The 57,671-nt window shown below is 39.4% G+C and carries 52 protein-coding genes (1 of these 52 running past the window's edge); 30 read left to right on the top strand and 22 right to left on the bottom strand.

Translation table 11 applies throughout. The features are described 5' to 3' along the window. Together Q1A31_RS07460 and Q1A31_RS07455 are read right to left on the bottom strand one after the other, a co-directional pair. A protein-coding gene (locus Q1A31_RS07460; RefSeq protein WP_299874570.1) for an AAA family ATPase crosses the window boundary here: on the bottom strand, window positions 1-5,048 show its 5' portion. It extends 307 nt beyond the left edge of the window; 5,048 of the gene's 5,355 nt are visible here — the first part of the coding sequence; the start codon lies at window positions 5,046-5,048; its stop codon lies off the left edge, out of view. 58 nt (window positions 5,049-5,106) lie between these two features. Continuing rightward, entirely contained in the window at window positions 5,107-6,681 is a 1,575-nt protein-coding gene (locus tag Q1A31_RS07455) for a hypothetical protein (RefSeq protein ID WP_299874567.1), read from the bottom strand. Window positions 6,682-6,978: 297 nt separating this feature from the next. Here Q1A31_RS07455 and Q1A31_RS07450 point away from each other — a divergent pair, with 297 nt between their 5' ends. Next, window positions 6,979-7,122, top strand: coding sequence for a hypothetical protein (locus Q1A31_RS07450; protein ID WP_299874564.1), 144 nt, complete (start codon window positions 6,979-6,981; stop codon window positions 7,120-7,122). A gap of 40 nt (window positions 7,123-7,162) precedes the next feature. Here the strand turns inward: Q1A31_RS07450 and Q1A31_RS07445 are convergent, their stop codons facing one another. Beyond that, entirely contained in the window at window positions 7,163-8,050 is an 888-nt protein-coding gene (locus Q1A31_RS07445) for a ParB/RepB/Spo0J family partition protein (protein ID WP_299874561.1), read from the bottom strand. A gap of 116 nt (window positions 8,051-8,166) precedes the next feature. Between Q1A31_RS07445 and Q1A31_RS07440 the strand changes: the two genes are divergently transcribed. The 3 genes from Q1A31_RS07440 (at window position 8,167) to Q1A31_RS07430 (ending at window position 10,632) form a co-directional block, all read left to right on the top strand. After that, window positions 8,167-8,739 carry a hypothetical protein gene (locus tag Q1A31_RS07440; protein ID WP_299874559.1) on the top strand — a complete coding sequence of 191 codons (573 nt, stop codon included), beginning with the start codon at window positions 8,167-8,169 and terminating at the stop codon, window positions 8,737-8,739. Window positions 8,740-8,791: 52 nt separating this feature from the next. Beyond that, entirely contained in the window at window positions 8,792-9,097 is a 306-nt protein-coding gene (locus Q1A31_RS07435; protein ID WP_299874556.1) for a DUF1330 domain-containing protein, read from the top strand. Between the two features lie 164 nt (window positions 9,098-9,261). Continuing rightward, window positions 9,262-10,632 carry a ferredoxin reductase family protein gene (locus Q1A31_RS07430; protein ID WP_299874553.1) on the top strand — a complete coding sequence of 457 codons (1,371 nt, stop codon included), beginning with the start codon at window positions 9,262-9,264 and terminating at the stop codon, window positions 10,630-10,632. A 160-nt stretch (window positions 10,633-10,792) separates the two neighbouring features. On the opposite strand, the gene Q1A31_RS07425 is transcribed toward Q1A31_RS07430, so the two are convergent. Continuing rightward, a complete protein-coding gene (locus Q1A31_RS07425) occupies window positions 10,793-11,698 on the bottom strand; it encodes a homocysteine S-methyltransferase family protein (protein WP_299874550.1) in 906 nt (301 codons plus the stop codon). A gap of 1 nt (window position 11,699) precedes the next feature. Further along, window positions 11,700-13,538 carry an ankyrin repeat domain-containing protein gene (locus Q1A31_RS07420; RefSeq protein ID WP_299874547.1) on the bottom strand — a complete coding sequence of 613 codons (1,839 nt, stop codon included), beginning with the start codon at window positions 13,536-13,538 and terminating at the stop codon, window positions 11,700-11,702. A 183-nt stretch (window positions 13,539-13,721) separates the two neighbouring features. Here Q1A31_RS07420 and Q1A31_RS07415 point away from each other — a divergent pair, with 183 nt between their 5' ends. Next, on the top strand, window positions 13,722-14,189 hold the full coding sequence (locus Q1A31_RS07415; RefSeq protein WP_299874545.1) for a hypothetical protein: 468 nt from the start codon (window positions 13,722-13,724) through the stop codon (window positions 14,187-14,189). Here Q1A31_RS07415 and Q1A31_RS07410 read toward each other — a convergent pair. The 3 genes from Q1A31_RS07410 to Q1A31_RS07400 all read right to left on the bottom strand — a co-directional run bounded on the left by Q1A31_RS07410 (window position 14,186) and on the right by Q1A31_RS07400 (window position 18,085). Beyond that, window positions 14,186-15,655: an aldehyde dehydrogenase family protein gene (locus tag Q1A31_RS07410; RefSeq protein ID WP_299874542.1), complete on the bottom strand. Its 1,470-nt coding sequence runs from the start codon at window positions 15,653-15,655 to the stop codon at window positions 14,186-14,188. The two genes, Q1A31_RS07415 and Q1A31_RS07410, sit on opposite strands and share 4 nt — an antisense overlap. 106 nt (window positions 15,656-15,761) lie before the next feature. Then, window positions 15,762-16,976: an aromatic ring-hydroxylating dioxygenase subunit alpha gene (locus Q1A31_RS07405; protein ID WP_299874539.1), complete on the bottom strand. Its 1,215-nt coding sequence runs from the start codon at window positions 16,974-16,976 to the stop codon at window positions 15,762-15,764. 203 nt (window positions 16,977-17,179) lie between these two features. After that, entirely contained in the window at window positions 17,180-18,085 is a 906-nt protein-coding gene (locus Q1A31_RS07400) for a LysR substrate-binding domain-containing protein (RefSeq protein WP_299874536.1), read from the bottom strand. A 181-nt stretch (window positions 18,086-18,266) separates the two neighbouring features. Here Q1A31_RS07400 and Q1A31_RS07395 point away from each other — a divergent pair, with 181 nt between their 5' ends. The 6 genes from Q1A31_RS07395 to Q1A31_RS07370 all read left to right on the top strand — a co-directional run bounded on the left by Q1A31_RS07395 (window position 18,267) and on the right by Q1A31_RS07370 (window position 23,767). Beyond that, window positions 18,267-19,217, top strand: coding sequence for a PDR/VanB family oxidoreductase (locus Q1A31_RS07395; RefSeq protein ID WP_299874533.1), 951 nt, complete (start codon window positions 18,267-18,269; stop codon window positions 19,215-19,217). 147 nt (window positions 19,218-19,364) lie between these two features. Then, window positions 19,365-20,261, top strand: a complete 897-nt coding sequence (locus tag Q1A31_RS07390) for an alpha/beta fold hydrolase (protein WP_299874530.1) — start codon at window positions 19,365-19,367, stop codon at window positions 20,259-20,261. Between the two features lie 94 nt (window positions 20,262-20,355). Next, the gene (locus Q1A31_RS07385; protein ID WP_299874527.1) at window positions 20,356-21,291 is read left to right on the top strand and encodes an AraC family transcriptional regulator; all 936 of its coding nucleotides are present in this window, start codon (window positions 20,356-20,358) and stop codon (window positions 21,289-21,291) included. A gap of 154 nt (window positions 21,292-21,445) precedes the next feature. Next, a complete protein-coding gene (locus Q1A31_RS07380; protein WP_299874524.1) occupies window positions 21,446-22,738 on the top strand; it encodes a hypothetical protein in 1,293 nt (430 codons plus the stop codon). Window positions 22,739-22,919: 181 nt separating this feature from the next. Then, window positions 22,920-23,348, top strand: a complete 429-nt coding sequence (locus Q1A31_RS07375) for an OsmC family protein (RefSeq protein WP_299874521.1) — start codon at window positions 22,920-22,922, stop codon at window positions 23,346-23,348. A 77-nt stretch (window positions 23,349-23,425) separates the two neighbouring features. After that, window positions 23,426-23,767, top strand: coding sequence for a DUF4405 domain-containing protein (locus tag Q1A31_RS07370; RefSeq protein WP_299874518.1), 342 nt, complete (start codon window positions 23,426-23,428; stop codon window positions 23,765-23,767). 102 nt (window positions 23,768-23,869) lie between these two features. Here Q1A31_RS07370 and Q1A31_RS07365 read toward each other — a convergent pair whose 3' ends face one another. After that, entirely contained in the window at window positions 23,870-25,627 is a 1,758-nt protein-coding gene (locus Q1A31_RS07365; protein WP_299874515.1) for a SulP family inorganic anion transporter, read from the bottom strand. Window positions 25,628-25,639: 12 nt separating this feature from the next. Continuing rightward, entirely contained in the window at window positions 25,640-25,822 is a 183-nt protein-coding gene (locus tag Q1A31_RS07360; protein WP_299874513.1) for a hypothetical protein, read from the bottom strand. Window positions 25,823-26,159: 337 nt separating this feature from the next. Between Q1A31_RS07360 and Q1A31_RS07355 the strand changes: the two genes are divergently transcribed. From Q1A31_RS07355 to Q1A31_RS07330, 6 genes are all read left to right on the top strand, one after another. Next, entirely contained in the window at window positions 26,160-27,092 is a 933-nt protein-coding gene (locus tag Q1A31_RS07355) for a LysR family transcriptional regulator (RefSeq protein WP_299874511.1), read from the top strand. A gap of 249 nt (window positions 27,093-27,341) precedes the next feature. Then, window positions 27,342-28,085 (top strand): pseudouridine synthase, encoded by a 744-nt coding sequence (locus tag Q1A31_RS07350; protein WP_299874508.1) that lies wholly within the window; start codon window positions 27,342-27,344, stop codon window positions 28,083-28,085. A gap of 514 nt (window positions 28,086-28,599) precedes the next feature. Beyond that, on the top strand, window positions 28,600-29,052 hold the full coding sequence (locus Q1A31_RS07345; RefSeq protein WP_299874505.1) for a TonB C-terminal domain-containing protein: 453 nt from the start codon (window positions 28,600-28,602) through the stop codon (window positions 29,050-29,052). A gap of 1,221 nt (window positions 29,053-30,273) precedes the next feature. Then, window positions 30,274-31,068, top strand: coding sequence for a hypothetical protein (locus Q1A31_RS07340; protein ID WP_299874502.1), 795 nt, complete (start codon window positions 30,274-30,276; stop codon window positions 31,066-31,068). Window positions 31,069-31,199: 131 nt separating this feature from the next. After that, entirely contained in the window at window positions 31,200-31,859 is a 660-nt protein-coding gene (locus tag Q1A31_RS07335; RefSeq protein WP_299874499.1) for a DUF2971 domain-containing protein, read from the top strand. A 122-nt stretch (window positions 31,860-31,981) separates the two neighbouring features. After that, entirely contained in the window at window positions 31,982-33,013 is a 1,032-nt protein-coding gene (locus tag Q1A31_RS07330; protein ID WP_299874496.1) for a hypothetical protein, read from the top strand. Between the two features lie 228 nt (window positions 33,014-33,241). Here Q1A31_RS07330 and Q1A31_RS07325 read toward each other — a convergent pair whose 3' ends face one another. The 8 genes from Q1A31_RS07325 to Q1A31_RS07290 all read right to left on the bottom strand — a co-directional run bounded on the left by Q1A31_RS07325 (window position 33,242) and on the right by Q1A31_RS07290 (window position 40,738). Further along, complete coding sequence (locus Q1A31_RS07325) at window positions 33,242-34,213, bottom strand: biotin-dependent carboxyltransferase family protein (protein WP_299874494.1); 972 nt, start codon at window positions 34,211-34,213, stop codon at window positions 33,242-33,244. Next, window positions 34,214-34,906 carry a 5-oxoprolinase subunit PxpB gene (gene pxpB / locus Q1A31_RS07320; protein ID WP_299874492.1) on the bottom strand — a complete coding sequence of 231 codons (693 nt, stop codon included), beginning with the start codon at window positions 34,904-34,906 and terminating at the stop codon, window positions 34,214-34,216. 50 nt (window positions 34,907-34,956) lie between these two features. Continuing rightward, on the bottom strand, window positions 34,957-35,706 hold the full coding sequence (locus Q1A31_RS07315; protein ID WP_299874488.1) for a 5-oxoprolinase subunit PxpA: 750 nt from the start codon (window positions 35,704-35,706) through the stop codon (window positions 34,957-34,959). Between the two features lies 1 nt (window position 35,707). Further along, on the bottom strand, window positions 35,708-37,024 hold the full coding sequence (locus Q1A31_RS07310; RefSeq protein WP_299874485.1) for a TRAP transporter large permease: 1,317 nt from the start codon (window positions 37,022-37,024) through the stop codon (window positions 35,708-35,710). Window positions 37,025-37,034: 10 nt separating this feature from the next. Continuing rightward, complete coding sequence (locus tag Q1A31_RS07305; protein ID WP_299874483.1) at window positions 37,035-37,493, bottom strand: TRAP transporter small permease; 459 nt, start codon at window positions 37,491-37,493, stop codon at window positions 37,035-37,037. Between the two features lie 258 nt (window positions 37,494-37,751). After that, window positions 37,752-38,726 carry a TRAP transporter substrate-binding protein gene (locus Q1A31_RS07300; RefSeq protein ID WP_299874480.1) on the bottom strand — a complete coding sequence of 325 codons (975 nt, stop codon included), beginning with the start codon at window positions 38,724-38,726 and terminating at the stop codon, window positions 37,752-37,754. Between the two features lie 150 nt (window positions 38,727-38,876). Next, window positions 38,877-39,668: a putative hydro-lyase gene (locus tag Q1A31_RS07295; RefSeq protein WP_299874477.1), complete on the bottom strand. Its 792-nt coding sequence runs from the start codon at window positions 39,666-39,668 to the stop codon at window positions 38,877-38,879. 137 nt (window positions 39,669-39,805) lie between these two features. Beyond that, window positions 39,806-40,738 carry a LysR family transcriptional regulator gene (locus Q1A31_RS07290; protein ID WP_299874474.1) on the bottom strand — a complete coding sequence of 311 codons (933 nt, stop codon included), beginning with the start codon at window positions 40,736-40,738 and terminating at the stop codon, window positions 39,806-39,808. Window positions 40,739-41,006: 268 nt separating this feature from the next. Between Q1A31_RS07290 and Q1A31_RS07285 the strand changes: the two genes are divergently transcribed. Continuing rightward, window positions 41,007-43,001 carry a DNA topoisomerase III gene (locus Q1A31_RS07285; RefSeq protein ID WP_299874472.1) on the top strand — a complete coding sequence of 665 codons (1,995 nt, stop codon included), beginning with the start codon at window positions 41,007-41,009 and terminating at the stop codon, window positions 42,999-43,001. A 254-nt stretch (window positions 43,002-43,255) separates the two neighbouring features. After that, window positions 43,256-43,669, top strand: coding sequence for a hypothetical protein (locus Q1A31_RS07280; RefSeq protein WP_299874469.1), 414 nt, complete (start codon window positions 43,256-43,258; stop codon window positions 43,667-43,669). A 118-nt stretch (window positions 43,670-43,787) separates the two neighbouring features. Here Q1A31_RS07280 and Q1A31_RS07275 read toward each other — a convergent pair whose 3' ends face one another. Together Q1A31_RS07275 and Q1A31_RS07270 are read right to left on the bottom strand one after the other, a co-directional pair. Continuing rightward, the gene (locus tag Q1A31_RS07275; RefSeq protein WP_299874466.1) at window positions 43,788-44,681 is read right to left on the bottom strand and encodes a diguanylate cyclase; all 894 of its coding nucleotides are present in this window, start codon (window positions 44,679-44,681) and stop codon (window positions 43,788-43,790) included. 316 nt (window positions 44,682-44,997) lie between these two features. Further along, window positions 44,998-45,462 (bottom strand): hypothetical protein, encoded by a 465-nt coding sequence (locus tag Q1A31_RS07270; RefSeq protein ID WP_299874463.1) that lies wholly within the window; start codon window positions 45,460-45,462, stop codon window positions 44,998-45,000. A gap of 316 nt (window positions 45,463-45,778) precedes the next feature. On the opposite strand from Q1A31_RS07270, the gene Q1A31_RS07265 reads away from it, so the two are divergent. Continuing rightward, window positions 45,779-46,018 carry a hypothetical protein gene (locus Q1A31_RS07265; RefSeq protein ID WP_299874461.1) on the top strand — a complete coding sequence of 80 codons (240 nt, stop codon included), beginning with the start codon at window positions 45,779-45,781 and terminating at the stop codon, window positions 46,016-46,018. A gap of 277 nt (window positions 46,019-46,295) precedes the next feature. On the opposite strand, the gene Q1A31_RS07260 is transcribed toward Q1A31_RS07265, so the two are convergent. After that, window positions 46,296-48,284 carry a bifunctional diguanylate cyclase/phosphodiesterase gene (locus Q1A31_RS07260; RefSeq protein WP_299874458.1) on the bottom strand — a complete coding sequence of 663 codons (1,989 nt, stop codon included), beginning with the start codon at window positions 48,282-48,284 and terminating at the stop codon, window positions 46,296-46,298. Window positions 48,285-48,892: 608 nt separating this feature from the next. After that, window positions 48,893-49,558, bottom strand: a complete 666-nt coding sequence (locus tag Q1A31_RS07255) for a TorF family putative porin (RefSeq protein WP_299874455.1) — start codon at window positions 49,556-49,558, stop codon at window positions 48,893-48,895. A 1,547-nt stretch (window positions 49,559-51,105) separates the two neighbouring features. Between Q1A31_RS07255 and Q1A31_RS07250 the strand changes: the two genes are divergently transcribed. The 10 genes from Q1A31_RS07250 to Q1A31_RS07205 all read left to right on the top strand — a co-directional run bounded on the left by Q1A31_RS07250 (window position 51,106) and on the right by Q1A31_RS07205 (window position 57,580). Then, the gene (locus Q1A31_RS07250) at window positions 51,106-51,579 is read left to right on the top strand and encodes an ankyrin repeat domain-containing protein (protein ID WP_299874452.1); all 474 of its coding nucleotides are present in this window, start codon (window positions 51,106-51,108) and stop codon (window positions 51,577-51,579) included. A gap of 140 nt (window positions 51,580-51,719) precedes the next feature. Then, on the top strand, window positions 51,720-52,289 hold the full coding sequence (locus tag Q1A31_RS07245; RefSeq protein WP_299874449.1) for a dihydrofolate reductase family protein: 570 nt from the start codon (window positions 51,720-51,722) through the stop codon (window positions 52,287-52,289). Between the two features lie 146 nt (window positions 52,290-52,435). Further along, a complete protein-coding gene (locus Q1A31_RS07240) occupies window positions 52,436-52,909 on the top strand; it encodes an ankyrin repeat domain-containing protein (protein WP_299874446.1) in 474 nt (157 codons plus the stop codon). A 171-nt stretch (window positions 52,910-53,080) separates the two neighbouring features. Further along, on the top strand, window positions 53,081-53,446 hold the full coding sequence (locus Q1A31_RS07235; protein WP_299874443.1) for a hypothetical protein: 366 nt from the start codon (window positions 53,081-53,083) through the stop codon (window positions 53,444-53,446). Between the two features lie 534 nt (window positions 53,447-53,980). Next, complete coding sequence (locus tag Q1A31_RS07230; protein WP_299874440.1) at window positions 53,981-54,319, top strand: hypothetical protein; 339 nt, start codon at window positions 53,981-53,983, stop codon at window positions 54,317-54,319. Window positions 54,320-54,470: 151 nt separating this feature from the next. Continuing rightward, entirely contained in the window at window positions 54,471-54,713 is a 243-nt protein-coding gene (locus Q1A31_RS07225) for a hypothetical protein (RefSeq protein ID WP_299874437.1), read from the top strand. Window positions 54,714-55,171: 458 nt separating this feature from the next. After that, window positions 55,172-55,645, top strand: coding sequence for a hypothetical protein (locus Q1A31_RS07220; protein ID WP_299874435.1), 474 nt, complete (start codon window positions 55,172-55,174; stop codon window positions 55,643-55,645). 183 nt (window positions 55,646-55,828) lie between these two features. Beyond that, entirely contained in the window at window positions 55,829-56,119 is a 291-nt protein-coding gene (locus Q1A31_RS07215) for a hypothetical protein (RefSeq protein ID WP_299874433.1), read from the top strand. A gap of 126 nt (window positions 56,120-56,245) precedes the next feature. Continuing rightward, window positions 56,246-56,566 carry a hypothetical protein gene (locus tag Q1A31_RS07210; RefSeq protein WP_299874430.1) on the top strand — a complete coding sequence of 107 codons (321 nt, stop codon included), beginning with the start codon at window positions 56,246-56,248 and terminating at the stop codon, window positions 56,564-56,566. Between the two features lie 99 nt (window positions 56,567-56,665). Continuing rightward, window positions 56,666-57,580, top strand: a complete 915-nt coding sequence (locus Q1A31_RS07205; protein ID WP_299874427.1) for a DMT family transporter — start codon at window positions 56,666-56,668, stop codon at window positions 57,578-57,580. Window positions 57,581-57,671: the final 91 nt, after the last annotated feature.

Genomic DNA, 57,671 nt, shown 5'->3' with positions numbered 1-57,671 from the left:
CGGTCGGGCGCAATCAATCGATCATAAGTTGTCTGGCTAATTATCGCTGTAGTCCCGTAAAAGGTTGTAAGTCCTTCTATTCTTGATGACGCATTCACACTGTCTCCGATAACACCACACTGAATATGATCGACATCTCCTATCATACCCAGTGTAACGAGGCCGCTGTGTATGCCGATTCCAAAGTCCAGTTTTGGAAAGTCACCCCGATCACGGTTATATCCCATCAACCCTCTGGACATAGTAATAGCCCCGTGTAGCGAATTGTCTGCATCGCCTGGAAAGACTGCTAGTACCGCATCACCCATATAATTTCCAACAAACCCATTATGTGCAAGAATACTTGGCTGAATATGGGACAGATATCGATTGATCATATCTATGGTTTTCTTCGCGCCAATTTCCAGCGATATGGATGTGAAAGATCGAAGGTCAACGAATACAATATTCATATCACGTTCAATCGCTTCATTAAGGTTCACGTCAACAATACTTTTGTAACCTAGGCTTGTGATAATTTCTTCTGGCACAAAGCGCCTATTAGCGTCATTCAATTCTTTTTGTTGTTCAAGCGCTTTTTGCATACCGCTATATAGTTTCGCGTTTTCTAGTGCGATACCTGCCTGAGCTGCCAAGGCTTCTATCATCTGAACCCTGTGTTTATTAAACGCCCCCCTGGCAACACTGTTTTCTAAATAGATTAAACCAATCATTCGGCCTTGTATCTTGATAGTAGATGCCAATACGGCGCGCACTTGCTCATTTTTAAAATAAGGATCATTAGCGAGACGATCATCGTTTTGTGCATCATTGACTACCACCATCCTGCTAGTGCGCATCGCATAATCAATGATTGGACGCGCTACTTGATGAAAATCTTCCAATGCCACACGAGGGTTCACCCATTCACCATCAAAACGTGTATCAATTTCAACCATCGGTTTTTCTGCATTATTCATTATGATCAATACACCACGGTCTGCACTCGCCGACTGTATCAGTGACGTCATTAATTTTTTGAGTAGTGTTTCCCGATTAATCTCACTTGATATAGCACCCATAGCTCTTAATAAGCTATGCAAGTCATGACTATCAAAGCTATAAGAACTCTCCAGGCTTGACCCCGCTAGCTTATTCACATCAGATGTTTTTAGGCTATTAAAAGGAGCAGCGCTGGTCAAAGCTACAGCGCCCCATTCCTTAAAATGCGTATCCGCATTTATGTTCATCAAATCAGCCTGTGATTTACTTCCTGCGCTAAACAATATTTCTCCCAGACGCTTTGCCGCCAGCGCCTGGTACATCTTTCCTTCATACGTTGCCTGCTCATAGGCCTTATGAAGCTCCATAACTGTATCGGCTGTTTTTCCCCGAACCAATAACTCCTCTGCCTTTAATAATGACAGACGGTGATCAAGATTAACTGGGGAGAATTTTGCCCATTTCCTGATTCTGGTTGTTTGCTTTCTGGCTATTTTAAGCCACTTTTTATGAGACTGAATGGCAAACATTCGATAAGCATTTAACGCTCGAAAAAAGGCTAAACCGGGGATAAGAACCTGTGCAACTATTTTATCCTCATTCGCTGCCGCAATTTCAAAACGGCTAGCAGCACGCTCATATCGTTCTGCATAAAAATCCAGTATTCCGGCAGCGATCTGGCTGATTGCAATCTGTACCCCATTCTTACTCTGCTCAAACTCTGGCAGCTTTTCTTCAAGATTGAACCACTCGCCACTTAAATCTTCAGCAAGTTGTGGCGCGCGTAATAATTCATAAAGCTGCACCCAGGCGAGAAAAGAATATTTCACATGGTGCTTATTACTCTTGAGCAAATACTGTACTGCTTGTTTGTATTTCTGATCTGCATCCAGTGAGTTTCCAGCAAAAAACTCTGTGTACAACAAAACGCCGATACAATACACCGCGCTCTCTTCATCTCCGGCGTCTTTATTCAATCCCCAGTCATTATACAAGTAGCCACAAACATCTTTCAGTGGGTCCTTCCAGTGTTTGATGAAACAATTCACCACAAAACGACCTCTGGACTCATCCACACCGCCATATCGTTTACCGATATTCATAGCGAGATTACCAAACCTATAACCCATATCAATACGCCCTAGGACGCCACAAAGTATCAGTGCCCATACGGCAAAACCATAAGAAGAGGAAGCCGTTAAGCCATATTTTATCGAACAGCGAGTAGATATAATGCCAATCAATGGGAGTAAATTGGGTTCAGAAAAATAGGCAGCTGAGGATGCCTGTGTTAATACATTGACAGCCTCTATCATCTCCTTGTTGGACATGTCCGGAAGATTTTCAAATACTGCGGGATCTCGACCACGCTGGGCAATAAGCACTTTGCTTACACCAGATAAAACATGTCCAAGATTGGGTTTCCTTGGGGTATTCATTCCAAGAGATTTAACTACCTGTATAGTCATGTCTACAGCATCATCGTATTTCAATTCTGTTGAAAGTAGACGAATTCTTAAACCCTGAGTACGTGCAGCATCAATTGCTGATGTGACATTATCCAGAATCAGGCTAGAAATATTTTCAAATTCAGATTTTTTCTCAAGTGCAAAAGCACATTCTGCACTCAGCATATATATGCCTAAGGTTAATCGATAATCCGTTTTCCATGAATTTTCTGGCAGAAGTTCAACAGCAACTTTTAATTGAGTCCGTGCTGCGCTAAAAGCTAAGCGCTGATAAGCATTTCTTCCTGCGACCAGGCCAAGATGCGCATAGGTTTTTCTTTTCGTTTCGTCTTGTTCTACCTGAACACAATAAGCGAGATGACTAAACACGTTTACAGCACGTGAATGTAGCTCTTCTTCTGAAAGGTTTTTTAACAACAACTCACCAATCATCATATGGCGTTTTATTCGCCGAGCATCATCAAGACGATCATGAACTTTTTCATGCACTTGGTCATGCTGAAAGCGAAATTTCGGAGTAGAAATTGATTCTATTTCATCTTTATCAACACCACTGTCAAAATCTTTATTAGTATTTTTATCAACATTGGATTCTTTTAGTGAGTCAAGCACCCACTGCACAGACGTTAATGGAACTACTAAACCGTTCTCCACTGCAGGAGCCATTTGTTGTGCAACTAATTCAGGAGATATTTCATGAACGCTAGAAAGTGTATGTAAATCAAATTCGTTGCCCACACACGAAGCTGTATCCAATATATCTAAACACGTTGTCGGTAATTCTGCCAACCTGTAAGTGAGAAGTTCCGCTACATTATCGGGTATTGCCTGATTATTAAGCGCTTGTAAATCCCATTCCCATAGGTTTTTTTCACGATTAAACTTAAAAAAATCACGCTCATACAATGCCTGTAAAAATTCTCGTACGAAAAAAATATTTCCAGTAGCCACTTTGTGTAGATAACCACCCAAGGCACTCACTTTAGTCACTTTGCTATGAAGCGTCTCCGACAGCATTGTAGAAATATTTAGCTCTGACAGTGCTCCTATTTCAATCTCATGACTAACCACCGCAGATGCTTTAAATGCTGACATCATTTCTATTACTGGATGCCCTACACCGACCTCATTGGCACGATAACCAAACACAAACATCAGATAGTTTAACTCTGGACGAATAGCCAAAGCGTGAAGTAAATTATAAGAGGCAATATCTGCCCATTGCAGGTCATCAATAAAAACCACTAAAGGCGTTTCAGCTGTTGCAAATACGCTTATAAAACGCGCAACCACGCCATGAAATCGTCTTGCTGCATCTCGATGTGGTACCTCCTCATAGTCAGGTTGTGGTCCAATAATTATCTCTAACTCGGGCAACACATCCGTCAACAATCTACCCTGGGCACCCAATGCATCTTGTAAAGAACTTTTAATCAGCAGAAGTTTATCTTCAGGTTCAGATAACAACTTCTTTACCATCAATCGTGCTACCTGAATCAACGCCAAATAGGGTTGTTCAAGTTGAAACTGATCAAACTTTCCTGATGCATAAAACCCGTTATTATTGAGAATATGTTTTTGCAGAGCATTAACTAATGAGGTTTTACCCACCCCACTAATACCTGTGACGGAAACCAGAGTTCGCTTACCAAGGCAACAGGAACCAAAAGCATCTACCAATCGCTCAAACTCCACTTCTCGTCCATATAATTTATCCGGAATTCTAAAATGCGAAGGCACATCATTTTGCGCAATTTGAAATTGTCGTACAGTACCCGTTCGCTGAATTTCAGAAGAACATTTTTCTAGATCCCTTACTAATCCAATAGCACTCACATATCTGTCTTCCGGATTTTTTTCGAGTAATCTGGATACAATTTGAGAAAAGACATCAGGTAAATCTGGCCTTATTTGCTTTAACTCCTTGGGAGCATGTGCGATATGAGCATAGGCCAAAGCACCTTTATCCAAAACTATAAAAGGCAGTTCGCCACTAGCTAACTGAAACAGCGTTATACCCAGACTATATAGGTCTGAACGATCGTCTATATGACTTTCAATGCGTCCACAACGTTCGGGTGGTGCATATGCAAGCATCTCTTCTAGCCTTACTGAGGTAGTAATAGGATTTGCATTGCGGCCAAAATGTGTCGCTTCTTCAAGATTCGAAAAACGAACATTTTGTGATTCCAAATCAATGATCACATTGGCCGGTTTAACACCATTGTGAAGAATATTAGAAGCATGCAGTTTGCTGAGTTTTTTGGCTAAACCCAGAGAAATTTCTATTAATGACTCTAATCTAAAGCCGTTTGTAGGAATTGCGGATTCTAGAATTTGACCATAATAACTTTCAAGAATTAAAACGGGAGTATTCTCATTATCAAGAAACTCAAGATGATCGACAACAACGTCGTCCTCTATCTTATTTGCCAGCTTAAATGAGCGCCGATAAGCAGCGCCCCTGGAAGCATCCAGCCCTTCTGCTGTGGGGACTTTAATTCTTACCGAAGCCCCGGATTCAGTTTTACCTTTGAATATTATTTCATGACCAGTTTTCGAAATTATTTCACCAACTTGATATCCTGGTAATTCCACGTTAACCCTTGCCTATCATTTTTATATATTTGGGAATCTTCAGTACAAACATTGGCAATTAATACTGAATACTTTGTGGAATCGTGTTTTTATAAGAAACACAAGGCGCATTTTCACCACACTCTTCCTTGTTACGTGCAATTAATGGCATTAATTTACAGCCTGCTGTTTTATCAACATTCCGCAGATCAATATGAAATTGTTTGACTGCTAGTTGTAATTCAGCAGAGGTGAATGCATAAAGCGTTTCAGCTAGTGACGGTTTGATCACACTAGGCTCAAAAAACATATTCTGACAGATTGACGCTCTCGCCATATCATCACCCGTAAACAAGTTACCTTCAATAGTGGGGGAATCTTGTGAAGACTGTGGCGGTGGAATTCTTATACGTAAGCATTTTTCAACCACTTCAACATCATAGGCAAAACTATAATGGTCTCCGCCGTGTGAAACGCTGGTGTCCCACATAAAGACTGCTATTGCTGCAGCAAATACATCTCGATCATGAATTTCATGTTCAGATGGAAAACCAAGTACATGGGTGTGATTGTAACGCGCCCAACGCGTTCGGTAATCTGTCAGGCTGTTATCTTTTAAGATGTGATCCGCGATCTTTTGGGCAAATGGCAAAAATGCCGAATTGTAATAATCTGCTAGCCAGCGCCCATAGTCGGAGTCAAAACTATATTCGGCCATCGCCGGATCAGAATAATACATTGATGGTTTCATGTAATTAAATGCAGGGTATCCGTTGGTATATTGCTCATCGGATAGTCCTGTATAACCTGCACCAAATAACAGCTTAAGGTTATAGGCATTACCCGTCAAAGGATCAAATCGTGTTCCCTGAGCATTGTTATTGACTACAGATTCAGCACTTTCAAGAACCGCATTATCCAATGCTAGCGAGTAAGCAGTATGAGGATGCAGAGCCTGAAACAATGGATGAGCAATCGCAACAGAGGATTTCGTTATCGCATTCACCGCATCCATAGGAAAATGCAATGAGGGATGAACTACAAACAACACATGATAGGCGGCCCCCTGTAATACATATATTTTACCAATCATCCAGGCTGGATCTTTAGGAAGAATATAGACTTGATTGACTTTAATGCAGATAGATTCACGCGAACCATCACTTTTTTCACCAAGGTATAAAACCGTCGCGGCACAATATGTATTGTCGATGGGTTCAACCTTATCCATCGCGGTAAAATCATATTTCCATAGTTTTTCATAGTTTCCACAATCGCTAACATGTTTGATTAGCTCCTTGTGTTCGTTTTCAACTAATGGTTTTAAAAAGCGTGTATACACTGAATCAAACATGATTTTGTTAAAGCGCACATCATCTGGACCTGCCCATTTTTCAACCGAAACGGCATACATAGCCGCCACAGGTGGAAACGCCACACGTGCAGTTAGGTAGCGCTCGCCAATGGTTGCATTGAACATCAATGTTTCAATAGGTGGGATGTTTAATACTTCATCTGCACAAAGCAAAGGATGGGATGGTGAAGGTTGTGGCCAAGGGCCTTTACGAGCATATAAAAATTGATCAGGTAAGGCTTTTTGCTTACCCTGAGTTCTTTTACCCTCGTTCGTTGGATGAACCGGTTTATTTGGCATTATATCCTCGCAATTTAAATTTATATGGTAATCAAGCACCCTTGTTATTATTTATTTTTGAGGTGATTACATACTAAAGGATTTTATGGCCGTATTAAAGGGGGTTGATAAGCACTTTCAACGTGGAAAACTTGAAGAAGATTAATAGTACCCTCTTCTAAACCCTTAAATATTGATGATTATCTTGATTGCACCCATGAATTCGAATGTTTGGGTGGAGCTGTAGAGCTCTGGATTATTTCAGGAAACCGATCAAATCTATCTGATTGATTCCCTGAAATACCAGAGTCAAGCTACGTGGAAATCACCCAACTACTCGCTGATACTGACATTGATATCATCTGTGAAGCTTTAGAAGAATCAGCAACGGAAAAGGTGATGTTTGAAATGCTTTGGAGATTTATCTTGATCAACATTCCAGAGATAAAAAACACCCTATAAGTAGGGGGGTGTGAATTTATCCACTTCTCTAGTGAGTTGTTTAATCCTCTTCGAGCATCTTAAAGTAATTCACCAGATTATCTTTCAGTTGAAACAACTCTTTGTTGATTTGCTCTTTCTCTGGTCCATCGTATTTCAAACCTTCTACCAAAATTCGTGATAGGTTTTTATTCACGCGTTTGATGGGGCTTTTGAGCAATGTGTATTCTTTCGGTAATGGCACGAAGTTTTCGTTTTCCTGAATAGCTGCTTCAATACCGCCCTGCTTTACCGCTTTGATTATCTGCTTTGCTTCTTTCACGGTTTTATCCGCGATTAAAGGTAAGACTTTTTCTTGCAGCTCTTTATTTAACTGGATAATTTCATTCGTCTGGCTGGCATTTAATTCACCCTGACTGCGCGCTTTTTTTACCGAATCTGCTGCCAGCTCATCGCGTTTGATGGCACTTTTAATCACTGATTTTGATAAGCCGGTCTTTTCTGAAGTAATCGCCGCAAAAGAATCGTTATCAACTTTTTCCTGTTCTTTTTCTTTAAGTTTATTCTCAGGATTTAATGATTCATTAGAGACATCAATTTTGATCGCATTCGGATTTAACTGTTCGTAAATCTCACGGCCTCGATTCAAACATTTCTCTAATTCTAATCGATTCAATGGCTCACGTACCAGGTTTTCATCGATAGAAATTAATTCCTGTTGTAATAAATCACGATCTACCACATGCACATCGACTTCTTTCCAGCCCAATTCTGTGACCGCCTGAAAGCGTCGAGAACCTGCTAGTAACTCGTTATCTTTATTAATCGTGAGTGGATTGATTAGGCCGATGCTTTCGATGCTCTTTTTTAAGGTATCAACGTCTGTTCCGTGACGCAAATATTCACTATTTCTTTTTATATCAGATAGTTGACGAGTATCGAGTTCCATTTTGGACTTTCCTTATTTTTTTGAGATGCGTATTTTAAGTAATTAAGAGTTGATTAGATAGCATTGCTTTTCAAAAAAAGAATAAGCCCAAATGAATCAAGGAGTAACACATCTAAATGATTATATTCCCCGTAATTAATCCCATTATCGCTAACTATATTAATCTGGAATACTTGATGAACATGAAAAACACTCTACTAATCGGCACCCTCAGCGGCTTTATCGTTGGCGTTCTGTTTATCTACATACAACCCCTTTTTGGAATGTCGCCACTGACTGGTCGACACGCAGCCGCTTACACGAAACTTAGCGACATAGGACCTTCAACAGCGCTTGTGATTGCATGGGTAGCACATTTATTGGTATCTGTTGGTTATGGTATTGCCACTGGTTTAGCGCTGCACTTTAGTAACATTATTAGCAATACAACTAGCAAAAAATTACTCACATTCGCTTTACAGATATTTGCTTTGGGTTGGTTTACAACAGTTATCGCAGGTCCTGCTAATCAGTTAATCGTTAGATTAATCACCAGCAACGGTATCCCATCACTGGCTGGTTTGCCTCCGTTAAACTTTAACTTCGATGCAAAACTCGTACTGCATTTGATATTCTTTGTTGTTATCGGTTTGTTTTTATTAGGCTATAGTCGTATCAATAACGTTAAAAACATCAGTCAGGCAGCTTAAGTAAATATTGTTTATACGTTTTCTGCTCAACCAAAATTTCAAGGATCTACTTATGCAAGAAGCTTATATCATCGGCAATATCACCGTTAAAGATGAAATTAAATGGGCGGAATATAAAAGCAAGGTTCCTGAAACGCTAGCTCCCTGGGAAGGCACACTTGTCTTCCGAGGTGAAAAGCTTACTGATTTTACAATCGATGGTTATAGCAATAAAACACACACAGATAACGTCATCATCAAATTTCCCAACCAACAAGCGTTAGATAGCTGGATTCAATCTGATGCGTATCAAGCCTTAGTACCAAATCGTGAACTGGCTGCAGATATAGATTTGGTGAGTTATCAGTCGATGAGTTGATATTTCCTATTAGATTAAAGTGGCTGTAAAAAATGCCTATAAGTAGGGGGGTGACTTTCTTTTTACAGAAACTATCGACTAAGTGAGTGAGGTTGAGAATATGATTCGTAAGCCTAAATAACAAACGTCTGCAAAAATATTCTAAAAGAGTTATTTTATATAACATGAGCAATAAAAAGCATTCACCACAAACAACTAAACTAGATGGATTAAATCCACAACTATTGCTTGTTCTTTATCTACTCGTGTCTGCTTTACCTCTTTTGTTGGCATATTTTCAACACAAGCCATTTCGTGAATTCCCAAATGAATTTGCATCTGCTTTTGGTCTGATCGGTTTCACCTGGATGTTAATGAGCTTTTTACTTTCCGGACGTTTTCGTACCATTTCAGGAAAGATCGGAATAGATAAAACGATGCGTATGCATCAATTAATGGCGATTGTGTTAACCGGATTAATCCTGCTACACCCCTATTTTTACACATTGCCTATTAACAAAGAATTGCCTTGGGATGCAACGGGTCAGCTCTCCCTTAACCTTCCTCTTTCTGCATTTATCACGGGGATGTTTGCCTGGGTATTTCTACCTGTATTCGTTGTGCTAGCGTTGTTTAGAGATCAACTTCCTTATCGCTATGAATCGTGGCGCGGTTTACATGGTTTGGCGGCACTGGTGTTGGTAGCCGCCAGTTTGCATCATGTACTCGTAGCAGGTCGTTATAGTGAAGCCGTTATGCTGAAAGTTTTCTGGTTTGGTTTAATCGCAATAGCATCACTAACGTTAATTCGTACGTACCTAATACTCCCAATGCTACAAAAAAAGCGTTTATATAATGTCGTGAGTGTTACACCTGCATCTCTGAAAACCTGGCATATTACGATTGAAGCGGATAGTCAGAACAACCATCCTTTTCACTTTAAAGCGGGACAGTTTGCCTGGCTAAAATTACAAAAAGATCCAATCAATCTAACCGAGCATCCATTCTCGATTAGCTCAGCTCCTTCTGATCTTCCGCAAATTCGTTTTACGATTAAAGAATCAGGTGATTTCACTCGAAATATCGGCAATATTATCAAAGGCCAAAATGCTTATCTTGATGGCCCACACGGCTATTTCATTATCGATGATCAGAAGTTCGACGGAATCGTTATGCTGGCCGGTGGCATAGGTGTCGCACCGATGATGAGTATCATCAGGCAAATGACTCACGATAAAGATAAACGACCAGTGAAGCTCTTATATGGCAATCGTATCGAAAGCCAGATTGCCTTTAAAGATGAACTGCAGGAAGCATCCAATAAATTAAATCTGGATGTAAATTATGTACTCTCAGACCCTCCGCAGGATTGGAAAGGTTCTACTGGTTTTCTGGATGAAGCTGTCATAAAAGGATCGCTGGATATGCCAAACCCAGAGAACTGGTTATACCTGCTCTGCGGACCACCCGTGATGCTTGATTCAGCCGTTGAAATACTTAGGTCGGCAGGCATTCCCAAACAACAGATTATATTTGAGAAGTTTTCGTACCTTTAAAAAAAGCCCTTCGCGAAGCATAAATTCTATTTACGTTTTAATAAAACTAAAACGTAATATCATTCAAAGTTGGGAGGTGACCTTATCAAAGCGTTAACAAAGCTCTAACAAAGCAAGGTTAACAAACAAAAATTGAAGATGATCACCGAATAGTAATTAGCTATACAGAATAACCTTCTTCAGCTAAACGTTTAGCCATAACAGCAATATGCTCTGGCCCTACTTCACAGCATCCGCCAATAATCTCTACGCCTTGCTTTGCCCATTCTAAGGCAAATTCTGCATAAGCTTCGGGACCAAGATCAGAACGAGATTCCAGAGATGTAACAACGCCTCCGGGTTTTAAGCTATCGATTGAGGTAAATCCGTTGGCGTAAGCACCAATAGGACCTTTCCCTGTATCAAGAATTGGCAAAGCTGCTGTTATAAATTCTGGTTTACTACAATTGAGAAACTTTGCGTCAGCACCATTTTCATCCAGCATTGCTACTGCATCACTAAGCTTTTCGCCACTTCGCAATAAACCGAGATCATTATCCTGAATGGTCAAAGACACCCAAACCGGTAAACCACTTTTCTTAGCAGCAATCAAAGCTGCTTTAGCTTCTGCGATAGACGATAAGGTTTCACATAAAAACATATCTACATGCGGTGCTTGAACGGCCACTATTTTACCGTAACTAACCAGCATATCTTCATAATCAGGCGCAACTTCAGCGTGATAACTTGCCACTAAAGGTGGTAAACATCCCGCTATTTTCACACCCGGAATTGCTGCTATGTCCCAGGCACTCGTGGCGGCGTTAATGGCAGCCAATTGTAAAGCCTCAAAATCTTCAATAATGCCATCTCTAGCGAGTCTTTCCGGGGTCATAGTATAGGCATTCAAAACAATAACTCGTGCTCCAGCCCGGATAAAATCGATATGTAGATCACGAACGATTTCAGGCTCATCAATCATCACCTGCGTTGACCAAAGTGGCGTCACTTCCCCTTTGCTACGCTTGAGTAATTCCTGACCCATGCCGCCATCTAATACTGTGATTTTTTGTTTATTTGTTATCATTTTATTTCAATAATTCCTTCAATTCATCGCTGGCGGTCTTTTTATCTTTGATTCTTTGATAGGCTGTTTTTCCGGTTTTATCTTTAATGGATTTATCAGCACCTAATGACAGCAATAGCTTTGATTTACTCAATGCATCTTTCATCCCGTGACTGGCTGCATTCATCAGAGGTGTTTCATCGTCTTCATCCTGTGCGTTTACGTCAGCGCCTAACTTAAGCAATTCTTTTATAAACCTTTCATTGTTTTTGGCAATGGATAATGATGACATGCCATATTTACAGACTACATTCATATCGGCTTTTAATGCAGCTAGTTTCTGGATGCCAATAACATCACCATATTTGGCGGCATCGAAAACAGGTGTGCAGCCATCATCAATACGGTTGATATCCAACGTTTTTAGGTTATCGAGATTAACTTTCATCTTTTTAGCTAGATCGTTACCCGTTTTACCGTCGTCATTCTTAATGCTTGCATCAGCACCTTCTTGCATTAATAGACCAATGAGATACTTGTTATACACTTTAAATGCCGCATGCAAAGGCGTGTTTCCTTCCGCACCTTTGGCATTTATATCAAGCCCTTTACCGAGTAAAAAACGAATAATATTAGGATTTTCACCAAGCGTTGCAGCAAGCAGAAGATTGCTCTCATCATTCGCTTTATGTTGTAGATTGGCCCCTTTATCTACGAGCATTAGAAAGAAATCTTCATCACCTTTAGCAGCCGCAATGAATATAGGACTCATACCATCTTTGGCTGTGAGGTTAACGTCTGAGCCTGTTTCTACATACTGCTTAATCTTTACCAAGTTACCTTTGAAGATCGCTTTTTTATAATCTTCAACGCCCATCACGATCCCGAAATCTTCCGGCTTACCCACTATCTCAAAGTTTTTGGCGTAGAGCTTACAACTGGCTTTTAGTTTCTTCTTTTTTACGTTCGCCTGACACTTTTTTAAGGCTTCTTCGTTAGCTAATTCTGGTGAGAAGGCACCTTCTGCACGACCACAGGCTTGCTTACCTTGCTTATCATTCGCAAGATAAAACGCTTGATGTTGGCTACCGCGTAAATAGTATTTAAACTGAAACAAACACGGCCCTTCATTCACAATTTCTCTGGCTTGATTAAGATAGCGAGTATATTCCTCACTGCTCAGGTACTTATCCGATTTAGGGGTAATGTTGATACCAAAATCACTTGCACTGAGAAGAATTTCTTTGTTTGTTGAATAGACTTTACAGTCACTTTTTGGCGCATTCTTACCACGTTTCGCTTTGTTTCTTTTACACGCTGTGAGCGCGCTTTGTTTAACCGTCTGTAAATTACCGCCGAAGCTTTTACCGCAGGCATACTTCCCATCAGCATCCAGGCTGTAGGTAAAAACACGATGCTCTATATCTTTCAGAAACGTTTCATAAAACGCGAGACAGTTACCGAGTATCAGTGTTTTTGCTTCAGCCATTAAAGCTGCTTTCTGTTCTTTGCTCAGTGGTGTTTTATCTGCTGGCGTAATCAGTGAGTAGTTACCCTCTTTCACTATATACTCATCATCCGCATCAACCACAAAACATTCCGCATTTAATTGATGTTTTGCACACGACTTAAGCGCTTCTTTTTTAGCCGTATCCACATCTTTACTACCGTGGTGCCACTGACATCTATCCTTACCTGTTTCCTCCTCTCTCGCATAAACAAATGCCTTATGCTTTTTTAACTTTTTATATTTGGTTTGATAAGCGTCAAGACAGTGTTTCGCCATAATGTTTTCAGGCGCAGGAGCCGCCAAGCTTAAAGCAGGAAATAATAGAATTAATACAATAAGTTTCTTAAGCATATTTATAATCAGACTGATGAATTTTGTGAGAACGTAACTTATGGCAGATGCTTTTCCAGATCAAGTATTAATGAAAAATATGCCTTAAAGGTGGGGGGTGACTATTAAGACTCGAAAAAGACTATCAATAAGAGGTTTAGTCGATTACCTTTGCAGTACTTAAACATAATCCATGACGAACAAATGAAAGATAACCCTTTTCAACCACCCGAATCGAACCTTTTTAATAAAGACGACAATGAATTTAAGCGTTCAATATGGTGGAAGATCTACTTCTTTGTTTTTACTTCACTTTACATTTTAAGCTCATCTTCGTTAATCCTTGAACCAAAAGCAGGCATCGCTGAAATTCTTGATCTTGTTAATTTAATTGCTGCAACGGTAGGACTCTATGGCTTTGTTTTTTTTAAGCCAATTTATAAACCTGATTTCTGGTTTACTGTTTTAATATTAAGCGTGTTTTATGGTTTCTTCTATTTCTACATCACTGATATAGATTTAAGAGCAGACATGACTGATTCGGATTATTATTTTAATATTGGCATTGGATGGTTCATCTCAATGCCTTCGCTATATGCACTCTACTCGTACAGTAGAGCGACTAATCCGATATGGAACAAGTTATCCAACAAGAAATTTAAAGCCTTCTAACTAACGCGAATGGCTACATTCTTAGTATTCACATAACTATACAAAGCTTCTTGTCCTTTTTCACGACCAAAGCCTGACATTTTTACGCCACCAAATGGAGTTTCGATGCCACCTGCATACCATTCATTGACAAATACCTGACCGGCTTTTAACGCACGAGTAGCCCGCATGGTTCTGGATAAATTATTGGTGAAAACACCTGCGACCAAACCAAAGTCGGTTGCGTTGGCGAGCTCATAGGCTTGTTCTTCACTATCAAATGGAGTGATAACAATCACTGGGCCGAAGACTTCTTCCTGAAAGATATTCATATCGGGTGTAACATCTGCAAATACGGTTGGCTCGATATAGAAACCATCGCGATCGGCTAATGCTTTACCGCCTGTGACGAGTCGAGCGCCCTGCTCTACTGCTGTATCGCACATTTCCAATATTTGTTGGCGTTGGTCTTCTGAGATCACGGGTGTGAGCTCTACCTGTTCACCCGAGTTTGGTTTGACCGATTGCGCGAGTGCTGATACTTCTTCAATCAGCTCTTCATAGATGTCTCGCTCTACTAAGATACGCGACATGGCAGAACAGACTTGTCCTGCATTAAAGAAAACCCCCCAGGCGACGCTATCAATAAATTGTTTTCTATCGGCATCGTTGAAAACTACCGCTGCTGATTTTCCGCCAAGTTCCATAATACAAGGAGTAGCATTATCAGCCGCACCTTTTAGAATATGTTTTCCTGTTGGCACTGAGCCGGTGAATACGACTTGGTCAACCTTAGGGTGTGCTACCAATGCTGCACCAACTTCGGAGCCGACACCACAAAGGATACTTAACGCACCATCTGGTAAATCTGCTTGTTGGCAAGCAGTTGCAAGCATGGTTATCGCTAATGGGGTGATTTCTGGTGACTTAACGATAACTGCATTACCTGCCGCTAAAGCGGGTGCGAGTGAACGCGCACAGATATCGACGGGGAAATTCCATGGTACGATTTGGGCGGAAACTCCAACAGCTTCGTAAATGGTGTAATCGATGTAATCATCGCCTAAGGGAATTGATTTGCCTTCGATCTTATCTGCCATACCTGCGTAATATTCAAAGTATCGCGCAGCGGTATCGAATTCGGTTTTCGCATCGGCGAGTGATTTACCGTTTTCTTTGACGAGAAGCTTGGCGCCTTCTTCGGTGATCTCACGAATATTTTCAGCAATACGTAATAGTAGCGCCACTCTTGTTGCGGGTCTGTCTTTGGTGAGTTCACCAGAATCTGCGCACGCTCGGGCAATATCTACTGCTTTATTCACATCATCAATGGTTGCGCATGCAACTGTCGCAAATACGTTCCCCGTTGCTGGGTCAGTGACTTCTAATGACGTTTCAGAATCCTTCCAGGCACCACCGATGTAATTTTTCCAGTGTGTTTGGATAGCAGTTAGCTCAGTCATTTTTTGCGGTGTCGCTTGGGTCATTTCTGTTTTTAAACCTTTATTAAATTGTTCTTAAGACTTTATTGGAACTTTATTAAACCTTCATTAGAACATTATAAAACGTTACTAAAGCACTATTAGATAAAGACTAAACTCCGGCTACTGCCACTTCTTGTTCTCGACTTGCTTTTAATGTTTTCGCCACCCAGGTATGAAAGCGGTGTGTTGGCCCATCATGCGCGGGGGAGAATTTTCCACCATCGAAAAACTGTCCATGACGGCTTTCTTGCATTCCTTCAACTACTTGAATGTCTTCGCTGAATACTTGCTTCCAAAGCCCTGCATTACGCTCGAAAATAGTATCATTCTCTGGCATATCTTTAGGATCACTTGGGTAGTAAAGGTGTGTATATTCTACCGTTACTTGAGGCCCTAATGGCTGTAATAACATAGTAAAGAAGTGATCGCGATGGATACCCAAAATCACATTAGGGAACAAAGTAACATACTCCGCGCCTTCATCCCATTTACTGCTTAGGTCGCTGAATTCAGGCAACGTCTTACCATCATCACTTTTTAACCTTTGATAAACCGTTGTCCCTTGACCACTATAGCCTTCAGCTTCATCGATATTGTAATGGTCTTCGATGCGTGAATAGCTGTTTAAATCTGGATGTATAAATGGCAGATGATAAGACTCGCTGTAATTTTCAACAGCGAGCTTCCAATTGCATTTAAGCTCCATTGTAAAAGATGATGTATCACCACCATGATAGATTGGCTGATCAAACTCTTTCCAGCGCTCTAGTAGATCACCTGCATACTCTTCAAATTCTGGTGCATCACCTGAGACATTTACAAAGATGATGTCTTTCCACACATGTGAACGAATCGCAAATAGACCGAGATCTTCATTTTTAATGCTCTCGTGGGTATTTTCGCCCACTCCACCGACATGGGGTGTCGCGCGCAAATCACCTTTAGTGCCGTAACACCAACCATGGTAAGGACAACTGATTACACCGCGAATTTTAGTAGGCTCTTTGACTAGAATCATACCGCGATGTCGACACGTATTCTGGAACACGCCAATTGAACCATCGCGATCACGAATGATTAATAACGGCATACCAAAGAAGTCTACTGGCTTTGCATCACCGGCATTTGGAATGCTATTTCCGACATCCAGTCCTGCCCAGTTGTTAAAGATTAATTGTTGTTTTTCTTCTTCATACACTTCATTAGACGTGTAATGTTCGTTAGGTAATCCTCGCGCTTCTTCAATTGGTTTAAGAACATCATCAATATTGGTTAAAGATGCTTTTTTAATGAAAGCGACTGCGTGAGTAGTTGAATTAGACATAGAATTTTACCTATAGAACATATTTCTAGAATATCTCGATAACGTAACGAAAATTTAACGAGACTGTAACGAGCATATCCGACCAGCTTACTCCCGAAATCTTGTATTCATCAATGTAAAAAATTTCAATTTTAGTTGAGTTGAATTCAACTCAGACCACCTAATAAATATTAGAAACTCGCAAAAAGACGACTAAGTCCATTTTATTTTTGAATGTTATTTTCTAATAAGCATTCTCGAACATGGAGCACATTCTCATCGAGCCTATCTACGCGTGCAGATACAAGGTAAAAGTCCATAGGTGCGGGAATGCAATGATCACCAAAAGGAACAAGCGTTCCTCTGTTTAACATAGGAGCTAATAGGTTCTTCCAACCAAGCACCACACCCGCATCTTCACTCGCCGTTTGCAGGGCAATCATATAATTATTCATCTCAATGGTATTTGAGATTTTATCGGTATATCCCATCGACTCAAACCAGCTAAACCATGTGGTCCACCGATCATCCGGGGCTTTTAAATGAATCAAAGGCAGGGTCGCTAATGTTTCAATACTTGTATCTTTATGTTCTTCCAGAAAGGCTGGGCTGCATACTGGAATCAACTCATCTCTGAATAAGACCTCAGCAGACAGGCTCGGGTTATTCTTCTGTCGAAAGCCATAAACGATTCGTAAATCAGGTGTCTCATCAAATGGGTTTTGGATATCACTGACGTGTTGGTTAACAGAAATATCACCGGAAGTTTTCCAAAATTGCGTAAGCCTAGGAGTCAACCACAATGAGGAGAAAGCCGTGGTAGCAGAGATAGTGACTATCGGTCTTTTATCGGCGTTTCTTATATCGTTTAAGGTCGAGGAGATATCCATGAAAGACTGCTGTAACACTGAAAACAGCTTTTTTCCTTCACGGGTAATTTCAACACCACGATGCTGCCGATTAAATAACACCACACCAAGATCCTGTTCCAAACTTTTAATCTGATGGCTCACTGCGCCAGGTGTAACACCCAATTCCCTAGCCGCATTCTTAAAACTACCATTACGTGCAGAGGTTTCAAATGCAGCTAAAGTATTAAGTGAGGGTAATTTATAGTGTCGTCTGGCCATGATATGTTTTTCTAATTCTAGGTTACGTTTTGTATTTGATGATTTTGAAAATGTTGAAGATATTAATGTGTAGCTATAGTTTAGTTGAAACTATCTAAACTATAAGATCTATTTTAACCTTGTTGAATATTACAATTACTGTTAATTTGCAAAGTTGCATCAGTCTTACCGAGGAATAACCATGTCATCTAAAAAAACGTGTACTGTCTTAAAAATAGAAAAGCTCAGTGACGATACCTCAAGTTTCGAATTTAAGATCGACCAAGGTATATTTGAATCGGTAGAACCTGGCGCGCATTTAGACGTTTATTTAGAAAACGACTTAATCAAACAATACTCTCTATGGAATTGGTCGGAAGATCATAAACGTGTTTCTGTAGCAGTAAAACGGGAAGATGATGGTGCAGGCGGATCAAAAGCCATGCATCAACTTAAAGAAGGTCAGAAGGTAGAACTTGATGGCCCGAGAAATCACTTCAAACTGATTCCTAATGCACCCCATTACACATTAGTGGCAGGTGGCATTGGTGTGACACCTATCTTTTCAATGGTGAATGCATTACAAAAACACGGGGCGAGTTTTGATGTTTATTACCTTGTTCAAAATAGAAAATTAGCCGCCTTTGCTGCACATTTAGATGCACTGAATCTGGGTGACAATTATCATCTGCATACAGACGAAGAGAGCGGCTATATCAACTTTAAACAGCTCCTTAATGAATCCCCAAAAGACAGCCTAATCTATGCCTGTGGCCCAGAGCCAATGCTCAATGCGTTAATGAAAGCGAATCAAGAGCAAGCTAAAGAACATGAACTTCATTATGAAAAATTCAGCGCCTCTAGCGATAAACAAGAACTGGAAAGCACCAGCTTCCAAGTAAAGATTAATTCAACCGGAGTCATTTATGAGATAAGCGCAGATGATTCCATATTAGGCGTGCTTACAGACGACGGTATCGATATCCCATCAGCCTGCACTTCAGGTGTTTGCGGAACATGTATCACCGATGTACTTGAAGGCGATATCGACCACCGCGATGAAATACTCTCGGATGAAGAAAAAACCAGCAATGAATATATGTGCGTGTGTGTGTCGCGTGCCAAATCTGGGATGATTGTTTTGGATTTATAGATTTCTGTGGCTTACCATAAGCCTAGAGCGGTGCACCATAATTGAGTCTGCTTACATCTTGACAAGTATTTCTTGTAAACTCACCCCCCTACTTATGGGCACTTTTTTCATCGGGTAATAGTTTATCTATCTATTAAAAACAACATTATGACTACATACAAAGATATCTGGTACACCAGTGAAGACGGTTTGCGTTTATATGCACGCGATTATTCCACTGCGCTTGATAAAAACCCAAACGCAAAAACCATTCTCTGCATGCATGGACTCACCAGAAACTCGGCTGATTTTGAAGATATTTGCAATGAACTCGCTGATGATTATCGCTTAATTGTGGTTGATCAAAGAGGACGTGGCTTGTCTGACTACGACCCTGACCCGAGTAACTACAATCCCTTGGTTTACGTTCAGGACATGTTCCAATTATTGGCAAAGTTAAAACTTTCATCCGTGATTTTATTCGGAACATCAATGGGAGGAATCATGGCGATGATGATGGCGGCGATGAAGCCAGACATGATAAATGCGATGATCATCAATGACGTTGGCCCTGAGATTGCAGAGAAAGGACTCAATCGCTTAAAGAAGTATGTCGGTAAATCTGCACCTGTCACGAACTGGGATGAAGCGCTTAAACGAACCGCTGAAATTAATGGCGTAGCGTTTCCTGATGCCACCGAAGACGACTGGTTCAAGTTTGCCAAACGCTTATACCGCGAAGATGACAGTGGACGTCCTGTACTCTTATATGATCCTAATATTGCGATACTTTTAGCCGCTACAGATGAAGATCAAAGCGATGCAACAAAGAGTGCTGCACCCGATCTCTGGCCAGTCTATGAACAGATTCTGGATAAACCGATGCTGCTTATTCGTGGCGAGCTTTCAGATATTATTGATATTGAATGCGTACAAAGAATGCAACAGATGAAACCAGATCTTGAGGTATTGGAAATACTCAATGTAGGACATGCTCCATTGCTAAGTGAAGTGGAAGTTGCTCCTGCTATATTGGACTTTTTGGGAGATAAACTTCTGAAATAAAGTCACCCCCCTACTTTTAAGCGATTTTCTTATTTCTATGTTTGAAATGACCAAAAGAACTTATGCTTCGCGATGTGTTATTTTATAGCTAACCATGAAAAAGAATAAAGACATTCCATTACATTCTTTTAAAGACACTGTCGATAACGTTCAGAGTTCTCAAGGAAAACAGTTCGAATCCCTTGATCCTGAATTCCCGTTCGTAATGACAAGTTTTGGGGCTATGAATGAGTCTGCTCAGGCAGATTACCCTCATCGTCATGATTGTTATGAAGTTCTGTATATTAGTGAAGGTGAAGGAACCCATATCATTGATTTCGAACCCTATCCCGTTAAGCCGAATACGTTTTATTTTCTCTCCAAAGACCAGATTCATTTTTGGCAATTGAGTAAACCACTAAAGGGAAATGCCCTACTTTTTACTGAAGAATTTTTAGGCATTCCTTCTTCGAATATTATTAGGGCGCATGATTTCTCATTTTTCCACGATGTGGGTCAAGCTCCCTACCTTTCTATTGATAAGAAAGCATCTTCGATGGTAAATGGATTACTGGATGGAATTGAACAAGAGTTCCACAATGGGACTGAGCGAAGTCTTTCAGTATTGCGTGCTTATTTACACATACTACTCACACAACTTCAACGCTTGTATGATGCAAATCACCCAGAAGGACACACTCAGACAACATCGCCTATCGTACGTCAATTTTCACAACTGGTATCCGAACACTTTATTTCTGAACATTCTGTGAAATACTATGCCAACAGAATCGGGATTAGTACCAGCCATCTCACCGATACTGTCAAAGAAGTTACGGGGCAATCCCCGGGAACTATCATTCGTCAAAAACTTGCAGTGGAAGCTAAACGTTTACTTGTTCAAAGCAATGAAACCATCGCCGAAATCGGTTATCGCCTAAACTTTGAAGACTCTTCCTATTTTGGACGGTTTTTCAAACGTGAAACCGGCATTAGTCCTGCAACCTTCCGTCAGAACACACGAGAAAAATACCAGATTAACTCTAGGTAAGACCTACTGACTTAAGTCAAGGATCTCATTATTCAAACTGCTGATCCGCGAAAAGTACCAGAACTACCGTGTTCGGTCTCTATATAAACCCCTACATTACTTTCATCATGTACCTATAGCGTGAATTAACCATTAGCATTCAAAGGTGAAAATAATGAACACTCAATTAAGTACACTATCAATACTAGTAACACTTCTTGTATCAGGAAACGTAGCGTATGCAGATACTGATGCAAAGCAGAATTCAAAAACGTATAAAATCGCAACACGATTAAGTGACTATACGCGTCCCATAACATTTACTCCTACTAAAGCCATACCAGCAAATGGTGCAGTTACCGAAAATATTGTTACCACCACTCAAAATATATTAAATAAAGAGGCTCATTTTCTCAAAAAAGGAATAGTGAAGCCTGTAGGTGAAGATCAATTCAGTGCATGGGAACTTGTCAGTGATGAGGGAGGAGCTGATCATGACCAAACTGCGCCAAACCCTTTAACCTATTTTGCGGCTGGTTCAGCCTCAAGCTTATTAACACAAGTTGAAAGAAGCATAAAAATATTAGGTCTTGATGTTGAGGATGTGAAAATAGAATCAAAAATATTTTTTAGATTCGACGATCCCATGACAAAAAAATGGTCTGGCTACACGGATAAAGTCATCTCTAATATTCTCATTAAAAGTAATGAGCCACCCGAAAAAATAACAGCATTAAAAGAAATGGCTCTTAAAGCTTGGGCTGTAGGTGAAGGACTCGCAAACAAAACCACTATCGATGCAGCAATAGTCATCAATTCAGATAATTGGTCAGGAATGACAGTTCATGGCGGAAAAGTAGAATCCCCTATTTCTATCGACAATGGTTTTACCCTCACCAATGTCACACCTGATTTAAAGTTTGAAACCATGGAAGTTGAAGAAGATCTTGCTTTTGGCATGATGAATATGCCGAACCCTATGATATTCCCAGAAATTGCCATTGCCGAATCTGCGAATGATGCAGGCAGACCCTATATGCACAAGATCAGAGCGAAATCATTAACCCAAAATTATCAAACCTGGGAGCTTTATGCTGATGACAGCCGTGGATATTCAGGCATGGATAAAGCGCCTACCTCAAGAGACTATTTCACCGTAGGCACATCCTTTTGTTTGATGAGTCAACTTGCGATAAACAAACTGCTCTTCCAGAAACAAGGCGTCGAGATTAAAAATTATCGCGTTGAACACCAATTTAATTATCAGCAAGATAACTTCATGACACCCACAATGACGGGACATCTGGATGATGTAATTACCAGAGTCATAGTCACCAGCGACGCTGCAGAAGAAGCGGTAAATGATTATGCCAAACAATCTCTTCGCATGTGTTTTGCAGGAGAAGGGATTCAAAATGAAACTGAAATGGAAACCAATGTTTATCTGAATGGAAAAATCATCAAATAACGTTTCCATAGAAAGGTATACGCTATTCATTGTTTTAGCTAAACATTGCTTTTAGCCAGAAAATGAATAGCGTCTAAATTACAGAAGTAGACATCTCGGTCAATAACAGCATGTCTGCTCACATACTTGCTAGTAGTGCAGACTTTTGATTGACCCAATAATTTTATAGGAGCAACAAGCTATGAGTGACATACCATTAAATTATCAAACAGCCTATGAGTGGACAGGTGATGGAGAAAAAGGAGAGATTCACATTGGAGAACTACCAGTACTCCCCATCGGTTCTCCACACAATGCGGATCGTTACTGTCCGGAACATATTCTGGTTGTCGCCGCTGAAGCCTGCCTTGCAAACTATGTTCTGCTGATTTCCCAGAAATCCAGATTAGAAGTGAAAGCTTACCAATCCACTGCCGAAGGGGAGTTATTGAAAGAAGACACTACTGGATATCGTTTTAAACGAATCGTAATACGTCCTGTATTAACCGTTGAGTCCGGTAAAGAAAATACAGCAGAAAAAATCATACACAAGGCTCACGATCTTTGCATGGTTGCGCGGGCTCTTAATTGTCCAGTCGATATTGAGCCTATTATTAAAACCGCAAAATGATCAACAAACTGCAGTTAATACAATTATTGAAAATCTTAAGTACCGTTACTAACACCTAAAATATAGAAGAAAAAACCATGACTAGAAAATTTTTTGCAGTAGCCTTGCTTGTCTCATTTATAGCAATGTCTACATCAGGGTTGATGATGTTTTTTATTGAAAAACCGTCGTTTACCATTCAGATGCACCCGGTACATAAACTCTTCGGGCTGGTAATGATCATCTCGGTGATTGGCCATCTAAGTTTTAATTATCGATCTCTATTGACTTATTTGAAGACAAAAACAATCGCAATATTCGGCAGTGTATTGGTATTTCTACTGGTATTTCTCTACGGTGTAGCTATCAACAATAAAGTACCCGACAATATTGCGATACCGATGGATGAACTGGCAGGTCAGGCTGAGTCACACGAGTAGCAGCACTTTTATGTGCCTACTCCTTTGCTTCAGGCCAACATTAAAAACAATGCCGTTGTCTTTAATGTTGGCTCAAACCCAGATTTAAATTTGATTTACGTGTTAAGTTTCTTTGCCATAGCTGTAACTCAAAGGCGTAATGTCGACCGCATCTGCAAAAACTTTTTTAGCATGTTTTAATGCATCTTTGCGTTCATAAAAGAAATGCTGTGGGCCGATAGATTCAACAAGACCAGATCGTTTGAATGCAGCATAAACTTGCGCCTTGGTTCTCGCGATGTATAGCTCTACTCCATTGAGTTTTAAACGATCAGCCATTTTTTCTAGCATGCTTTCACCAGTGGCATCTACTTGCCCAACACCTTCGAGATCAAGAATGACGACTTTCAATCCGGGCTTTTGTGACAGGCTATTTAAAAGCTTACCTTCCAGATAACCCGCGTTGGCAAAATACAGGTCACTGTCAAAACCATAGATCGCGACGGTTTCACTTGTGGGTAAGTTATGTTTAGCCACATCGCGCAAAATATTATCCGTATGGCGCGATAGTTCGATGAAATTAGGTCGCATGGTTCGGTATAAAAACAGTGCTAACGAAAGAATAATCCCGGTCAAAATACCCACTTCCAAGCGTGGCGCAAATAACAACGTTGCGACAAACGTGATGATGGCGGCGATACCATCGTGGCGCTCAACCTTCCATGCCCGAACTATCGGTTTCATCGAAAACAGACTGAAAACCGCCATAACGATAACCGCACCAAGCGTCGCCTGTGGCAAGTGATACAGCAGATCTGTCAAAAACAATAAAGTCACAGCAATCAAAAGACCTGTGATAATTGATGCCAGACCGGTCACCGCACCAGAGGCATAGTTAACCGCAGAACGTGAGAACGAACCAGATACCACATAGCCCTGAGATAAACCGGAAAAGATATTAGCCATACCTTGTCCAACCAACTCCTGATTGACTGACCAGGGTTGGCGGGTTTTAGCGGCTATTGTTTTAGAAATAGAGATGGCTTCGACCAAACCCATTAAGCCAATAATGACTGCCGATACGATCAGTTCACCGATCTGTTTCAAATCAAAATTAATCGCAGGAAACGACAAACTTGGCAAACCTTGAGGTATAAGCCCAACGACAGTTCCCCCTTTATCTTCATAGCCCATCCACCATGCAACCAATGTGGTCAACACGACGGTAATTAAAATTCCGGGAAGACGAGGGAAAAAACGCCCCAGTGCAAACAAACTAATAATGGCTAGCGCTGCCATCAACATGATGATGCGTTCAACACTATCCAGCGATGACACTATCGCCCACAGATACTGATAATAATGATCAAATTGATCAGCTTTAATATCCAGCCCCAGCAATTTAGGTACTTGAGAAGTGCCGATGATTAACGCGGCAGCATTCGTAAAACCAATAACCACGGGATTCGATAAAAAATCCACGACAAAGCCAAAGCGTAATAGTCCAAGCGATAACCGGAATACACCAATCATCAGAGCGAGCATGGCGGAATAAACCATCATCGCCTCTACGCCTAAATGCGCAAAAGGCTGGATTGCTGTGGCAGACATTAACGAGGCAAGCGCCACGGGGCCGGTACTTAACTGGCGTGATGATCCAAATAGAGCAGCTACAATAACGGGCAAAAATGAGGCGTAAAGACCAACATAAGCGGGCAAACCAGCGAGCTGTGCATAAGCCATAGATTGCGGGATGGCAATCATCGCAACGGTAAGACCTGCCATAGCATCAGACTTTAGCGTCGCGATGTTTTTTAACTCTCCTGTCCACTCCTTATAGGGTGTTAGATATTCCCCTAAAGCTAGTACCCAGTTAGACATTTTGATTACCCCCTATTTAATAATGGCTGTATCAATATCGATCTTTTGTGGTGCAGTAGACTTATACGCATGCTGTTTATGCGTTACCGCTTTTTTCATCCAGGTTTGTTTTTCAGTATTTGACAGGTAGTCAGCGGTATTCTGCATCGCCAATCCTGTGGTAATCGTTTTTAAAGTATTCGTAATAAAATTCATCGCTGTGTTTTTCCTAAATGTTTTAAATAGAGTGATTTAAATTATCTGATCTAAATTATGTGATCTAAATTTAGGCTTTATGAATACTGCCTTTGAGACAATCTGATGTAACACCAGTGGGCAGGACTATAAGTAATTACTAATACACTTAGAATTTTATTCTTGAAATGCCAGTTATTTACTCTGGTAAAAGTAAATAAGACGTATTTACTTAAGTAAATATGCACAGCGATTATCTAACAATGTGCTTAAGCGCAACCTATAACACTTTAGGGGAATAGTTTAAGAAAGCCCCTGTTTTATAATGTAATGAAATCAGCGCACTAAAGAGGACATAATGAATCTGCGCCATATTACCCTGCACCAGCTGCGTCTCTTCAATAGCCTCGCGAAACACTTATCGTATACTCGCGCTGCGGAAGAAATGCATTTATCCCAGCCCGCCATGTCTATCCAGATTAAGCGGCTTGAAGAAAGTGTGGGACTCCCACTTGTGGATAAAGTGGGTATGAAGATTTTTTTAACAGAAGCCGGAACAGAACTGGCTGAAACGACTCTAGACGTACTTGATCGACTAGACAGCTTTAATGTCGACATGCTGCAACTAGATAAAAGGATTAAAGGACCACTTAAAATCGGCGCTATTTCCACCGCGACCTATTTCATGCCACATCTGCTCGGCTTATTCCTGCGAAATTACCCCGATGTAAAACCAAACCTGACCATTACCAATCAGGCGACAGTGATTCAACGTCTGGAAGAAAACATCGATGATCTCGTGGTAATGGGTAGAAAGCCAGACCACCTGGAACTGGAATCTGAAGAATTTCTGGACAACCCCTTGGTGGTGATTGCACCAATCAATCACCCACTGGCAAAAGAAAAGAATATTTCACTGGAACGCATTGCAACCGAACGCTTTATCTCTCGTGAACTGGGTTCTGGCACGCGCGAAGCATTGCGCCGCCTATTCTCAGAGCATGGGCTAGAAGTAAAACCTTATATGGAATTAGGTAGCGCCGAAGCGATCAAACAAGCCGTAATGGTCGGGCTGGGTGTGTCAGTCATGTCAGTGCATAATTTACAGTTAGAGCTTGAGGTAGACAGAATAGCGGTACTTGATATCAAGTACTTTCCACTAAAACGAAAATGGTATGTAGTGCATTTAAAAGGTAAAAAACTATCCAGCGTTGCCAGTCATTTCCGCGACTTTCTGATTGAAGAAGGCGAAAAAATTTGTTCAGTCAATAAAGCAAACAAGTCATCTTGAGAAATTATTAGTAGATTTCCGAATCAGTCAGCGCAACAATCAATACACTAGAAGTTTCACAAGGTGATAAATGGGTTTAGCTCGTTATCTTTGAGCCAGTATAAAAAAGTGCTTTAGCTCTGCATAAATTCCATTTACGTTTTTAAACAGCAAAACATAATGTCATTCAAAGTACAGGGGTGCGTTTTTAAGTGTTATCTTAAAGACACTTATTTATTCAGCCTTTAACGCCCAAAACTAACGAACTCTATGACTGACTTTTCAGACAGCTTTTCTATTCTTCATCAAGATGATGACATCGTAGCGATACATAAGCCTGCCGGTCTTTTGGTTCATCGATCGTGGATGGATTCCGACGAAACACAATTCGCCCTGCAGATGACCAGAGATGCAATTGGGCAAAAAGTATTCCCCGTACATCGTCTGGATAAGCCCACCTCAGGCGTACTTATCTTTGCCCTATCCTCAAACGTTGCGCGATTACTTCAAGAACAATTCCAGAATAATAGCATCGAAAAAGAATACCTCGCGCTGGTACGAGGCTGGCCAAGCCATGCAAAAGATCATGGAAAATGGATAGTCGATAAACCCCTTAAATATCATGTCGACAAGTTCTCCGAACCCGATACTGAAGAGGGGAAAATACAAGAAGCTGAAACACATTTTGAATGTCTACAAACAGCGACTATCCAGCAACCCGTGGGACGCTATGATTCAGCCAGATATGCCTTAGTAAAAGCGATGCCGAAAACCGGCAGAAAACATCAAATACGTCGTCACCTGAATCACTGTAATCACCCCATTGTGGGAGATGTAAATCATGGGGACCGTCATCACAATCACTTTTTTCAAGACCACTTTAAGCAGACTCGCTTATACCTGGCAGCCACACAGATATCGCTTACGCATCCAATTAGTTTGGGGTCTTTGGTGATTGAAGCACCTATAGAGGTTAGCTTTCAGCGAGTGATTGATCAGATTGATTGGAGATGAAATTTATATTTGAGTGGGCTTTTTCGTAGCTTAGGGACTTTATTCTTCTCCTCGTATTTTAGTTAACGGCTACGAGTTCATTTATTTTGCTCAGCCAAAATAAACGAACCAAACAAAAAGCTGCCCTAAAAGCACCCTGCGGGTTCATTGCGTTTCTCAGAAATAATGGGGATGAAGGGAACTCGCTACGCTCAAACAACCTTCATCCTAATCCATTATTTCCTGCGATACTCATTGCTTTAAATGGGAAAAATGTCACCCCCCTACTTATAGGCACTTTTTTAAATCCAGCAATTTTTTTCAAATCCCATACAAGTTGCGGCTTCGCAAAAACTACTCGGTCGCGTTCTTATTTTTCTGCTGAACACTGCGCTATGTCACCGAGTTACAAAAACAAGAAGACATTTCATTGAGTCAGTTCTGACTTGAATTTGCCTCATTGCTTTAAATAAAAAATCTACTATATTTAAATGGTAGTCTCTTTAAGAGTTCTTACGCCTAAATTGGAGTAGTTATGAAGTTATTTATTATTATTTTATTGGTAGTAACGTTTAATGCTCAAGCAGTACCGAATAAATCGGAAAGACACTCACATAGCGGACGAACTCATACACATCCACTACCAGCGCAAGGAAAAGCACATAGACACGATAATAGAGCTATTGCGAGAAGCAGCTCGTATGAGAAAGAAAGATACGGTATAAAAAATAAATGGACGAGTAAAGTTCAGCAACACGTTAGACGTCACTGGCGCCAACCTCCGGGAACTAAAGGAAATATGGCCATAGTAAAAATCATGGTTTCCAGTAGTGGTTTTATAGTGGGAGGTATTAATGTTCAATCCTGCAGAGGTACTGCTAAGTTTTGTTCATCAGTGAAACAAGCTTTTAAGCGCGCTGAACCTTTACCCATTCCTCCAAGTAATTTCAATAAATCAGACCTAACTATTTTGTTTAAACTGAACTGAAGTAGCTTTGTAACTAGCTGTTAGTCACATTGACGTAGTCCATTTACCGAGTCGTTATGTTGTAAAAGAAAAAACACCCTAAAAGTAGTCACTTTTTTCTGTATTTACATTTGAGTGAGCTTTTTCGTAGCTTGTGGACTTTACTCTTTCTCTCGTACTTTTGGTTATCGGCTACGAGTCACTTTCTTGTCTACAGCTACAAGAAAGTAACCAAAGAATAGCCGCCCCAATAAAGCACCCTAGCGGGTTCACTGCGCTTCTCCTAAATAATGGGAATGAAGGGAACTCGCTCCTAAAGTCGCTCAAACAACCTTCATCCTGATCCATTATTTACTGTGATGCTCATTGCTTTCTAAGGGAATTAGGTCGCTAGATCAACGTTCAGTATTTTTAGTGATTGTTAGGTCACCCCCCTACTTATAGGCACTTTTTTATTTCTAACGATGTTTTTCAAATCCCATTCAAACAAGCCGAGCCACGCAGATAATTAACGTTAAAGATTTTAGCTGTTTGAGTGACGACAGGAACGAGTTCTAAAATCTAGTTAATTATCGAGTCGTGAGGAAACCGCTTGCGGCTTGTATGTCGGGCGGCATTTTTTGGGATACGTTTTTTTTGCTGCTGAAAAAAAGGTATCTCGCAGCTTTAGCTGTGAAACTTCTTTTTAATGTCACCCCCCTACTTTTAAGTGATTTTTCATTTCGTTGTTTGAAATGACCAAAAGAACTTATGCTTTGCGGAATGATATTTATGCGGCTACGCCTTCCCTTCGGGTAAGCATTAAACAACAATGCTTTTGTCTCGATAAATCTCGGTTCGTTTTCGTCGTTTAAAAACGTAAATGGAATTTATGCCTCGCGAAGTACTTTTACAATTGATCTTGAAGATTTAAATTTGATCTGATTGTTAAATATATCGGTATCCAATTAATACAAAAAAGAAAGAAAAATGCGAATTTCTAGCATATTTAAAATAGACAGATGCATTAATATCAGAAATAGACTGAAGCCGTCTATTTCTAAACACTTGTCTGAAAAATAGTTATACTGACGACATAATAGGCGTTGTTATACTTTAATTTGGTTTTTGATGTTAAATCAAGGCTGGGAAAGGCAGAAGCCGTCTAATAAACTGTTATATTAATATCATGCTAAAAATTGTATTTCCATAAAATATATTGTGTATAATTATTAAATAATTAAACTAATTAAAGGGGAATATATGAAATTTATGACATTAACTCTAATGTCTGTCTTGGTTACTCTATCAGGATGTTCAACAAGCGAAATACAACTAAAGAAAAATGAAGATGCTATTAACTTCTCAAAACGTGTAATTAAAGGGAATTCAAGTGCTTTGGGTAAACTAGTTGCTTCAGCAATGACTAAAACGACTCAAAAATCGTCATACACATACTTTACTGGTGAGACGATCCCACTAAATAATGATATTAATGGAATTAGAACTCAATTTGCTACACATTGTTCAAGTGTTGGAGGTAAATTTGAAGGTGGAGCTTGCAAAAAAATTGGCAGTAACGATACAGTCCTATATTTTGTAAATCTCAAACATACAGGGAAAATATATAATACGACCACTTACGGTGCAGTCAAACACGTTGGTATTAGTACCATTTCACCTAAGAAAGGCTTAAATGATCCAGCGTACAGAAAAGCCATAAGAGACTTAGGCTATATTAGCCCTACTCATGAAAAATTAATAAATCGGTTAGATCAACAGTTAGCTAATAAAAAAAGTGAAATGAGACAACGAGTTCTAAATGAAAAATTAGATCGACATAACAGAGAATTGCCTTATAAGAAAAAAATAGGAGCTAAAATATGCACGGTAAGAGATAACATAAATTATATTGGTTATGTGGAGAGAATAGCTGAGGAGAAGGTACAAATTAGAATTTCACATGCTCATGTAGTTAATTATCCGTCAATGAGTCCTGGTGGTTTTAAACCTTCAATTATTTGGGCTAATGTAAGCATATGGAATCTATGCGAGTAATTTTTTCCAAATTCTAACTGTTGTTTACTTAGATTTTGCTTAAGTTAAAAAAATATAACAAGGTGCTGCATCGGAAAAAGCACTCGCTCCCGCTCGCGTTTTTCCGCTGAGCACGGCGTTAGGCAATAAATATGCGTGTTTACTATCTCACACAAGAAAAATATGCTTTAGATGCCATCGAAAAGAAATGGTTAAAGGTTTCTCTCTTTGATGATTTAAATGATCCTTTTGAATTATTAGCCTTTAATATATCTAATAAAGAACAAAGAAAAGTTTGGAATAAATTCAGAAATTACTTTTCAACAAAAGCTGGATTAGTATGCTTCAGTAGCCAATGGCAAAACCCTGTTATGTGGAGTCATTATGGAGACAAACACAAAGGAATTTGTTTTGGTTTTGATGTTCATGATGACATTCTCAAAAAAGTTAAATACATCAAAAGACGAAGACCTTTTAAAATTGGAGAAACTCTAGATAATCACAATATAAACTCTGCTTTATTATCCGAGGCAGTTAAATACAAATTTAAAGAGTGGAGTTACGAACGTGAATATAGAGGAATTGTGCCTCTTGAAGAAAAAGAAGAATCTGGTCTTTATTTTGTAAATTTTAGCGATGACTTTGTACTTAAAGAGATTATTATCGGAGCACAATGCAGTCTAAAACCACTTGATTTTAAAGATAAACTGTCAAAATATAGTGATCAAATTTTAGTAAAAAAAGCTCGGCTTGCATTTCAAACTTTTAAGGTCGTGCGAAATAAATCAATTAAAATATATAAACATGCCTAACAAGTTACAGCATCGGAAAATCAACTCGCTCGCGCTCGTCGTTTTCCGCTGTGTAAGGCGTTAGGGAACCAAAACACCGCATATTTTTGTGTTTCATCACAATAAACAATAAGTAATCAATCATGAGACTCATACAAAATAATTCTTTACCACAGAACTGGTTACAACAAATTAACAATTTTGATATTAGTAAATCAACTTTAAGTCAAAATAACAAAATTATTGCAGAGGCTTTAACTGACTATATAAAAAATGAAGGGAAAGAGTCTCTTTTGAACCCCTTAGTTAAATCATTTGTATCTCATGTTGTTTTAAAGAAAGATTTTTTGAAAGGATATGAAAATATACCGCATCAACTTGTTAAAGATGGTATGGATGAAACAAGAGGAGAGAGAGGTTTTAACTTTACCAGAAAACTCCATTCTGTGTTTATTGAGTTCCAAATATATATGGAGTTAGAATCTTATGGCTTTCAGTTTACGGATCAAGTTCGAACGGAAGGTGCATGTGATTTACAAATGGAAAAAAACAATAAAAATTATAACTTTGAAGTTAAATTCAAAGAGAGCAAAGACATTTTTAAATCTAGGCTTCTCAGCATTATTGATAACATGAGCTTACTTAATGAATATGCTTTTCTTCGAGGTAAAACATTCGAAATTCATGTGAAATCAAGTAATGTTAGCTATAAAGTTGAAAAGGAAATATTTGATGAAATTAAATGCTTTCTCAAAGAAAAAAAGGATACTTACAAGGGAAAGTATATAGATATTTTTGAATTGAGTAAGCAGACTGAATTTACTAGGGATATAACAAAAGTTAACAAATATACTGATTCACTGAAAGTTTCACAAGAACTAACAGATCAAAAGAATATTTCAAATTTAATCCAAAAAATGTTTATCGAGAATAATGGGCATATTACAAAACTGTCCAACAAATCAAAAAATAGTAAAAATTTCTATGGGTGTCTTGTCTGGAGTATCCCATTCCATAATGATATAGACTGTAAACAAGTAAAGGCTGCATTCGACAAACTTAAGTTGGACTTTGACTTATATGTATTTATAAGTGGTATTGCTAAAGATGATTGTAACTTCTTAGTAGCTAAAAAAAAGTGTAAAAACTCCCCCTCCCCGATGCCTTTACTATGATCGTAGATAAAGGCTGGAAATACCATACAAACGCAGTGAGCAAGAACGTTGTTTTTTAACGTTGATCCGAAGGAAAGGCGTAGCCGCATAAATATCATTCATAAGTAGAGGGGTGACTTAATCCAAATAAAAATAGCTATTCAATTCAATATCTAACCCAGTTCAACCATTGTGCATCGACGATTCCTTACAGAATCTACGATGTACCTTATTGGCTTTTGGTAAGCCTCAGAAGGCAACTCCAAAAAACTCCAAATGCTCCACTAGTTCACTTTCCAACTGTTGAATCCCAACCTTCACAAACTCCACTTCCACCCCCGGCTTACTCTGACTCAACTTCGCCACATCCAAATGCGCCACACATCCCAATAACGGATACCCACCTATAGTCTGCCGATCCTTCATCAACACAATCGGCTGCCCATCTTTAGGTAATTGAATAAACCCCGTACTAATCCCCTGCGAGATGATACTTTTACCATCATGTGGCAACGCCTCACCCTTTAAGCGATACCCCATGCGATTAATTTCATTGCTGACGCGATAACTTTGCTCGGTAAATTTATTCAAGGTCGCTTCACCACAACCATTCTCTGAATAATTCGGGATAAAACGTATGCTGATTTTATCTGGGTATGACGGGATATACGCTTCAGGCACCACGGTTGAAAATGGCCCCGTACCTTTTATGTGTCGCTCGTTATAATGCGGGTAATCCAGTGAATCCCCTGCAACTAACTTCTCGCCGTTTTGATGAATACCCCCCAAATGCTCGCGCATCACGGTACTGCAACTGGATAACTGCGGCTTAACATCAAAACCACCGGCAATCGCCAGATAGGTATATAGCCCATGATGTGCGCCACCAAAGCGAAGTACATCACCTGCTTTTATCGCGTAACTGTGCCATGTTTTCAGCGGTTTATGATTGAGTGTTGGGTGCAAGTGCGCGCCGCAAATGGCGATTCTGGTGGGTTTGCTGAAACGTGCTTCGAACCCGCCCAAACAAATTTCTATCTGCGGTGCATTGAAGTTGTTTTGTAATAAACGATTCGCCCATAAATAGGCGTGTTCATCCATCGGGCCACTATTGGTGATGCCATAGTGTTGCATACCGTAGCGCCCATAGTCTTGCAGTAAACTGATGACGCCGGGTTTTACTATTTGCAAGGTAGGCGGTAATAAATCGTCTAGCGACATTTAAAACTCCCCGCCCAAATCAAGGTACGCTTGTTTGCTGATGGGATTAAATTTGATGCTATCCCCTACTTCAAATTCGCACGGAGGGTGTTGATTGTAATCGACAAGATTCTTCGGGGTGCGACCGATGATATTCCAGCCACCCGGTGAATCGAATGGATAGATAGCGGTTTGTTCGCCGGCAATGCCTAAACTGCCTTTGGGTACTGAAAGCCTTGGGGTTTCTTTTCTCGGCACTGCAATCGGTTGATCAACAGAGCCTAAGAATGCAAAGCCGGGAGAGAAACCAAGCGCAAATACACGATAGGTTTTCTGGTGATGCATCTGAATGATTTGTTCGATCGATAAGCCGGTTGTTTCTGTCATTTCAAGCAGATCCAGCCCGACTTCTTCACCATAGTAGACAGGGATTTCTATGAGTTTCTGTTGGCCATCATGGGTGTCATCTTCTGCTGCGTTTAATACGATATCGGTTAGCGTTTCCAGCTTATCGACAAAGCCCTGATGGTTTATTTTGCGTAAGTTAAAGCTTAAATGTATCGACGCGTAGGAAGGCACGATATCAATCACATAGTCCGCAAGTTCAGCATCGATAAGTTGTTTTAACTTAAGCACTTGAGCGGCAACCTGCTGTGATATCTTTTGTTCGAACAGCACGACAACGGTGTTCTCGGATACAGAAACTACGTTCATGGCTTTATGGAAACTATCAACATCGTATTTACCAGAAATATCATAATGATTTAAGACTGCGTAAAATTAGCATCAATGAATTTTCTAATGCTTTTAACCGATTCCAGCGCTTGCACATTATCACCATGCACACACAGGGTATCGGCATGGACTGATAGCGTGTTACCCGAAATACTGATGGCTTGTTTGTCTGTAATCAACGATTTGATTTGATCCTGGATGTCATTTTCATTTTCCAGAACCGAGCCTTCAAGAGCGCGCGAAGTTAGGTTTCCATCATCGGCGTAACGTCTATCGGCAAAGGCTTCAAACAACAGCGATACAGAATGCTTTTCTGCCAGTTGTTTGTTTTCTTCGGCATCGGCATTGGCCAGTATCATCAATGGCACAGGGTCTTTTAGAGACGCGACGGCTTCCATAATGGCGGTTAATTGCGATTTGCTTTTCATCATGGTGTTGTACAACGCGCCATGCGGTTTTACGTAGCCGATTTTGGTGCCATTGGCTTCGCAAATCGCCTGTAAGGCACCTACCTGATAGAGCACCAGTTGTCTTATCTCATCTGCATTAAACGACATGTCACGACGTCCGAAACCAAGCAGATCGGGGTAACCCGGATGCGCCCCGATCATGACGTTGTTTTGTACTGCCAACTTAACCGTTTTATCCATAATGAATGGGTCAGAGGCATGAAATCCACAGGCGATATTTGCCATATCAATATACGGCATGATTTGTTCGTCTGTGCCCATTTTCCAGGCGCCGTAGCTTTCGCCTAAATCACAATTTAGTTTAATCATATTATTTCTGTGTCATCAATTGAGGCAACCACGTCGCTATTCCCGGGAAAACAGTGAGCAACACGATTGCGGTGAGTAATAAGAAGAAAAATGGCAACGCATAGGCTGCAATTTTCAATATATTGATTTTGGTTAATCCCTGCATTACAAACAGATTAAAGCCAACTGGCGGGGTAATCTGCGACATCTCAACCACTAATACGACATAGATACCGAACCACAAAAGATTGATGCCGCTGCTTTCTACCATCGGTAACACAATAGACGTGGTTAACACCACCATCGATATACCATCGAGGAAAAAGCCGAGTACCATAAAGAATAAGGTTAAGACGATGATGAGTTGTGTGGGCGTTAAGCCCATCACCGAGATACTTTCTGCCAGTGCTTTGGGGATGCCGGTGAAACCCATTGCAAGGCTGAGGAAGGCTGCACCCGCGATGATAAAGGTAATCATGCATGAGGTTCTGGTTGCGCCTAATAAGCTTTCTTTAAAGGTTTGTAATGAAAGATTACCCGTCACCAAAGATAAAATCAGTGCACCGAACACACCCAGTGCTGCGGCTTCGGTTGCGGTAGCAAAACCTGCATAGATAGAACCGAGAACGAATAAAATTAATCCCATCACCGGAAATAATCGACGTGTCGCATAGAGTTTTTGCCCGAAGGTCATGTTGGTTAACTCTTCGTCATCTTCCTCTGGGAATTTATCTTTATTCAGCATTGACCAAATCATGGTGTAACCCATAAACAGCACTACCAACATGGCTCCGGGTAATACGCCTGCGATAAATAAACGCGAGATAGAAACTTCGGCAGACACTCCATATACAATCAAAATAATGGAAGGTGGAATGAGAAACCCTAAAGTACCCGAGCCAGCTAACGTACCCAGCATCATCTTCATCGGGTAACCACGTTTTTCTAATTCGGGTATGGTGATTTTACCTATGGTCGCGGCAGTCGCGGCGGATGAGCCTGAGACTGCGGCAAAGATAGTACAGCCCAATATGTTTACGTGTAATAAACGTCCCGGGACTTTGTTTAGCCACGGAGCAAGTCCATGGAATAAATCCTGCGAGAGTTTGGTCCGAAACAGTATTTCCCCCATCCAGATAAACAGGGGTAAAGCGGCAAGCGTCCAGGTGGCAGATGCCCCCCATGTTGTGGTTGCCATAACCAGTCCAATATTACTGTTGTCGTTTAGCATCAGGGCCACAAAACCAACTAGAAACAATGATGCCGCAACCCAGATACCACTGAGTAATGACACTAATAATACAGCGCCAAGGACAATAATTAAGTGAGTCATTTCCATGTGATTTCCCCTACTCTTCCAAGCCAACGAAGGTGGGAGTCCCACCAGAAATCAACAACACCAGATCGTCGATTAAAGCAATCAGGAAAACAAGCAGCCCTATTACCATACCCAGTTGAGGAATCCACAAAGGCACGGCGATATAACCTTGAGACAGCTCTTCGAACGACCAGGATTCATAGACAAAAGCGGCGGTGTAATAAACCCCGTAGGCAATCATCAGAATGAAAACACTGAGTGCAGCCGTCAGGGCAAAGCGACTGACCTTTCCCTTGAGTAGATGAACCAGAATGGTGATGCGAATATGTCCCCCCATTCTAAAGGTATACGCTAATGCTAAAAATGTTGCAGCGGCGAGAAAAAAGCCGGCAAAATCTTCGGTAGATGGAATAATGATATCGAACCAGCGCCCAACGATCTGAGCCAGTATCATGATGGTGATTAAAATGATGAACAAGCCCGCCAACATGCCTGAACCTAGATAGAGCTTATCAAGAAAATGTCTCAAAACAGTGACCTCAGATTATCTGTGCTGATTAAAAAAAAACGAAAATTGAAAGTGAGTAAGAATGTGTAACTAAGTAAGTCAGAGGGTGTACGGATTAACTGGAAATCATGATTAATTGGAAAACCTGATTAACTAAAAATCCTGAGTACACCCCCCCACTTATAGAGGCTTTTTTTATTGATTAAAGCCTGTAATGGCTAAGCATCTAAAACTGAGAGATTATTGAAGTGCTTTTATAATCGCAGCGCCATCAGCGCCTGCTTCTTTTGCCCATTCTTCACCCATGGTTTTACCAATTGCCTGAAGCCCTGTTTTCAGTTCTGCAGACGGTGTAGCAACCTTGATACCTTTTTCAGCCAGAACAGCTGTTTTTGCTTTGGTTTCTTCTATCGCCATCTCCCAACCGCGAGTTTCAGCAGCGGCAGCGGCTTCTTCAACGGCCTTTTGCACTTTCTTATCTAGACGTTTGAATGATTTAGCATTGACGATAACCATGTTCTTCGGAATCCACGCTTGTGTGTCCGTGTAATCAGAAATGTAATCCCATGATTGACTGCTCACACCTGTACTTGGCGAAGTCACCATCGCATCAATGATTCCGGTTGAGAATGCTTGTGGAATTTCAGGGGTTTGAACCGTTGTAGGCGTTGCTTCTAATAACACTGCAAGGCGTGAGGTTGTTGGACTATATGCGCGCATTTTTGCGCCTTTTAGATCAGCCACAGAAGTTATCGGTTTTTTCGTGTAAATACCCTGTGGCGGCCAAGGCACTGCATACAATAATTTGATACCGTCTTTCTTTAACGACTTTTCAATAGCTGCACGAGATGCTGTCCATAATTTTTTAGCAGAATCAAAATCAGACGCTAAAAACGGAATGTTGTCTGCTTTAAATAGCGGATTATCATTACCTAGCAATCCCATAAACATCTCACCAATTGGAACCTGGCCGGTGCGTACTGCGCGGTGAATTTCCGGGTGTTTAATCAGTGAAGCACCTGAATGAACAACAATATTTAAATCGCCAGCTGTTGCTTCATTTACGTCTTTTGCAAACTGTTTAACATTGATGGTGTGATGCACCCCATCACCGTAAGGTGTAGGCATATCCCACTTATCTGCAAACGCCGAAGATGTAAGGCCGAGTGTCAGTCCTACAGAAATTAATGTGCCGAAAATCAGTTTTTTATTCATGGTTTTTTCTCTTTGGGTCAATGTAAAATAGTTAAAATAAACGTTAGTCAGTTTTACTGTTGGTAAATCCAGTTTAAGTATAGGTAACAACAACAGTTAGAACCTAAGTAAGAGTGGAATTAACAACATAGGTGGAAAAATAAACAGCCATTAGAGACGGCCGACCAGAGTTTCATAATTGTGGTCAGTAATCAGCATTTTTCCTGGTGCATGGGTAATCACTCTGGGTAATTTTGCGCTTCTCAAGATGCTTTGTGTGGTTACACCACAGCCCCAGAAAACAGGGATATCATCATCTGCCAATTCAACAGCGGAACCGTAGTCGGGATCATCGAGATTATTAATACCAATTTGCGCAGGATCGCCAATGTGTACCGGCGCACCGTGTGCTTTATCGAAACCGCGTGTGATTTCTATCACGTCTTCAATTTCATGTTGTTTAAAGGGACGCATGGTAACCACCATATTCCCTTTAAAGTGTTCAGTTTGGTTGGTTGCAATCGACGTCTCATACATCGAAATATTGGTATTCAAATCGATGTTTTTAATTCTGAATCCCTGACGTTGCAAGGCATCTTCAAAAGAGAATGAGCAACCTAAAACAATAGCTACCGAATCTTCATTCCAGAACTTTTCGATATTCGTCGGTTTTGCCACAAGCTTACCGTTCTCAAAGACTTGGTACTGCGGGATATCATGGCGCATATCCAGAGCCTCACCTAAAGTGGGTATGTCGTATTCACCTGGCTTGGATACTCCCAAAATTGGGCATGGCTTGGGATTTAGATGACAGAATTCCACAAACTTATCAGCGTCTTGCTTAGGTAAAATGACTACATTTCCCTGCACTAAATCGGGCATGATGCCACTGGTAGTACGGGTGAATTCACCTGACCTTATTAACTGGCGTATATGACTGAGAGTGTGTGTATTAGATTCCATTATTCTGTTTAATAGTAAGCATTGGTTTAATATTAGAAAACAAGTGATATAAATTCAAATTATATATATTTGTATGATTTGAAAAAAATAAGTTATCAAAAATATAAGCGGCGAATAAATTACTCTGTATTAACCCGCTATGTGTTTGTATCTATGATATCTTTTTGCCCATGACGATCGGCGATCACCCTCTTTGCTAAATCAATGACTGTTTGTAATTGGGGTTTATGCGGTGTCATCGGGAAGGAGGCGGTAAAGTTCAAATTTGAAGGCGTCCAGTTCAGCTCTAATATATCTAACTTACCTGCTTCCACATCGTCTTTAACGATTTCTGTTGGCAGTGCGCCAATCCCTCTTCCATCTAACACTAGCTGTCGGCAAACACCTAAAGACGTAGACGAAAATATCCTCGGGATTTCTTTTGAATTCTTTTTTAATTGACGAGAAATTTCGTTATAAGGTAGCGTGTTTTTGGCATACGTAATCACCGGTAATTTTGATGATAATTCTTCCAGCGATTGTTGCTTCTCACCTTTTTTATTCTTGAGTTCTAAAGCTGGGCTCGCTACCCAAACCAATGGCACCGAGGTTAACTCTTCATTGACCATCATCGAGATGGATAAGGGCCCCAGTAAAAATGCAATATCGATCAAACCTTCGGTTAGTTGCTCTGATAATCCGGTTGATACATCAACCGTTAACTCAATCAAAACATCTGGTAGCTTCTGTTGAAAACGCTCCATAAATTCAGAAAACCACGTATACGCCACCGTTTCTGAAACACCAATACGCAGCACTCCGGAAAAACTGGCTGACTGATTTGCTTTATCGGTAAATTCTTTGGTGTTGTAGATTATTTTTTCGGCATAAGGCAACAGCTCGTGTCCTTTTGTCGTGAGAATGACTTTGTTGTTTCTGTCACGCTCAAACAGGGTCACCCCTAGCTCTGCTTCTAAGGCAGCTATTCTTGAGGATATCGCTGGCTGGGTGGTACATTGCTGTTGCGCAGTTTTACTGAAACTTAGTAGTTTCGATACCCAGAGGAATGTTTCGACTTGTTTGAAATTCACAAAGCTTAGTTTAGTGTAAATTGAAGTTTAGTTTGGTGTAAATTGGCTAATTATTTCTATTCTATTTCATTGATTAGGTCACCCCCCTACTTATGGGCAATTATTTATGGCCACTTTTTCCCAACTATAATTATTCAGCCATTGCTCTATCTATGATAGATGACAAAATTGCCATACGTGCGATTCATAATAAAAATGAAATTGCAGAAACTGTCAGTTATAGTCCCTACTTTTTTCATCATACTAACGCTATCTTTTATTCAATTTCATGATTCTTTATATCGCTGAAAAACCTAGTCTTGGTCGTGCTGTTGCTGATGCGCTTCCCAGACCGCATAAAAAAGGCGATGGTTTTATTGAGGCGGGCAATGGCGATGTTGTGAGTTGGTGTATCGGTCATTTACTCGAACAGGCACAACCCGAAGCCTACGACCCTGAGTATAAAAAATGGGTAATCGCTCATTTGCCGATCGTGCCGGATGTTTGGAAACTTCAGGTAAAACCCAATACCAGAAAGCAATTTACTGTTCTCAAAAAACTGATTAAAAAAGCCGATTCTCTGGTAAATGTGGGTGACCCTGATCGCGAAGGTCAGATTCTGATTGATGAGGTGATTAATCACTGTGGTGTTTCTAAAGCTAAAAAGTTAGCGACGCAACGCTGTCTGATTAATGATCTCAACGCTAACGCTGTGAAAAAATCGCTAAACAACCTGAAGAAAAATACCGACTTTATTCCCCTGGCGACGTCTGCATTAGCCAGAGCTCGTGCAGATTGGTTGTACGGTATAAACATGACGCGTTTATGTACCATTAAAGGGCAAAAATCTGGCTACCAGGGCGTACTTTCTGTGGGAAGAGTACAAACGCCGCTACTTGGTTTGGTGGTACATCGTGATTTAGAGATCATGAATTTCGTTTCAAAACCCTTTTATGAAGTGATGGTTACGCTTGAAACTTCAAAAAAGGAAAGCTTTCAGGCGAAGTGGAAACCCAGTGCGTCTTGCGATGACTATAGGGATGATGAAGGTCGCGTACTTTCGAAGAAACTCGCAGAAACGGTGGTGGCTAAAGTCACCAACCAACCCGGAAAAATCACCAAGGTTACTGAACAAAAGAAGAAACAGGCGCCACCACTGCCGTATAACCTTTCGGCCTTACAAATCGATGCGGCAAAGCGATTCAGCATGAGTGCCAAACAGGTGTTAGATACCTGTCAAAACCTTTATGAGAGACACAATCTGATCACCTATCCACGTTCTGATAGTCGCTACCTGCCGACGGAGCATTTGCGTGAAGTTGATCGAGTGACAGATGCTATCGCCAAGACTTGCAACAAACTCAGTGATGCGGTTGCACAGGCGAATCTTAAACTTAAAAGCAAAGCCTGGAATGACAGTAAAGTCAGCGCTCACCACGCGATTATTCCCACGATGAAATCCATGGATGGTGGTCGGTTATCCCGCGATGAATCGAACCTGTACGAACTCATTGCTCGGCAGTATTTGATCCAGTTTTATCCACCTTTTGAATATGCAGATAAAAGCATTGAAAGTGAAGTGAGTGGTGGCTTGTTTATCGCCAAACAGAAAGATGTACTCGCGCAGGGTTGGAAAGCATTATTTCCACAAAGCAAAAAAACAAATGCCAACAATGAGAGTGAAGCGTTTTCGGCAAAACAATTACCGCTGGTAAAAAAAGACGACCCCGTTACTTGTACCGATGCCAATGTGGTTGAAAAACAGACGACGCCACCCAAGCATTTCACCGATGCAACCTTGCTAAGTGCGATGACGGGTATCGCACGCTATGTGACTGATCCCGAGATCAAAAAGGTCTTACGAGAAACGGACGGGATCGGAACAGAAGCAACGCGAGCCGGGATTATCGAATTATTATTTACACGAGAATATCTCCAGCGAAAAGGTAAGGAAATTCGTGCGACAAAGGTAGGCCTCCAACTCATTACCAGCCTGCCTGAGAGTATGGGCTATCCCGATATGACTGCGCATTGGGAATCGCAGCTAGAAGCGATTTGCCAGCGCGAGATGAGTTATGGGAATTTCATGCAACCCATGACACAGAACTTACAACAATTGATTAATGATGTTGGAGCCGTTGAGTTTTCGGGATTGCAAGGATTAGGTAAAGCACCTAAAAAATGGGGCAAGAAAAGAAAGTTTACTAAAAAGAAGAATACTGCGAAGAAAACCTCGACCAAAAATGGCACTACCAAAAACAGCGCTGCGAAAAAACGAGGCTGACAAAGTTATTCTTAACAATATCAAACATAGCAGTGCTTAAATCTTTGAATGTCACCCCCCTACTTTTGGGCTGTTTTTAACTCAACATTAACTTTTATTTATATTTTCTACTTGTGTATCTAAACAAAAACCTCACTCGTAAAGAGGCAGGAAGTGATGGTTTAAGCTATGACTTTACGCTTTTACATTGCAACATTAAAAATCAATTCCCCTAATTCAACTATTAATAGTTATAACTCATAAGGAAATAGAAAGTGACCACCGATAACAAATTTAAGTATTCAATGTTTTTTCTTCGTGCGAGTGTTTTTCTCGTCATACTCATGTGGACGGTAGATAAATTTGTCAACCCAGGTCACACCGCTGCGATCTTTAATAAATTTTATTCGATCTCTGGCTTAGCCAGCTCTATTTTCACAATCATAGGCGTTTTAGAGCTTATTCTATTAGCTCTGTTTTTTATTGGCTTCAAGAAAACTATTACCTATGGTGCAGTATTGCTATTACATACGGCATCAACCTTGTCTTCTTTCGGTCAATACCTATCACCCTTTGAAGGAAATCACTTATTGTTCTTTGCTGCATGGCCAATGTTAGCAGCCTGTGTGATGTTATTTTTATTCCGTAAAGAAGACACCTTCTTGCAGATAGATCCCAAGTTTTCATAATTTTTTCTTAAGTCACACGTCGTTATTAAGAATAAGCTATCAAAGTTACGCACAAAAAAGCCCGAATATATTCGGGCTTTTTTGTGGATGAAATTCTGGATTTACTAATTATTGATCGTCAGGCGCAGACTCTATTACGACCTGACTTTTTAGCTTTATATAAATTTTCATCAGCTCTTTGCATAATATTTACATGATTCGTATCTGTATTTTCAACTTCAGATATACCGATACTGATCGTTGCCAGAATATCGCCGTTACTCGTCCTTATAGGAGTTTGTGCAACAATTTCTCTAATTTTCTCTGCAATTTCTAATGCAGATTCTTTTTTAGTGGCAGGTAACAACACACAAAACTCTTCGCCGCCGATTCTAGCCATTTTATCGTACAATCTTAAGTTGGATTCACACGCGAGTGAAATGGTCTTGATAGCAGTATCACCCACCGAATGTCCAAAATTATCATTAATTTGTTTAAAGTGGTCGATATCGAGCATTAGCAGCGAAAACACTTCACCACTTTGCTTAAAGTGAGGAAGCTCGTTATCCAGTATTTCGTCAAAGGTTCTTCTATTTATCAACCCTGTTAAAGGATCCGTTCTTGATAAAACTTCGAGCTTTCGTTCAATGTCTTTTTGTTCAGTAACGTCACGCTCAATGGCAACAAAATGGGTCACAACACCTTGAGGATTTTTTAAAGGGTGAATACTTAAATCAAGCCAATACCCTGTTCCCGCTTTACATTGATTCCTGATGGTTACTCTAACGGGGACCTTTTGCTCTAGCCCTCTCCTGATAACCTTTTTAGTCTCTTCATCGGTTTCTTTAGACTGCAATATCCTGGGATTTTTACCTATAACTTCTTCTGCTGTATACCCGGAAAGCTCCGTGAAAGCTTGATTAACATAGACAATCTCAGGTCCTGGTATATTAATTTGATCAGCATTTGTAACGATGATCACATCATTAGCGAAATCCACGATATCTTTAAAATTGAAATCAAATTCTTTCATGCATGTTTCATGATTGTTGTTATTTTTGGTGTGAATCTATATGGGCGAATCTAATGCACATAATTAAATATTTGTTAACAATATAAAATATATCGTATTCATTTTTTTATTTCAAAATAATCGACAAAAGGATAGAACTTATGCAGAGTAAGAAACTTTTTTTACAATTTAAAAGGCAAATAACTTAGAGTAACCATTCAATCACACCGACCTCATTCCATAGATAGACTCAGCCGAAGCTTTTCTGGGTGAACCACAAATTTTTTAGAACACTCATAAATTTAATTGTGAAGAATTACGACATAAGTTAATCCGATTAATCTAAGCTTTTGAGATACCTTGATGATGCCGGACATAAACAAATAGAATCATTTGAACTTGTTGTTTTTGCAGTGCAGGATTTTTCGATACTTTCACAAGAGAATTTAGGTAATACGTTGTACTCACAGTAGAATTTTTTATCTCGCCCTTGGACTAATTTACCCATTCCATAACTCATTGTAGTGAGTCTATCGAACTTATCATTTCCAAACTTATTACTACCATCCAAATTTTGTATGACTTTTCCGCCAGGACAATGTTGGATACCCGTAATAACTCGCTGTTTGGGTATATCCTCGGCATAAATATTGCAACTTAAAGTAAAGCCAAAAGCACTTGTAAGCAAAACTACTTTAGCAAACGCAATGCAAGATGCCAGTGGCCTTCTTAATGGAAATACTGCGAAAATTAACATCAGAGTTTTATTTTTAACGCTATTTTGGATGCGCTCTCCATACACTTATTCCTTTTATATCTATTAATAGCCAAATCTACTTGTAAGTAATGAGCGTTAAGTACAATAAATATTATAATGAGAAAGTTAAATATACAGTGAAGTAATTCACGATTATTTATCTATAAAATAATGGGGGTCTTATTTTTCATTGAAGAAAAGGAATGGTAGAAGTATAAGAAGAAATTTATCCCTTTATAGTTTTAAGTAAGTCTTGGTTATTGAGCAACCTCAAGCAATAAATTTGACGGTTGTTAGATAATAGCTGAATAACTTACCGTGAAAAAAAGCCGAGAAAACAACCCAACAAAGAATTGATAAAATGGACACAAAAACTCAAGTGACAGATTTTCTTATCAACGAATATCATGTTCAAAGCAGAGTGAATAAAGGCCCTGAACCAACCGCATTACAACCCACAAAAGCAGAATCCCCAGAGGGATCGGTTAATGAAAATATCGCCGTTGTCGTAGAAAGGGTTTTAAATAAAGACTCTTCGATGTTAAAGAAAGGCACAGTACAACCCGTCGGTACAGATAAATTCAGCGGTATTAACTCCTAAATGTATTGCTTGGTGATCGCTCTAACCTTGGCGAAAACCGTAATTTATTACATCTAATTTAGTTAATAAACAGCCCATAAAAACAAACACTATTAAGATTTTGCATATAATTAAGAATCAGCTGGAAAGGAATATTCGGATTATGACAAGAAACCACATGCTTGAGGATTCACGCACAACGGATAGTAAAATGGGGTTTAACTGTACAGCGTTAAAACATGGATAAACCTGAATAACGTTTATCGTCATTCTCTTAACTATTCACATAGCTATTCACTTAGCTGCTCAAAAGATACTTTTCTTCAAAATCATCTTTACTCACCGGCTTGCCTAAATGATAGCCCTGAAACAGCTTACATTTTTGTTTCTTTAGGTATTCAAGTTGCTGATTATTTTCAACGCCTTCAACGAGTGCGTCTATATCCAGACTATGAGCAAGTGAAAGGATGGAACCCACAATTTTTTGGTCTTTTTCATTATCCAGAACATGCGTTATGAAGGTTCGATCAATCTTTAATTCGGAGAAAGGTAAACGGTGCAGATAAGATAACGATGAGTAGCCAGAACCGTAATCATCTATTGAAAAGCGCAATCCAAGCTTACTCAAGGAGTTCATAATGGCGGATGATAATTTGAAATTAGAGATCATATTGTGTTCAGTAATCTCGATCATAATCATGTTGCCGTTAACCCCTTCTTGCATCAGTGTTTTTCTCACAAATTCAACAAAGGTCGGGTGCATAAAATGGAGGGGACTGATGTTAATTGATAGACGCTCAAAGCCATCGAGCATTTTTCTATCTTCCCATTCTTTAAGTGTTTTAAAGGCTGCTTTTAAGACAATCTCACCCAGAGCGATAATCAAACGCGAGTCTTCTGCCTGTTTGATAAAGTTATCGGCAGCTAATAGTCCTTTTTTAGGATGATTCCAGCGCACTAAGGCTTCGCACGAAACTAATTGATTATCGCCATTGAAAATGGGTTGAAAGTGCAAAATAAATTGTTCTTTTTGAATAGCGACCTTTAGCTCACTGCTAAGGGTGTGCTTTTGATCAACAATCAGCTGCATTTTTTTAGAGAAGAATGAATACTGATCACGCCCATCTAATTTTGATTGATATAAGGCGTTATCAGCGTGTTTAAGGTGTTCTTCTGCTTGCAAGTCGCTATCTGTCATCAAGCAGATGCCAACACTATAGGTTAAAAAATGTTCAACTCCACCTAAAATACATGCTTGTTTTGATTGCTCAAGAATCTTATCTGCAATCTGGGTCGCAAATTGTCTTGCTTCGTCTTTATCTGATCCTAATCTTGGTAACAAGATAACAAACTCATCACCGCCCAGTCTTGCCAGTATTGCGTCTTCTTTTTGGGCAATGGTAGATTGTAATTTCTCAGCGACAAAGATAAGTGCTTTGTCCCCTTCGTTATGACCAAGTGAATCATTGATCGCTTTAAAATAATCGAGATCAATCAGCAATAATGCACAGATATTCTGCTTATGGTGAACACTAGATGAGGCTTCCTCTAGTTTTTCATAAAAGTAGCGCCTGTTAAATACGCCGGTTAAAGCATCGTAATAAACCAGTTTAGCTACAGCCAGTTCTGCCCGCTCTCTAGAGGTAATCTCGTTTTTCAGGCGCTTGATGACGACCGCCATATTGTCACAGATTTCTTTGTCCGATTTAACGAGTCGTGCAAGTTCTGATTCTATGGATAGAGCCGTAGGCGCGATAATAAATTCATCATAGTCATCACCCTTGGCTAAAAATTTAGTTTGCTCGGGCCAGCAATGTACATTGAATACTTTTTCACACCAGCTGGTAAGTTTTCCCGCGAGGAAGTAACTGCCAATACACAGATTATCTTCTTTCTGGTTTAGCGCTTCGGTACTGTTATAAACCCTAAAACAGGCTGATTTAGTGTCGTAGTCGATACTGATTAATTGGCTATTCCCCCATTCGCCCAAGGTGGTTATTTTAGCGTGTTCTAACACGCCTTCTTCGAAACTTTTATACTGGGAAATAATCGCCCAGTCTTCCTCAATACTGTTGCGACCTTCTTTTTGCAATACCAACCGAATACGATCATCAGACATCATCTGTCGCATCGCTTTTAGCATGCTTTTATAGGCAGTCGAACTAACCGATTGTCCCAATAGATTGGTGCTAGTTGGGCTTGGTTTGTTACTGTTACTGTTACTGTTATTCTGATTCAGTTTTGTTTTCGTAGCGGTTTTGATTGTAGTGTGGGCTTTAGTTTTCATCTAATTATTATCTTTTTTTTGTGAAAAAAATTAGTGAGATCAGTTCTGCTTAAAATTATTATTTTTACTATTCTGGTCGCAACTTCATCTTATGAAAATATACTAAGGAAGCTTTATTCATGATGAATAACTAGCTTAGACCTCCCATATATATTTATCTAATTTTCCTGATCAGCGGTCTTTAATAATTCTAAATACCAAAATTCTCATTCGAAGATAAGGCCATAAATAAATAGAAAGATTTATGTGCGTCAGAAGTCAGATGTAGCCTAGATAAGCGATAGCGTCATCTGGGTTTCGAAAGATAGACTACAACAGATAGGTGAAGAATTAAGTATGTGCCAAAAATCATGCGTTAGATGGCGCAAGCTTATCTAAGCTACGAATGCGGGTTACCGCGTTAAATAAAACAGGTCGATCGCATGAATTTCATATTTACCAAGGTATTCATAAATAGATAGATTGGCAACTTAACATTAATCGAATGATTAATTTTCTTCTTGAGTGGGCTTTTTATAGATAAAAAAAATGCCCCTCGGGGAAAGGGCATTTTAGTACAACTCATTAATTTTCGGTAATTCTGTATCTGCTTTATATCTACTTAATATCTATTTAATATCAAAGCTATAGCTGACTAGAAATTGCATATCATCATCTGCACCTAATGCCGCCGCCGCATCGCTATCTTCATCGGCAACATACTGACTGACTGCAAAACTCAAATTATCGTTATAGCTATAACCTAGCTGTAGATGAGCAGGGTTTCCGTCGGTTTCTTCATAATCATGAACGCCAACGGTTGCATTAAACTTACCGAAGTCATAACCGAGAGTTATATAGCGGTAATCATTGTCATCATCACCTTGAACAGCCTCATATAACGTACCAGTGAAATCGCCGATGCCTGCTGAAACAACTAAATCTGTTAGTTCGCCTGGGTCAATATCTGAACTTGCATAGTTATAAGACCAGAGACTTACATCCAGATTCACAGGGCCTAGTTTTCCACCCCATCCGGCAAATAAATCGTATTCCGTACCTAAAGCAGAATCGCCTGATGAACCCCATATTCCGGCATAAAGACCAGAGTCTGTGCTGTATTTTAGATCTCCCGATACTGCTGGATCTCCACTCCCAAGATCTATACCGCGCCATAAATACATATTGGCTATACCGACTGATGCAGAGACTTCAGCGTTTGCTGTAGACATAGTGGTCACTGATATCAAACTGGCAGCGATTGAACTTACAAGTAACTTCCTTGTTATTTTCATGAAAAACCTCTTTTTTTATAACAAAAATTTAATAATTATGTGTATCTATTGTGGTACACAAGTAACACAGTTGGTTTTTTGCAACTTGTGTGCCAAAAAATAAAAAAAGGAATTAGTTCTAAATAAAAGAGGGAAGAAAATGCTATATGTATCAAATAAAAGTCATTAAAAAATTAATATATAAACAAATACTTATATAGATTTTATTAACTTTTTTATGATGTGCTGTTAATTTTTTCAGCTATCAGTAATTTAAGATTAAGTAAGTAAAACAGTAAGATAAGAGTTAATTAACATGCACTTAAATAATGCGATTTTTAAATAAAACGCACTATTTAAGAATGTTTTTTTTGAGATATAAAATCTGATCGTGTGATTTTTTAGCAATGAAAGGATGTTTTTATAAGTGTCATTAATTTAGTCACCCCCCCACTTTTGGAGGTTTTTTGCTCATTTTTGATTGGGCAAAAATGAGCATGAGCATCTCAGGCAGAAACAAGCCTCAGTTGAATATATGGTTTTAAATAGATAGATTTATGGGCTTCCGATGTCAGATGTAGCCTAGATAAGCGATAGCGTCATCTGGATTTCGAAAGATAGACTACAACAGATAGGTGAAGAATTAAGTATGTGCCGATAATCATGCGTTAGATGGCGCGCAAGCTTATCTAACCTACGAATGCGGGTTACCGCGTTTTTTTATTCTATTTACATTCGAGTGGTCTTTTTCGTAGCTTAGAGACTTTATTCTTATCCTCGAATTTTAGTTACAGGCTACGAGTTCATTTATTTTGCTCAGCCAAAATAAACGAACCAAACAAAAAGCTGCCCTAAAAGCACCCTGCGGGTTCATTGCGTTTCTCAGAAAGAATGTGGATAAAGGGAACTCGCTTCGCTCAAACAACCTTCATCCTAATCCATTCTTTCCTGCGATACTCATTGCTTTTAAAGGGGAAATTATCACCCCCCACCTTTCAGGCACTTTTTTAATTCTAGCGATGTTTTTCAATTCCCATTCAAACAAGCCGAGCCACGCAGAAAATTGACGATTAAGATTTTAGTTGTTTGAGTGACGTCAGGAGCGAGTTCTAAAATCTCGTCATTTTTTGAGTAGCGAGGGAACCGCTTGCGGCTTGTTTGTCGGGCGGCATTTTTTGGGATACGTTTTTGTTGCTGTAGACAAAAAGGTATCTCGCAGCTTTAGCTGTGAAACATATTAAAATTGTCACCCCCCTACTTTTGGAGGCTTTTTAGTCACCCCCCTACTTATAGAGGTTTTTTCATTTTTTGGTTAGGCAAAAAATGAATGTGTTTACAATTATTAAAAGGTTACAGAATTTTTTGGGGGAGATCGTTGTGCCACTAAAATCAAAACCACCCTTTTCTGTATAGTAAGATATTAAATGCCCAACTATTCTAATCATCCAGCTACAACGCCACAAATACGCATAAATTGAGCTAATCCGTATAGTAAGATATTATTTGCGTCTGTATAATAAGCTGTTATGTTTTACTTAAGCGATATCAATCATTGGAGATAAATTATCATGAAATTAGATATTTGTGATACAGCAGAGCAAAATATGCTTAAAGAGATGAAGAAGCATATTAAAAATAAAGAAGATATTAATAAAAGAAATGATTATGGGCATGTTCCTTTGCTCTTAGCAATTATAAGAGGACATGAAGAGATGGCATTACTATTACTTGAGCACGGTGCTGATCCGACCCTAAAAGATAATCATGGTCTAAATGCATTGCATATTTCAGCACAAGAACAAATGAACAATGTAGCTAAGATAATTATAGATAAATCACCAGAGAGCCTATACGTAGAATGTAAGCATGGCGCACAGCCTTTATGGTACGCGGTTCACAATGCTAAGAGACCTTTTGACATCATTAAATTATTTTTAGAAAAAGGTGCGGACAAAGACCATGGAGAGAATGGATCTACTGCGTTTGATCGTGCAAAAGACTATAATATAGATGAAGTTGTGGCTTTATTTGATGGCTATTAATTTATAGAAAAATAATAGTATATAAAACACATAACAAATTGCTGCATCGGAAAAACTACTCGCTCGCGCTCGCATTTTTCCGCTGAGCAAGGCGTTAGGTTGCAATCATACTCACCGATTTCATTGAATGAGAAAAACATATGAGAAAGTTAAAGTTACAAGTTCAAATATCCGTTGACGGCTTTATTGCTGGCCCAAAAGGCGAGATGGACTGGATGGTGTGGGATTGGGATGATGCACTTAAGAAATATGTAGAAGAAATTACGGAACCAGTTGACTGCATAGTTCTCGGTAGAAATCTAGCCCAAGGCTTTATTCCTCATTGGGCGGAGGTAGCTGCAAATCCTGATAACCCAGAATTTGAGGCTGGAGCTAAATATACAAACACCAAAAAAATCGTTTTTTCAAAAACACTTGTTCAGTCTGAATGGGAAAATACAGTATTAGCTAAGGGTGATCTTAGCGAAGAAATATCAAATCTAAAAAAACAAGAAGGCAAAGACATTATTGCATATGGTGGAGCAAAGTTTGTATCCTCTTTGATTAATGGTGGTCTTATAGATGAATTCCATCTGTTTATAAATCCTGTTGCTATCGGTAAGGGAATGGCGATATTTAATGGACTAGATGCTAATCAAAAACTTGTGCTTGATTCATCAAAGGTATTTCCTTGTGGCATTGTTGTTTTAAAATATGGCAAAGCAACCTAACAAGAAGCTGCACCTGACATTTTTTGCTACGCTCAATTGTGTATGTCGCGTAGCTCCATTTTACACAATTGCTCTCCGCAAAAACTGCAGGTGAGCTTGGCGTTATGTTTTACTTACGCGATATCAATCATTGGAGATAAATTATCATGAAATTAGATATTTGTGATACGGCAGAGCAAAATATGCTTAAAGAGATGAAGAAGCATATTAAAAATAAAGAAGATATTAATAAAAGAAATAATTATGGGCATGTTCCTTTGCTCTTAGCAATTATAAGAGGACATGAAGAGATGGCATTACTATTACTTGAGCACGGTGCTGATCCGACCCTAAAAGATAATCATGGTCTAAATGCTTTGCATATTTCAGCACAAGAACAAATGAACAATGTAGCTAAGATAATTATAGGTAAATCACCAGAGAGCCTATACGTAGAATGTAAGCATGGCGCACAGCCTTTATGGTACGCGGTTCACAATGCTAAGAGACCTTTTGACATCATTAAATTATTTTTAGAAAAAGGTGCGGACAAAGACCATGGAGAGAATGGATCTACTGCGTTTGATCGTGCAAAAGACTATAATATAGATGAAGTTGTGGCTTTATTTGATGGCTATTAATTTATAGAAAAATAATAGTATATAGAACACATAACAAATTGCTGCATCGGAAAAACTACTCGCTCGCGCTCGCATTTTTCCGCTGAGCAAGGCGTTATATTCAAGGAAACTAATATTTTATCTTCATCACTTACATTCTTTTATAAATATATTTTTAGCACTATTTGGATTGTGTTTTTTGGTCTTGCTACTGTAACAACGTTTATTGAAAACTCAGATCTAAAATGGTTTTTATTATTTACATGGATTGCTGGTAGCATTTTTATGTATTTACAGACTGCAAAAATTAAAAGAATCGAATTTGATGGTGAAAATTTTCAGGTATCTAATTATCTAAGGTCTGAAACAATTCATAAATCTAATATAATCGCAGTTTCGCCATTAAGAGTTTTAGGACGAAGGGAAATGGTGCTGTTAGAGCTTAATGAAGATACATCTTTTGGTAAAACATTGCTTTTCATGCCACAAAATAAGCGTTTTAAGTGGACTAGTCAGCATCCTGTTTTTAAAGAACTTAGAACTGCATGCAATTTATAATAGAATATAACAAGTTGCTTCATCGGAAAAACTACTCGCTCGCGCTCGCATTTTTCCGCTGAGCAAGGCGTTATGTGCTTTTTATGCTTTTAAAGCTATCTTATTTGACACCCCCGTACTTTTAGGCACTTTTTCTTTGTTTGCCTTTTCTGGCTTCTTTTTGTAGTCGTTGTTTTCAGGTTTTAATGGCGTTTTTGTTTTGCCAATTTGAGTGTAAACCGCGCATATGCGAGGGAGATTTCCGTAGCGCTAACAGCCTTTCTAAATGAGTGTGATAATTGGGTAAATTCGTTGCTTTTATTTACCACGTCAACCTTCCGTTACGGTTTTCGTTTGCGGTACGTTTTCAACTTCGTAGTTCACATAACAAGTTAATTAACATGGAACGCCTAAGTCAGTCGCCTATTTGGCGTTTGCAGTTTTGGTTTAGTTTGTTCTATCATGGCGTTCAATTTAATCAAACGGCGTCCAGTTATTAAGGCGTTATGTCTCTGCGAGGCTGAGAACTCACTAACCGATACCTAAGATAATTAAATGGCACAAAAACCGAAAATATTTGAATCTGTCTTAAAAGAAGATATTGAGAAAAAACTACCCAGAGAATTCAAAAAACTAATCAATTTTACTCTTTTAAAAAACAGCAAATATTCAATCATTTGTTATCCTGCAATGCAAAACAATTCAACTACAATTGTAAACTCTAGATCGTTAACTAAAGCATTACAAAAGGTTAAATCTAAAAGTATACTTATCATAGCTCATAATTTTACTGAAGAGGCAGTAGTATTATCTAAAGAAGGTGATATTACGCTTTTCTCTCAATCTGACTTTTTTTGGACAGATGAAAGCATAGGAAATATTCGTAATAAATAATTACATAACAAGTTGCAGCATTGGAAAAACTACTCGCTCGCGCTCGCATTTTTCCACTGTGCAAGGCGTTATGTCTCTGCGAGGCAAAAGCCACTTTGGTATATTTAACTAGTTAATTTTGACACCCTCACCTTTTAGGTACTTTTTCTGAATGAATGATAAATTGAAAAAATTTAGAACTTGGATCAATAAAAATGACGGTTCATATTTTCAAGTCGATAACCAAAACTTTAATCTATGGCAAGTAACTGGTTTTCTTTTAGTTATCTCTGCGTTTATTGTTTACTTACTGCATGATAAAACGGGGTTCAGTAGCACATGGCTTGGTTGGGTCTTTCTCTTAGCTGGTTTTATTTTATTGTTTATAGGTCATACTCGTAAGCCAAATGAATAAGTTTAAAGAACAACTCATTAATAAATATTTAGTTCCCCAGAACAAAAAATGGTTACGAGTCATGGATTCAATATCTGTTGTTTTTTGTTTTATTTGCACCATTGTCGCACTCTACTATCTTTATTTCGTTATAGAACCAACTAAAAAACTATCATTTTCTCTAACAATAGTTTCGTGGGTGTATGTGGTAACTCTTGTACCAATTTTCTTTGTTCTGTATAAAGAATCTTCATTAAAAAAATACGAACGATTGGCAATTGTGTTCTTTGTCTTATTTAGTGGCTCAAGCTTATTGTTTTCAATAATGCAATTGCATATACAAACATAACAAGTTACAGCATTGGAAAAACTACTCGCTCGCGCTCGTATTTTTCCACTGTGTAAGGCGTTATGTTACAAACCAATAAAACAGTTATCTAATTAAAAAAGTGCCCAAAAGTATGGGGGTGTACTTAAAAATGTCTTTTCATCTAAAACCAGACTTAGCAGTAACAAAGAAAATAATAGATCGTGATTTCCATTTAATGTTTATACTTTTAATTAGTGTTATTGCTCTAGCTGTTTATGCATTTACACAAGACTGGGATTCCAAATTTGTTTTTTTAGTAATGGTGGTTGTCGCGTTATTTTTCATGGGGAGTAAAAAAGACCTTCCTAATGATTCTTGGACTCCTCAACAAAAAGGTGCTTGGACAAAACGCTATACAACTTTAAAACTTAATAAGGATAATATTGTTTATATTTCAAGTGATAAGCCAAACGATAAAGAAACTTTTGACTTAAAAGATTTAAAAAATATAACTTCGCAAAAAAACAAAATAGTTATGGAATTTAAAGACTTGCCTCATCGGAAAATAAGCACTAAATATTGGGCTCCAAAAGATGTTAGTAATTTTGTGAGTAATGTAACTAATGAAATCAACAGAACATAACAATTTACAGCATTGGAAAAACTACTCGCTCGCGCTCGTATTTTTCCACTGTGTAAGGCGTTATGTGTCTGCGACGCAAAATCAATATTGGTGCGGTTAAACAGTAAAAATGACACCCCCCTACTTTTGGGCGCTTTTTACAATTTTATTTATCTTTAATCACTTATGGAATCTCGCTAAAAAATGAGAAAAGGTTTAATGCTAGTTTTTGTTTTAAGTATTTTATTAACTTTTGGCATTCATGCGTATGCGCAGTTTCAAACCAAAGATATATGCGTAAGAGCAACTATGATCATAGAAAAAAATGGTTCTTTGGCAGAGATAGAAAAAGAAGCAAAAAAACTACAGTTTACAAAATCAGGAAATGGTATAACTCAAGCTTTATTCACTAAGTTTTTAACATTACCAGGTTTATGTATTGTGACTCTAAAAGATGGTAAACCTATAGAAGCACGCTATTCAAAAACTACATAACAAGTTGCAGCATTGGAAAAACTACTCGCTCGCGCTCGCATTTTTCCACTGTGCAAGGCGTTATATTTATAAAGGAAATAGCCTTTATCTCAATTATGGTTACTAATAAAAAAGACCAAGACTCATATGACTAGAACAATTATGTTTGTCCTATTATTTACCTTTGTAGGATGTAACGAAACTCCCATTAAATTAAGTAAAACTGAAATAACACATGATGCAGAGTTAAGACTAACAACCAAGGGCTGGTATCTAAACGAGACTTATCATCAAAAATTATCGCAAGTTAAAGGGTCATCAATACTTTCATCAGAAACAAAATTACTTTTTACTCCTTGTTATAATGTATCTTATGAAAATGTGGTCAATACTCTTGATTTAGTAAAAGAGTTAAAAATAGACAACTTTTCAATGATCACAGAACAATCATCATCCATCTGTGATTAAAAAATATAACAAGTTGCAGCATTGGAAAAACTACTCGCTCGCGCTCGCATTTTTCCACTGTGCAAGGCGTTATACAAACCAATAAACTGAAAATAATCCATGTCTTCTAACAATCTTCCTTCGCATTCTTCATCTCCGAAGCTAGCGTTATTAGCCGCTTGCGGAGCAGGTGTTTTGTGGGGAACTGGTGCACTTGTTGTTAATATACTTGTCGCTCAATACGGTTTCACTCCTGAAAATGTTTCCTTTTGGCGCTTTCTTATTGGAGCAGTAGTTCTAGTCGGAATCTTTGGTCGTCGAATTATTTGGAACCAACTGCGTCCAATATTACTAACTGTACTTATTGCTGGAACAGCAATGTCTGGTTATGTATTACTTTGGTTTTTAGGTATTGAGCAAATGGGAGCAGCAATTCCAACGCTTATAGCACTCTGTTTACCTCCTGTTATTGTTACTATAATCTCGGTCTTTCGAGGTCAAGAGATAGCAGATTTACAACTAATTTTTGTGCTTTTGGGAGCAATCATAGGTACAGTTTTAATCATTACTCAACACGGCTCTTCTACTTCAGGCATTAATTCTCATAACATTATGCTTGGCGTTACCTTTTCTATTGGTTCAGCTTTTTTGTACGCTGGTTTCTCAATGATCAGTGGTCGTATTTCTATCGCTCTTGGAGCTGGCCCAGCAACAACGTGTCTCACCGTGGTTGCTGCCATAATAATGGGCTTAACCACTCTTTATCGCCCATTCTCTTGGCCAGCAGAGTTTCCACCACAAGTTTGGTTGCTCTATCTTGGTTTAGTAACTGCAGCTCTCGCATTATTAATTTTCAGCTGGGGGGCGGCTCGTCTTAAACCTACAGCTCTTACTGTTGCAACATTACTTGAGCCATTAACAGCTGTTGTGTTAGCAGCCTTACTACTTGGTCAACATTTAAGTGCATTGCAGTGGGTTGGTGGTACACTCTTATTATTAAGCATTTGGGTACTAGGAAGTCGTGCTACAAAATGAAATTATAAAATGTATAACAACACGCCCTGAGGAGGACTGTCTAGTATTTTCACCTTGAAATCGCATACGCCAACAACGGTGAATGGCGCTT

This window comes from uncultured Cocleimonas sp. (assembly GCF_947495625.1).
GTDB lineage: Bacteria > Pseudomonadota > Gammaproteobacteria > Thiotrichales > Thiotrichaceae > Cocleimonas.
The sequence above is the reverse complement of the archived record's forward strand: the minus strand, read 5'-3'. Positions and strand labels throughout refer to the sequence as shown.

What these genes read in the sequence shown, in the direction of transcription:
- Q1A31_RS07340 (WP_299874502.1), top strand. Translation starts at nt 30,274, where the DNA reads ATGAAATTTATGACATTAACTCTAATGTCTGTCTTGGTTACTCTATCA.
- Q1A31_RS07415 (WP_299874545.1), top strand. Translation starts at nt 13,722, where the DNA reads ATGAAAGATAACCCTTTTCAACCACCCGAATCGAACCTTTTTAATAAA.
- Q1A31_RS07395 (WP_299874533.1), top strand. Translation starts at nt 18,267, where the DNA reads ATGTCATCTAAAAAAACGTGTACTGTCTTAAAAATAGAAAAGCTCAGT.
- Q1A31_RS07295 (WP_299874477.1), bottom strand. Translation starts at nt 39,668, where the DNA reads ATGGAATCTAATACACACACTCTCAGTCATATACGCCAGTTAATAAGG.
- Q1A31_RS07225 (WP_299874437.1), top strand. Translation starts at nt 54,471, where the DNA reads ATGAATGATAAATTGAAAAAATTTAGAACTTGGATCAATAAAAATGAC.
- Q1A31_RS07370 (WP_299874518.1), top strand. Translation starts at nt 23,426, where the DNA reads ATGACTAGAAAATTTTTTGCAGTAGCCTTGCTTGTCTCATTTATAGCA.
- Q1A31_RS07445 (WP_299874561.1), bottom strand. Translation starts at nt 8,050, where the DNA reads ATGGAACTCGATACTCGTCAACTATCTGATATAAAAAGAAATAGTGAA.
- Q1A31_RS07275 (WP_299874466.1), bottom strand. Translation starts at nt 44,681, where the DNA reads ATGAAAGAATTTGATTTCAATTTTAAAGATATCGTGGATTTCGCTAAT.
- Q1A31_RS07440 (WP_299874559.1), top strand. Translation starts at nt 8,167, where the DNA reads ATGATTATATTCCCCGTAATTAATCCCATTATCGCTAACTATATTAAT.
- Q1A31_RS07245 (WP_299874449.1), top strand. Translation starts at nt 51,720, where the DNA reads ATGAGAAAGTTAAAGTTACAAGTTCAAATATCCGTTGACGGCTTTATT.
- Q1A31_RS07325 (WP_299874494.1), bottom strand. Translation starts at nt 34,213, where the DNA reads ATGTCGCTAGACGATTTATTACCGCCTACCTTGCAAATAGTAAAACCC.
- Q1A31_RS07310 (WP_299874485.1), bottom strand. Translation starts at nt 37,024, where the DNA reads ATGGAAATGACTCACTTAATTATTGTCCTTGGCGCTGTATTATTAGTG.
- Q1A31_RS07230 (WP_299874440.1), top strand. Translation starts at nt 53,981, where the DNA reads ATGGCACAAAAACCGAAAATATTTGAATCTGTCTTAAAAGAAGATATT.
- Q1A31_RS07435 (WP_299874556.1), top strand. Translation starts at nt 8,792, where the DNA reads ATGCAAGAAGCTTATATCATCGGCAATATCACCGTTAAAGATGAAATT.
- Q1A31_RS07255 (WP_299874455.1), bottom strand. Translation starts at nt 49,558, where the DNA reads ATGAAAATAACAAGGAAGTTACTTGTAAGTTCAATCGCTGCCAGTTTG.
- pxpB (WP_299874492.1), bottom strand. Translation starts at nt 34,906, where the DNA reads ATGAACGTAGTTTCTGTATCCGAGAACACCGTTGTCGTGCTGTTCGAA.
- Q1A31_RS07355 (WP_299874511.1), top strand. Translation starts at nt 26,160, where the DNA reads ATGAATCTGCGCCATATTACCCTGCACCAGCTGCGTCTCTTCAATAGC.
- Q1A31_RS07315 (WP_299874488.1), bottom strand. Translation starts at nt 35,706, where the DNA reads ATGATTAAACTAAATTGTGATTTAGGCGAAAGCTACGGCGCCTGGAAA.
- Q1A31_RS07345 (WP_299874505.1), top strand. Translation starts at nt 28,600, where the DNA reads ATGAAGTTATTTATTATTATTTTATTGGTAGTAACGTTTAATGCTCAA.
- Q1A31_RS07240 (WP_299874446.1), top strand. Translation starts at nt 52,436, where the DNA reads ATGAAATTAGATATTTGTGATACGGCAGAGCAAAATATGCTTAAAGAG.
- Q1A31_RS07430 (WP_299874553.1), top strand. Translation starts at nt 9,262, where the DNA reads ATGAGCAATAAAAAGCATTCACCACAAACAACTAAACTAGATGGATTA.
- Q1A31_RS07330 (WP_299874496.1), top strand. Translation starts at nt 31,982, where the DNA reads ATGAGACTCATACAAAATAATTCTTTACCACAGAACTGGTTACAACAA.
- Q1A31_RS07425 (WP_299874550.1), bottom strand. Translation starts at nt 11,698, where the DNA reads ATGATAACAAATAAACAAAAAATCACAGTATTAGATGGCGGCATGGGT.
- Q1A31_RS07205 (WP_299874427.1), top strand. Translation starts at nt 56,666, where the DNA reads ATGTCTTCTAACAATCTTCCTTCGCATTCTTCATCTCCGAAGCTAGCG.
- Q1A31_RS07220 (WP_299874435.1), top strand. Translation starts at nt 55,172, where the DNA reads ATGTCTTTTCATCTAAAACCAGACTTAGCAGTAACAAAGAAAATAATA.
- Q1A31_RS07305 (WP_299874483.1), bottom strand. Translation starts at nt 37,493, where the DNA reads ATGTTGGCGGGCTTGTTCATCATTTTAATCACCATCATGATACTGGCT.
- Q1A31_RS07410 (WP_299874542.1), bottom strand. Translation starts at nt 15,655, where the DNA reads ATGACCCAAGCGACACCGCAAAAAATGACTGAGCTAACTGCTATCCAA.
- Q1A31_RS07260 (WP_299874458.1), bottom strand. Translation starts at nt 48,284, where the DNA reads ATGAAAACTAAAGCCCACACTACAATCAAAACCGCTACGAAAACAAAA.
- Q1A31_RS07375 (WP_299874521.1), top strand. Translation starts at nt 22,920, where the DNA reads ATGAGTGACATACCATTAAATTATCAAACAGCCTATGAGTGGACAGGT.
- Q1A31_RS07400 (WP_299874536.1), bottom strand. Translation starts at nt 18,085, where the DNA reads ATGGCCAGACGACACTATAAATTACCCTCACTTAATACTTTAGCTGCA.
- Q1A31_RS07285 (WP_299874472.1), top strand. Translation starts at nt 41,007, where the DNA reads ATGATTCTTTATATCGCTGAAAAACCTAGTCTTGGTCGTGCTGTTGCT.
- Q1A31_RS07250 (WP_299874452.1), top strand. Translation starts at nt 51,106, where the DNA reads ATGAAATTAGATATTTGTGATACAGCAGAGCAAAATATGCTTAAAGAG.
- Q1A31_RS07390 (WP_299874530.1), top strand. Translation starts at nt 19,365, where the DNA reads ATGACTACATACAAAGATATCTGGTACACCAGTGAAGACGGTTTGCGT.
- Q1A31_RS07405 (WP_299874539.1), bottom strand. Translation starts at nt 16,976, where the DNA reads ATGTCTAATTCAACTACTCACGCAGTCGCTTTCATTAAAAAAGCATCT.
- Q1A31_RS07210 (WP_299874430.1), top strand. Translation starts at nt 56,246, where the DNA reads ATGACTAGAACAATTATGTTTGTCCTATTATTTACCTTTGTAGGATGT.
- Q1A31_RS07335 (WP_299874499.1), top strand. Translation starts at nt 31,200, where the DNA reads ATGCGTGTTTACTATCTCACACAAGAAAAATATGCTTTAGATGCCATC.
- Q1A31_RS07300 (WP_299874480.1), bottom strand. Translation starts at nt 38,726, where the DNA reads ATGAATAAAAAACTGATTTTCGGCACATTAATTTCTGTAGGACTGACA.
- Q1A31_RS07215 (WP_299874433.1), top strand. Translation starts at nt 55,829, where the DNA reads ATGAGAAAAGGTTTAATGCTAGTTTTTGTTTTAAGTATTTTATTAACT.
- Q1A31_RS07455 (WP_299874567.1), bottom strand. Translation starts at nt 6,681, where the DNA reads ATGCCAAATAAACCGGTTCATCCAACGAACGAGGGTAAAAGAACTCAG.
- Q1A31_RS07360 (WP_299874513.1), bottom strand. Translation starts at nt 25,822, where the DNA reads ATGAATTTTATTACGAATACTTTAAAAACGATTACCACAGGATTGGCG.
- Q1A31_RS07265 (WP_299874461.1), top strand. Translation starts at nt 45,779, where the DNA reads ATGGACACAAAAACTCAAGTGACAGATTTTCTTATCAACGAATATCAT.
- Q1A31_RS07420 (WP_299874547.1), bottom strand. Translation starts at nt 13,538, where the DNA reads ATGCTTAAGAAACTTATTGTATTAATTCTATTATTTCCTGCTTTAAGC.
- Q1A31_RS07365 (WP_299874515.1), bottom strand. Translation starts at nt 25,627, where the DNA reads ATGTCTAACTGGGTACTAGCTTTAGGGGAATATCTAACACCCTATAAG.
- Q1A31_RS07385 (WP_299874527.1), top strand. Translation starts at nt 20,356, where the DNA reads ATGAAAAAGAATAAAGACATTCCATTACATTCTTTTAAAGACACTGTC.
- Q1A31_RS07380 (WP_299874524.1), top strand. Translation starts at nt 21,446, where the DNA reads ATGAACACTCAATTAAGTACACTATCAATACTAGTAACACTTCTTGTA.
- Q1A31_RS07350 (WP_299874508.1), top strand. Translation starts at nt 27,342, where the DNA reads ATGACTGACTTTTCAGACAGCTTTTCTATTCTTCATCAAGATGATGAC.